Below are 54,452 nucleotides of genomic sequence, written 5' to 3'. Positions count from 1 at the left end.
ACAACCCGCTACGGGGGAGACTTACCCGAAATCTGATTTATTCAACAAAGCCACGTCTTAATCAGCGCCCGGCATTTTTGCGACATGGAAATAACGGCATGGTCTGAATTCCCCACAGCCCTATATTCAGCAAGGATATTTTATTTAATTACAAAACCCTGCATCTCGTCAGAGGGAATAATAATTAAGCCATATCCTGGACTGTCCGTTGTATCGCTTTGCTAGCCTGACGTTTCAGGCAAAGCTCACCCCGGAGGTATTCTTGCTGATTAAACTCAAAAAAGAACGAACGCATCAGGAGGATCGCCGGTTAGCCCTCTGGCTGGCGACATCCGCCGGCTTGCTCAACGCCATCGCCCTTGGGGCATTTGGCTTTTTCCCCTCTCACATGACCGGCAATACCTCACAATTATCCAGCGAAGTCTCTTCCACCGATCTGAACGATATTATTTTCTTTGGCTCCATTATTCTGGCGTTTGTCACGGGTGCCATTCTTGCGCGCATTATTGTTATCTGGGGCATTATCCATAATATCCGCCTGGTTTTTTGCCAGATCCTGTTTGTCGAAGGGTTATTACTGACCGGTATTTCGGTTTACGAGATGTATTTCCATGCCCTCACCAGCAACCGCACAATTATTATCTTTCTCTGTGGTCTGATGGGGATCCACAATTCCACCTCCACCCAGCTCTCCAGCGGCCGGGTGAGATCAACGCACATCACCGGCACGCTGACGGACGCGGGAATATCGCTGGCCTCGGTGGTGGTGGCGATGCTGCGCCGGGACTACTCCAAAGATACGGCGGCGCAGAAAAGCCAGCTTAAAACCCACTTAACCACCCTGTTCTCGTTTATTACGGGCGGTATCGCGGGATTACTCCTGTTCCGGTGGATTGGCTTTAATGCAATGCTGGCGCTGGGTGTTATACTGGCGCTGGTATCCGTTTGTTCCATGATTACCATCGCGGTACGCGTGCGCAAAGTTCGCGCAGCCCTCGGCCGATAGTCAAAACGCAGAGGGCAGAATGTCGCGACAGTTGTGACACCGTCACTTTCATGAAGTCGCTTTAGGACTATTCTGCCCTCTCACAGCCAGCCCTTACCTCATAAGGCTTTATCAAGGTTGTCACTAGTTTCATAGGGTTACTGATTTTCCCCCTTCGCTGGAACCCTTCCCAAACGCTTGCTATAGGTCAACTACCCCTGCCGAAACATGGCATAACAACAGGCAACCGCTGGTTGCGATAACGCATGCGCACAGGGAGACACACCGCAATGCATCCATTACTCAAACGCTCGCTGCTGTTTGTCGGCGCCATAATCGTGGTTCTGGCCCTCCTCACCTGGGGCATTGGGCTGGAGACGATCAAGGCGCGCCAGGTTGACCTGATCTACCTCGGGCAACAGCATTTAATCCTCGTATTTTCCTCGATGTTCTTCGCACTGCTGGTTGGCATTCCGGCGGGTATCCTGCTCAGCCGCCCGGCGGCGCGTGGGGTAGCCGAATACGTGATGCAAATCTTCAACGTCGGCAACACCCTGCCGCCGCTGGCCGTTCTGGCGCTGGCGATGGTGGTGATTGGCATTGGCGATACGCCAGCCATCATCGCCCTGTTTCTTGCCTCGCTGCTGCCGATTGTGCGCAATACCTACGCCGGGCTGTGCTCGGTGCCGTCGTCATTACTGGAAGCGGCAAACGGGATTGGGATGACCAAATGGCAGCGTCTGCGCCAGGTGGAGTTACCTAACTCCTGGCCGGTGATGCTCTCGGGCATCCGCATCGCCACCGCCATTAATGTGGGTACAGCTCCGCTGGCCTTCCTGATTGGCGCCAGCAGTTACGGCGAGCTGATTTTCCCCGGCATCTACCTGAACGACTTCCCGACGCTGATCCTGGGCGCGGCGGCCACCGCGCTGTTTGCCCTGATCCTCGACACCCTGCTGGCTGCGCTGGGTCGCGTGATGAGTCCCCATCTCGCTCGATAACAATAACAAGGAGCTTTCATGAGACTGATATCCAGCCTGACGGCGCTGTGTGCCGCGGCGCTCTTCACCAGCCAGGCGATAGCCGCCCCGCTGATTCTGGCGACCAAGAGCTTTACCGAGCAGCATATTCTCTCGGCCATGACCGTGCAGTATCTGCAAAAGAAAGGGTTCCAGGTGCAGCCGCAAACCAATATTGCGACCGTTATCTCCCGTAACGCGATGATCAACAAACAAATTGATATGACCTGGGAGTACACCGGTACGTCGTTGATCATCTTTAACCACATCAACAAGCGCATGTCGCCGCAGGAGTCTTACGAGACGGTTAAGCGTCTGGACGCGAAACACGGTCTGGTCTGGCTCAAACCCGCCGATATGAACAACACCTATGCCTTCGCCATGCAGCGTAAACGCGCCGAAGCGGAACATATCAACACCATGTCTGAGATGGTGGCGAAGATTGAGCAGGTGCGTAAAACCAACCCGGACAAGAACTGGCTGCTGGGACTGGATCTTGAGTTTGCCGGGCGCAGCGATGGGATGAAGCCGCTGCAGAAGGCCTACAACATGGCGCTGGACCGTCCGCAGATCCGCCAGATGGATCCCGGCCTGGTGTATAACGCGGTGCGCGACGGTTTTGTTGATGCCGGGCTGATCTACACCACCGACGGCCGCGTGAAAGGTTTCGACCTCAAAGTACTGGAAGATGATAAAGGCTTCTTCCCGAGCTATGCCGTCACCCCGGTGGTGCGTAAAGACACGCTGGAGGCGAACCCGGGGCTGGAAGAGGCGCTTAACACCCTCTCCGCCCAGCTCAACAACGACGTTATCACCGAGCTGAACAAGAAGGTGGATATCGATCATCAGTCACCGCAGCAGGTCGCCCGTGATTTCCTGCGTAGCAAAAAGCTGTTGTAGGAGGCGCTATGGAGACGATTCACTACATTCTGGATAACTGGGATTACCTCTTAACCCTGACGCTGCAGCATCTGTGGCTGGTGGCGCTGGCGGTTGGCCTGGCCATTATTATCGGCGTTCCGCTCGGCATTCTAATTGTCCGTCACAAATGGCTGGCGACACCGGTGCTGGGCATCGCGACCATCGTGCTGACCATTCCGTCCATCGCCCTGTTTGGCCTGATGATCCCGCTGTTTTCGCTGATCGGTCAGGGCATTGGCGCCCTGCCCGCCATTACCGCGGTGTTTCTCTACTCGCTGTTGCCGATTGTACGCAACACCCATACCGCGCTGGACAGCCTGCCGCCGGGTCTGCGTGAGGCCGGACGCGGCATCGGCATGACCTTCTGGCAGCGGCTGCGCTGGGTTGAAATTCCCATGGCGCTACCGGTGATTTTCGGCGGCATCCGCACCGCCGTGGTGATGAACATCGGCGTAATGGCGATTGCCGCCGTGATCGGCGCGGGCGGCCTGGGCCTGCTACTGCTTAACGGCATCGGCGGGAGCGATATCCGCATGTTGATTGCAGGGGCGCTGATGATTTGTCTTTTAGCGATTGTGCTCGACTGGCTGTTGCACCGTCTGCAGGTGGTACTGACTCCGAAGGGGATTCGATAATGATAAAACTGGAAAACCTCACCAAACATTTTTCACAGAAGCATGGCCAGACCTTTAAGGCCGTGGACAACGTCAACCTGAACGTGCCCGAAGGGGAAATGTGCGTCCTGCTCGGCCCGTCCGGCTGCGGGAAAACCACCACCCTGAAGATGATCAACCGCCTGATTACGCCGAGCAGCGGCACGATCCTGATTAACGGTGAAGACACCAGCGGGATGGATACGGTGACGCTGCGCCGCAACATCGGCTACGTGATTCAGCAAATTGGCCTGTTCCCGAACATGACCATCGAAGAGAACATTACCGTGGTGCCGCGCATGCTGGGCTGGGATAAAGCCCGGTGTAAAACCCGTGCCGAAGAGCTGATGGATATGGTGGCGCTGGATCCGCGTAAGTTTCTTCACCGCTATCCGCGCGAGATGTCCGGCGGCCAGCAGCAACGTATCGGCGTGATCCGCGCGCTGGCGGCAGATCCGCCGGTACTGCTGATGGATGAGCCCTTCGGCGCGGTGGACCCCATCAACCGTGAAGTGATCCAGAACCAGTTTCTGGAGATGCAGCGCAAGCTGAAGAAAACGGTGATGCTGGTCAGCCACGATATCGATGAAGCCCTGAAGCTGGGCGATCGTATCGCCGTTTTCCGTCAGGGGAAGATTGTCCAGTGCGCCAGCCCGGACGAGCTGCTGGCGAAGCCGGCGAACGAGTTTGTCGGCTCGTTTGTGGGTCAGGACCGCACTCTGAAGCGCCTGCTGCTGGTGTCGGCAGGCGACGTCACCGACCAGCAGCCTACTATCACTGTACGCGGCTCTACCCCGCTTCCAGAGGCCTTTGCCACCATGGATGATCACGATATCCGCGCCATCACCGTGGTGGACGAGCACGGTAAACCGCTGGGGTTTGTGAAACGCCGGGAAGCGCGCAACGCCAGCGGCACCTGTGCCGATATCCTGCATCCGTTCCGCATGACCGGCAAAGCGGAAGATAACCTGCGCGTGGTGCTCTCCCGCCTGTATGAAAGCAACACCAGCTGGATGCCGATTGTGGATGAAGAGGGTCGCTATAACGGTGAAATTTCGCAGGACTATATCGCGGAGTACCTCAGCTCAGGGCGTACGCGCCGGGCGCTGAATATCCACAGTGAGAGCTGAGAATTATATTTTAATACAGACCAGAAAAGCCCCTTTCGGGGCTTATGCTAAGCTTTACCAGCGAATGTCAGAAGTGAGAATAAAAGCGACTTCTTTAACTATCTCGTTAAGATCGTAATCTATCTGCATTGTGGTGGGTGTGTGAACATCTTCAACGGTAAATTTTTCAACCCAACCGAAAGAGCGATTCATTATCATTCTTGGGGCAATCGTGCCTTCGGGCTCACCAAACACTTGATGAATCCATGCACGAGACATGTTTTGCTGCAACGGTGAAGGGAGTACATTTGGGAAAACCCATCCTTTTACGTCATCGCGCTGAATAGACAACGTAATTTCTTTAAGTATTCTCCCTTCTCGATTAAAGGCTAAATAAACACCTTCGTTCACCATTGGTAAAAGTAACACGGGGTCGCCTGCTGCCCCTATAGGATCACTTTTGTAGGTGATTAACCCATTATCAACTAACTCTTTATAGCTTTTGCCCAGATTATGGATAAGTGCTTCTACATTTACTGTCATTTGTATAATCCTTGCTGGCTGTTCAGAGCATGCATTTTGGTTCTGGCAGTTTCTATTTGTTCTTCAGTGGCACCCTGCTTTTTTAACGATGGCTTAATGGTATCCAGATTACGATCCGCTGCTGCCCGTAAGTTCTGCGAGTCCAGATCAATCTGTGCCAGAGTATTACGTCCGCCATAAGTTTCACTGATTTTCTGATGCACATCTTTAGGGACAACGATAGCCGCCACCTGTAATGAAAACGCCTGAATTTCCGTTTCTTTTAAATATGGATACTCCCTACGGAGATAGGCCTTAACAGCCGCAGCCGACGGCATGTGATCCGCCTCATACATCCCCTGCCGTGAACGGCGCTTAAAGTCACTGTATAGCTCAACCTCCAGAAACTCCACCGGTGGTTTGCTCAGGTAGATATAAATCGGCGGCAGGTCAGGGAACGGCAGGATCAGAATGTAATCCGCGAAACTCTTTTCTTCCGGTGCCGGGCTGGTGGTCGCCGTTATGCCGGTGTTAACGGGCAGCGGGTCAACAACGACCGGGTTCGGCAGCACTGGCCGCGCCTGGTTGCCGGTATTCCACGGCTTTTTATCGTCTGTCCGGTCAGGCGTCCACACGATGGTGATGCGCGGTTCTTCTTCCGTAGTGAAGGTATACGCCTGCCCCCTGCTGTCGTACTCCATTTTTCTGACGCGCACACTGTCCCGGCCAGGCGGCGTGTGCCAGCCATGCGGCACCGGGTTCCCCCTGCTGTCGTTCTCCCACGTATAGCGAACACGGCTTGGGGCTTCACGCATCTGCGCGAGGCGCATACGGTCGATAAAATCCTGTTCGCCGTCGTTCAGCCTGCCGGGCATCATTCCCACCAGCAGCCCGGCCACAGGAGCACCCGCTCCCGCGGTGGCTATCTCACCCAGCCCAACGGCACCACGCACCGCCCATGTGCCGTAAGTCAGCGTCCTGCCGCTTATGATTTCCAGCAAGCTTGCACCTGCGGTAGCCGTCTGCGCGCGCGTAGCTGCAGTTGCGGCGGCAACGGCGGCCTGATAGTCCATTTCCTCCTGGTTGCCGTTCCACCAGCGATAAAAGGCGCTGCGCTTTTTCGGTCTGGGGATATCCTCTGGCTTTTTCTTTCTGGCGGTCTGCGCGTGCTGCGGGGTGTCTGAATCGGTTGCCGGGTCGCTGGCCGGCATGGCCAGGAAAAATGCCATATCGGCAAAATTAGTATGGGGTTCGCGCTCGTCACCGGCATCATTGCAGCCATCCCCCCGCAGGCAGGATTTTGCAAATACCCGGTTGCGCTCCCTTTCTTCCTCTCTGCGGTTTTCTTCAGCCTGCTTTTCTGCTGCCAGCCTGGCGGCGTGTTCTTCCCTGGCAACATCAACCGGGTCTCGTCCACAGCCCAGCCACTGACCTGCCGGGGCAATCACCCGGTTCGTACCCGGTGGGCAATCACAGTGTACATTTGAACCGTGAACGGCGACGGGTACGCCGTGAAATGTCACCCGTTCCTCACCTGATACAATCACGCCCTTCCTGCCACATTTAGGACAGGGAGTGGTTTTATCACCTACCCTGAGAATTCTGCGTCCAAATTCGGTGCTGTCCGTAATAGACGCAATACACCTGGCACCGGTAGTCGTTTTATCATTCTCAAGCGCCTGTCCCCGGCCAAAATTATCGGTACGGTAACCCATGCGTTACGCTCCGGTAATTAGTAAATTGATTACTCATAAAGAATTCCCTTTTCCTTTTCGTTAATAAAAAAGGAATTTTACTATGAATATGAGTTAACCAGATTTATTCCGCACTTTTGGTTAATATTTAACAACCAAATAAATCACCACTAAAAATAAATAACTTAAATATTTAGAACACCCCTATAAACACTCATTTGCATACTGGTTGAGTTCCTATCACAATAGAATACCGACCCCGTTTACTCGCGACCCATGCAACGTCTTCATACTTACCCCGATATCCGCGCGATGTTTCGCCGGCTTCTGATTGCCACCGTCACGGGCGTACTGGCTGCGCTGGCCGTTGCCGTGTTTCGCCACAGCATGTATCTGCTGGAGTGGCTGTTTCTCAGTAACGACAGCGGCAGCCTGGTGAACGCCGCGGCGGCGTTGTCCCCCTGGCGTCGCATGCTCACGCCTGCTCTTGGCGGCCTGGCAGCCGGATTGTTGCTGTGGGGATGGCAGCGGCTGACGGCGCAACGCCCGCATGCGCCAACGGATTATATGGAAGCGCTGGAAACGGGTGACGGGCAGTTCGATTACGGTGCCAGCCTGGTCAAATCCCTGGCGTCACTGCTGGTGGTTTCCAGCGGAAGCGCCATCGGGCGTGAAGGGGCGATGATCCTGCTCGCTGCCCTCGCCGCCTCCTTGTTTGCGCAGCGCTTTACGCCGAAGTCCGAATGGAAATTATGGATAGCCTGCGGGGCGGCGGCGGGAATGGCCAGCGCCTACCACGCGCCGCTAGCCGGAAGCCTGTTTATTGCGGAAATCCTGTTCGGCACGCTGATGCTCGCCTCGCTCGGCCCGGTAGTCATTGCGGCCGTCGTCGCGCTGCTGACGACGCGTCTGTTAAGCCCCGGCGCCACCACGCTGTATGAGGTGCATCTCAGCGAAACGCTCACTGCGGGCGATTACGGGTTGATTGTCATCATCGGTCTGCTGGCGGGCGTCTGCGGCCCGCTGCTGATGTGGCTGATGACGGTTAGCCACGCCCTGTTTCTGCGTCTCAAACTCTCACCCCCCTGGCAGTTGGCGCTCGGGGGGCTGATCGTCGGGATGTTGTCGCTTCTTACGCCCAAAGTGTGGGGTAACGGCTATAGCGTGGTGCAGGCCTTTCTGCTCTCACCGCCGCTGCTGTCCGTTATTGCGGGCGTGTTTATCTGTAAGCTGCTGGCGGTCCTGGCAAGCAGCGGTTCGGGCGCACCGGGCGGGGTCTTCACGCCGACGCTGTTTGTCGGGCTGGCAACAGGAATGCTGTTTGCGCAGCTTTTTGCGCTGTGGTTACCGGGTTCTGAAACGGCGATTTTGCTGGGACTGGCGGGGATGGCGACGTTGCTCGCTGCCACGACGCATGCGCCTATTATGTCGGCGCTGATGGTGTGTGAAATGACCGGGCAGTATTTTCTGCTACCCGGCCTGCTGATTGCCTGCGTTGTTGCGTCCGTACTCTCGCGAACGTTACGCCACGACTCGATCTACGGCCAGCACACTGCCGAGAGCAGAGAGATCGATGTACTGCGCTAGTTCGCGCTGCTCGGCGCGCGGCAAATAAGGCAGTTCGCCCACCAGAGGGCCGGGCAGTTTTTTGCTCAGCACGTCGATGATTTCTGCATAGTGCGCAAGGCCTGGGTTGATGCGGTTTGCCACCCAGCCCACTAACGGCAGGCCGTCATTGGCGATAGCCTGCGCCGTAAGCAGCGCATGGTTGATACACCCTTCCTGGATGCCCACCACCATCACCACCGGCAGTTGCTCCTGCACCACCCACTCGGAAAGCGGACGCAAATCGTTCATCAGGCTGCGCCAGCCGCCCGTGCCTTCAACCACAACGTGATCAACCTTCTCGCTCAGGTTCGCCAGCCCATCCGACAGCAGGGTGTAATTGATCAGCCCGCTGTGCGCCACGCTGCTCTCCTCTTCGCTCAGGGCAATAGGATTGACCGCGTCATAAGGCAGCTCCAGGGATGAGACGCTTTGTAAAACCAGGGCATCTTTATTACGCAGCCCCTCTGGCGTCTCTTTACTGCCTTTTGCGACCGGTTTGTACCCTGCAACACGTTTACCGCTTGCTGCCAGCGCCTGTAGCAACGCGCGCGATACAACAGTCTTGCCGACAGAGGTATCTGTACCAGTAACAAAGAAACGCTTAAGCATGACTCATTCCACCTCTTGGGTATGCTTCGAAAATATAAACCAGGTAAATAATTCAGTGGGGGAAGTCTACGGGAAGCGTGCGCTATCCGGCTTGAGATAGCGCAATTTTTAGTAAGTCTGTGGAAAAGAGTTAGCCCTGCAGCAGGCGGATCAGTAAGGAGCCGTTATACATTGCATCTTTCACCAGCGCGGCGCCGGCCATGGTGCCCTGGTTCGAAAATTGCGTGCTTTCGACCACAATGTTTTTGCTGTAAGCGGGCAGCGCCTGCTGACTAATGCAGGCCGAGATCGCCGGGAAGAGGATATCCGCCGCCTGGCTGAGCGGGGAGCCGATCAGGATTTTTTGCGGGTTAAACAGATTCACCATAATGGCGAGAATGCGCCCGACGTTATTCCCTACGCCAGTAATGATGTCCTTAGCCAGCAGATCGCCCTGCCGCGCCGCTGTGCACAAGGAATCTACCGTCAGGGGTTGCCCGTGCAACGAGGAGCTCATGGACTGGCTGAGCCTCACCTGCGCCAGCTCAAGCACGCTTTCCACGCTGGCAATGGTCTCCAGGCAGCCGTGGTTGCCGCAGTAGCAGCGTTTCCCGTAGGGATCGACCTGCGTGTGGCCGATCTCCACCAGGCTACTGCTGCCCGCATGCAACAGGCGTCCGTCGGTGATGACGCCCGCCCCGACGTTATGGTCGATCACCACCTGAATGACATCCCGCGCCCCGCGTGACGCGCCAAACAGCGCCTCCGCCATAGTCCAGGCGCTGATGTCATGCTGAATGTAGACCGGTACGCCGGTATGGTTTTTCAGGACCTCACCCAGCGGCATCTCTTTGACGTCTTCATAAAACGGCATGCGGTGCACAATGCCGTTCTCGGTATCAATAATGCCCGGCATGGTGATGGCAATCGCCGTTAAGCGTTCAAGCTTCTGCTGATGACGAATAAAGAAATGATCGATATGCGTGACAATCGCCTCAAGAAGCGGTTGATCAGCGTTAAGCGGCAGCTCCAGCCGGTCTTCCACCACCAGCTTGCTGCTGAGATCGCGCAGCGCAAGAAAGATCTCACCCCGGCTGATGCGCAGCGACAGGTAATGCCACGCTTCCGTCTCCACCACCAGCCCGACCGCCGGACGGCCCCGGCTCCCCGGCTCCTGAATCTCCGTCTCCTGAACCAGGTGGGCTTCCAGCATTTCGCGAACAATCTTGGTAATACTGGCGGGAGCCAGTTGGGCCAGGCGCGACAAATCGATACGCGAAACCGGACCAAGCTGATCAATCAGGCGATATACCGCGCCAGCGTTGGTCTGCTTAATCTGATCAATATGCCCTGGCTGACTATCAGCAACCACCTCGTACTCCCTTATTTTCGAGCTTCGAAATAAACTTTGGGCTATGGTGAAGCACTTGCATGGCCGTCGTCAAATATTTACTTAGCCATGTGATTTACTGCACATTTTTGCCCATTTTTCCCTATAAATATCGCCCGGCAGAGGCGGTGATAAGCTGCTTTTTAAAACGCTGTGCCGCATTGCTCTGTTCATGATGTCTGGACCACACCAGCCACATCTCCGATACCGCATCGTCTTCGGCAAGCGGAACCCAGCACATTTCACGCAATTGTACCCGTTTAAAGGAGGCCGGGAGAATAGAAACCCCCAGCCCGGCGGCGACCAGGCCTATTATCGTCATCGCCTCTCCTACCTCCTGGGTAATGACCGGGGCGAGATCGTAGCGGCGCATCAGGCCCAGAATATCGTCATACAGACCGGTTCCCACCTGCGGGTCGAAAAAGACAAACGGCTCTTTCGCCAGCTCAGCCAGCGTGACGGCAGGCTTCGACGCCAGGGGGTGATCGCGCGGGATCATCGCCATCAGCGGCTCGCGCAGGATCACCTGCCACGCCAGCGAATCCGGCAGTTGAGTGTTGCGCATCAGCCCTAAATCCAGCGCCCCTTCATTCAGCGGAGCTATTTGTTCCCGGGTATTAATTTCGCGCGTCTGAATATGCACGTCCGGGAAGTCACGGCGAAACGACGACAGGGTTTGCGAGACGGCGCTGATAAACGGGGCAGACGAGGTAAACCCGATGCGCAATTCACCGGCTTCCCCCAGATAGAGCCGCTCTGCGCGGGCGGCGGCGTCGTCAACCATGCTCAGAATTTGTCTGCTGTCGGCCAGAAACTGCCTGCCTGCCGCCGTCAGGCTCACGCTACGGTTGGTGCGGGCGAGAAGACGGGCGCCAATCTGCTGCTCCAGGATCTGAATTTGCTGGCTGAGCGGCGGCTGCGAGATGTTCAGGCGCGCGGCGGCGCGGCCAAAATGGAGTTCTTCTGCCACCGCGACAAAGTAGCGTAAATGACGCAGTTCGATATTCATATTTTATAAGTATCATTTGAGATTATTAATATATTAGACAGAATATTTACATTTTCCTACCCTGAAGAGGTGGTCATACCCGTCACCAGAAACCACGGGGATGTTTAAGCAAGGAACATGTGTGAGTCGTACATCTACCGTTGATATCGAACCGGCACGCGATATCGATGATTTACCCGCAGTCTCTCAGCCGGCGCAGTTTATTAAACGTGGTACCTCCCAATTTATGCGCGTCACGCTGGCGCTGTTCTCAGCCGGTCTGGCAACCTTTGCCCTGCTCTACTGCGTTCAGCCTATCCTTCCCGTGCTGTCACATGAGTTTGGCGTCTCACCGGCCAGCAGCAGTATTTCTCTCTCTATTTCAACCGGGATGCTGGCTGTCGGCCTGCTTTTTACCGGCCCTCTCTCTGATGCCATTGGGCGTAAACAGGTGATGGTGACCGCGCTGATGCTGGCGTCGGTTTGTACGTTGCTCTCCACCATGATGACCAGCTGGCATGGGATCCTGATGATGCGCGCGCTCATCGGGTTATCCCTGAGCGGCGTGGCAGCGGTCGGGATGACTTATCTCAGTGAAGAGATCCACCCGAGCTTTGTCGCGTTCTCCATGGGGCTGTACATCAGCGGGAACTCCATTGGCGGTATGAGCGGACGCCTGCTGAGCGGCGTGTTTACAGACTTCTTTAACTGGCGCATTGCGCTGGCGGTGATTGGCTGCTTTGCACTGGCCTCTGCGCTGATGTTCTGGAAAATTCTGCCGGAATCACGCCACTTCCGCCCCACCTCCCTGCGTCCGAAAACGCTGTTTATCAACTTCCGCCTGCACTGGCGGGATAAAGGGCTGCCGCGGCTGTTCCTGACCGGCTTCCTGCTGATGGGATCGTTCGTCACGCTGTTTAACTATATTGGCTATCGTCTGATGCTTTCGCCGTGGCATCTGAGCCAGGCGGTAGTCGGCCTGCTCTCCGTGGCGTATCTGACCGGGACCTGGAGCTCGCCAAAAGCCGGAGCGATGACCGCCCGCTATGGCCGTGGGCCGGTGATGCTGGTCTCAACCGCCGTGATGTTGCTGGGCCTGTTGCTGACGCTCTTCTCGTCCCTGTGGCTGATTTTCACCGGAATGCTGCTCTTTTCTGCCGGTTTCTTCGCCGCGCATTCCGTTGCCAGCAGCTGGATTGGCCCGCGCGCCCGTCGTGCCAAAGGCCAGGCATCCTCTTTGTATCTGTTTAGCTATTATCTTGGCTCCAGCTTCGCCGGGACGCTGGGCGGTGTGTTCTGGCACAACTACGGCTGGAACGGCGTGGGCGGGTTTATCGCGCTGATGCTCTGCGGGGCACTGCTGGTAGGGGCCAGTCTTCATAAACGTCTGAGATAATCCGCCTGCGGGCTGATATCCGGTAAGACGAGCGATCCAGATAAACGGCACCAGCGTACTGGTGCCGTTTTTACATTCAGGAATCCCAGGCCTGCTCTATCTTAGCGGCTTCAAACTGCGGAGGCGGTTTTCGGAAACGGCGCGTCAGCCATGTCAGATAAAGGACCCCCAGTGCCGCCCAGATGAGGCCAAGCGTCAGGGACGTCGCTTCGAGGTTTATCCACAGCACGCCGACCGTTACGGCACCAATGAGTGGCAGCAGGAGATAGTGGAACCGATCTTTCCACGTTTTGTTCAGCCCCTTACGCCGCCAGAAATGGTTGTACACCGAGAGATTAACAAACGTAAACGCCACCAGCGCGCCAAAGTTGATCAGCGCCGTCGCGGTCACGAGGTCAAAGTACAGGGCCGACAGCGCCACTATCCCTACCATAATGACGTTCAGGGCCGGAGTACGCCATTTCGGATGCACGTAGCCAAACACCCGCTCCTGAAAGACGTTGTCACGCCCCATCACATACAATAAGCGTGAGACGCTGGCGTGTGAAGCCAGGCCTGAAGCGAGCGTATTCACAAACGTGGTACACAGAAACACCGACTGGAAGAGCTTGCCACCCACGTACAGCGCAATTTCCGGCAGCGCGGCGTCCGGGTTCTTGAAGCGCGCAATCGTCGGGAAGAAGAGTTGCATGAAAAACGAGGCAACAATGAATATCAGCCCGCCATACAGTGCGGTCAGGAAAATGGCTTTGGGAATAACCCGCGCCGCGTTTGGCGTCTCTTCCGACAGCGTGGTGACCGCGTCAAACCCGAGGAAAGAGAAGCAGACGATAGTCGCGCCGGTAATAATCGGGATCAGATGTGCGTTCTCGCTGATAAACGGCTGCAGCGACCAGACGGTGCCAACGCCCTCCCCCTTGTGCAGGCCATGCACCACGAGTATGACAAACACCACCATGATGGCGATCTGCACCAGCACAAACAGGGTGTTAAAGTTGGCGACCAAATTAACACTCTTCAGGTTCGCCAGCGTCAGGATCGTCACAAACCCTACCACCCACACCCACGGTGGGACTTCCGGGAACAATGCGGAAAGGTAGATCTTCGCCAGCAGCACGTTGATCATCGGCAGGAAGAGATAGTCCAGCAGCGATGACCAGCCGACCATAAAACCCAGATGGGGTCCGATCGATTTCTGCGTGTAGGTGTACGCAGAGCCCGCTTCCGGGAACTGTCGTACCAGTTTGCCATAGCTGATGGCGGTAAACATGACGCCCGCCAGCGCCAGGAGATACGAGGCGGGCACGTGGCCATTGCTGATACCGGACACAATGCCGAAGGTATCAAACACGGTCATGGGGGTGAGGTAAGCCAGCCCCATCATCACCACCTGCCAGAGCTTGAGGGAACTGCGCAGCCGGGTTCTTCCGGCCATGCCCGGCGAATCAAGAGATGTGTTAGTCGCCATAGACCATCCCCCCCATGCTTACCGTGGTTTGCAATCGCGTTGACCTTAACGCAAACCTGCTTAGCAAAGGGGGAAGTTGTAAAGAACATACGCGATCGTACCAGCGCAGCGTCTCTCGCTCGCACTCACAGCAGGCGCCTGACTGGCCCCCTTCGCCCTGCGAATAGTTGAACATCTGCATCATTTCCTACCTCGTCACACAGTGTCGTTAAGAAAGTCCCTGTGCCGCCTGCGCTCCATAACGCGACTCCCGGGAGATAGCTGGCGTGCCAGCGAACAGTTCGGCCAGGCTCCGCGCAGGCCGTTTGGTGATACGTATGCAATGAAACAAAGCGGCCCCTGACCGGGGCACGTCATCAGGCGTTTTTCAGCATCCACTCGATTTCAGTTTCGGTAATCAGGCGTTCGAACTGCAGTAATTCATCATTTTTGCAGGCGTGATAGACGTGGCAGAACCGTTCGCCCAGCCGCTCGCGAAGGTGATCGTTTTGCATAAACTCCCACAGCGCATCGCTCTGACGAATCGGGAACGGCAGTCCGTCCTGCTCCAGACCATTGCCTTCAACTTCTTCCTGCAGGGGTAAATCGTTATCCAGCCCGTGTAAAATGCCGGCAAAAATCGCCGCCATCACCAGATACGGATTCGCGTCTGCTCCCGCCACCCGGTATTCGACCCGATGGTTATGGCGATCGCCGCAGGGGATACGCAGGGCAACCGTGCGATTATTGTGTCCCCATGACGCCTGTGTCGGCACGTACATTCCCGGCTGGAAACGGCGGTAGGAGTTGACGTTCGGTGCCAGCAGTGCCATGGACGCTGGCATCAGATCGATCATCCCGGCCAGCGCGCGTTTCAGCATCGTGGAATCCTCACCGCTGGCGTCTGCGAACACGTTTTCGCCTCTGTTGTTTTGCATGCTGATGTGGATATGCATCCCGCTGCCCGCATGTTCTTCATACGGCTTTGCCATAAACGTGGCGTGCATCTTGTGTTTTTCCGCCATCTGCCTGACGAGACGTTTTAACGCCAGCGCATCATCGCAGGCATCCAGCACGTTTTCCGTATGGTGCAGGTTAATCTCAAACTGGCCCGGGGAGGCTTCAGCCACTGCCCCGTCGGCGGGGATCAACTGCAGCTGCGCCAGTTCGTCAATGTCATTCAGCACGTCAGCAAAGTGGTTGAGATTATCAACCGAGTAGACCTGACTCTGCGTGTTACGCACGTCGGTGCCCGGCGCGCAGGGTGGCTGCAGATAGCCGTCGGCATCGCGTTTACGGTCAAGTAAATAGAACTCCAGCTCTACCGCTACCACGGGGAACAGACCGCGCTGGCGCAACTGCTGCCAGAGTCGGTTGAGTACGTTCCGCGGCTCAACGTCAAAGGGAGCGCCATCTTCATCGACCATGGTGAGCTGCACCTGACCAATGTATTCCGGGTCGGCGGCGGAGGGTGTCAGGGTGCCCGGCACCGGCACACAGATACAGTCCGGCTCGCCCAGCTCCTGCCCCAGCCCTGCCTCTTCCACAACGTTACCCAGAATGTCCATGGCGAAAACCGATGCCGGGAAATAGCAGCCTTTTTCAAGTTTGCTCAGTCCGGCAACCGGGATACGTTTGCCGCGAAAACAGCCGTTCAGATCGGTCAGGAGGACATCAATAAACTGGGTGTCAGGATACTTTTCTAAATAGCGCTTCACTTCCTGCGTAAAGGCGCTGCCCCGCCTCTCATCCGTGTGCTGCACAAAGTTCTCAACTTCTACGATATTGGTTTCCATGATTTACCACCGTTTTTGGGATTTGCGTTCGCTGCTCTGGACTGTCAAATATAATGTCCAAACTATCGAATCTGTATGCAAACAAATTGTTTGTCAAATGTTAAATTAAGTTTGCAAAAGGCAGATCCTGTTGCTAGATTGAGAAAATATTGAACGAAAAGGCCGTTTCACAGGCGAGAATGGCCTAAATTTAGTCCACTTTGTGAGGGCGATCATGGAAAATATAATGAACAAGCCAGTTATTGGCGTGGTGATGTGCAGAAACAGGCTTAAGGGTCATGAGACCCAGATCCTGCAAGAAAAGTACCTGAATGCCATTATTAACGCGGGGGGCTTACCTGTTGCCTTACCGCATGCGCTGGCAGAGCCAGAGCTTATTACCGCTCTGCTGCCAACCCTGGACGGAATTTACCTGCCGGGCAGCCCAAGTAACGTGCAGCCGCACCTTTATGGTGAAAACGGCGATGAGCCTGACGCCGATCCCGGGCGAGATCTTCTGAGTATGGCGCTGATTGCTGCCGCGCTCGAAAGGCGCATCCCCATTTTCGCCATCTGCCGGGGGCTGCAGGAAATGGTTGTTGCCACGGGAGGGACGCTGTATCGCCGCCTGTTCGAGCAGAACGACCTGCTTGAGCACCGGGAAGATCCTGAACTGCCGGTTGAGCTACAATACGCCCCTTCTCATGAAGTTCAGGTTCAGGAGGGAGGGCTGCTGTCTCAATTAATACCAGGCTGTAACACATTTTGGGTAAACTCGTTACACGGGCAAGGTGCACGAACGTTAGGACCACGGCTCCGCGTGGAGGCCCGCTCGACGGACGGGCTCGTCGAAGCGGTCAGCGTTCATGACCACCCTTTTGCCCTCGGTGTGCAATGGCACCCCGAATGGAACAGCAGCGAGTACGCCCTGTCACGCATGTTGTTTGAAGGTTTTATCACCGCCTGTCAAAGCCACATTGCCGAGAAGCAACGGCTTTGACCACTACCGTAAAGGAAATGCAACTATGAGCGATGACGGACTGGCGCCAGGGAAACGTCTGTCTGAGATCCGCCAGCAATTGGGTCTCTCGCAGCGGCGTGCCGCCGAACTGTCTGGGTTAACACACAGTGCCATCAGCACCATTGAGCAGGACAAAGTCAGTCCTGCCATCAGTACGCTGCAAAAGCTGCTGAAAGTTTATGGGCTGTCGCTCTCGGAATTCTTTTCGGAACCGGAAAAACCTGATGAACCGCAGGTGGTTATTAATCAGGAAGACCTTATCGAAATAGGCAGTCAGGGGGTTTCGATGAAGCTGGTTCATAACGGAAATCCGAACCGTACGCTGGCGATGATTTTTGAAACTTACCAGCCAGGAACCACGACCGGAGAGAGGATCAAACACCAGGGTGAGGAGATCGGTACGATACTGGAAGGTGAAATAGTGCTGACCATTAATGGCCAGCCTTATCACCTGGTTGCGGGGCAAAGCTATGCCATTAATACCGGCATACCGCACAGCTTCAGCAACACCTCGGCAGGCATCTGCCGCATTATCAGTGCCCACACCCCCACCACGTTCTAATTACCACTCAGTCCCGGCGTAAGTGCGCTTACGCCGGGACAAATAAAAACGATCAATGTCGGCATTCAACGGGTTAATTCCCGGGATGCCCCACGGCTTCGTATTGCCTGAAACGGCCATGACCTTATTTATCTGATTGCGAAAGAAAGGAGTGAATATGCATTTTCAGCACCTGACTTACTGGCAGGATAAAGCAAAAAACAGCGCCATTGAGACCCGGTTATTTATTAACGGTGCCTATTGTGACGCCGCCGATAATGCCACGTTTGAAACCGTCAATCCCGCGACACAACAGACGCTGGCGAACGTGGCCCGGGGCAAACAGGCGGACGTGGACCGTGCAGTTCAGGCGGCGCGTGAGGTATTTGAGCGCGGTGACTGGTCGCAGGCGTATCCGGCGCAGCGCAAGGCCGTGCTCAATAAGCTCGCCGATTTAATGGAACGCCACGGCGAAGAGCTGGCCTTACTGGAAACACTGGACACCGGTAAACCCATCCGCCACAGCCTGCGCGACGATATTCCCGGCGCGGCTCGTGCCATTCGCTGGTACGCCGAAGCGGCGGATAAAGTCTACGGCGAAGTGGCGCCTACGGGGCCGGGCGAACTGGCGATGATCGTGCGCGAGCCGATCGGGGTGGTTGCGGCCATCGTTCCCTGGAACTTCCCGCTGCTGCTGGCCTGCTGGAAGCTGGGCCCGGCACTGATCGCGGGCAACAGCGTGGTATTGAAACCGTCGGAGAAATCACCACTCACCGCCCTGCGGCTGGCCGGGCTGGCGAAAGAGGCGGGCCTGCCGGACGGCGTGCTGAATGTGATAAGCGGTTACGGCCACGAAGCGGGCCAGGCGCTGGCACTGCATCCAGAAGTCGAGGTGCTGACCTTTACCGGCTCTACCCGTACCGGCAAGCAGCTGTTGAAGGACGCGGGAGAAAGCAACATGAAGCGCGTCTGGCTGGAGGCGGGCGGCAAGAGCGCCAACATTATCTTTGCCGACTGTCCGGACCTCGACAAAGCCGTGAGCGCGACCGCCGCCGGGATTTTTTATAACCAGGGGCAAGTCTGTATCGCCGGTACCCGCCTGCTACTCGAAGACAGCATCGCCGATGACTTTCTGGCAAAGCTGAAAGCGCAGGCCCGTCACTGGCAGCCGGGCGATCCGCTCGACCCTGACAGCACGATGGGCATGCTCATCGACGCTGCACATGCCGATACCGTCCACACGTTTATTCGCGAGGGAACCCGAAAAGGTACGCTGCTGCTGGACGGGCGAGAACAAGCATGGCCTTGTGCAGTCGGTCCCACCATTTTTGTCGACATCGATCCTGCCTCCCCGCTGTGCCGGGAAGAGATTTTCGGGCCGGTGCTGGTCGTCACCCGTTTTAAAACCGAAGAAGAAGCCTTAACGCTGGCCAACGACAGTGAATATGGGCTTGGCGCGGCGGTATGGACCCGCGATCTTTCCCGCGCGCACCGCATGAGCCGCCGCCTGAAAGCAGGCTCGGTCTTCGTCAATAACTATAACGACGGCGATATGACCGTACCCTTTGGTGGCTATAAGCAGAGCGGCAACGGTCGCGATAAGTCCCTGCACGCGCTGGAAAAATTTACCGAACTGAAAACCATCTGGATTGCCCTGGAGTCTCAATCATGACCGAACATACCACCAGCTACTACGCGGCCAGCGCGAACGCTTACGAACCTTTCCCGACGCTTAACGAGTCGATCAGCTGTGACGTGTGCGTGGTGGGCGGCGGCTATACCGGCCTCTCCTCCGCGCTGCATCTCGCCGAAATGGGCTACGACGTGGTGCTCCTTGAAGGGGCGCGCATCGGCTTCGGCGCCAGCGGACGCAACGGCGGCCAGCTGGTTAACTCTTACAGCCGCGATATCGACGTGATTGAGAAAAACTACGGACCCGATGCCGCCAGAGTCCTCGGGAGCATGATGTTTGAAGGCGGGGAGATCATCCGGGAGCGTATCCAGCGCTATCAGATCCAGTGCGACTATCGTCCCGGCGGGCTGTTTGTGGCGCTAAACCATAAGCAACTTGAGACGCTGGAGGAGCAAAAAGCCAACTGGGAACGCTACGGGAATACGCAGCTGGAGTTGCTGGACGCCAGTGCCATCCGCCGGGAAGTCGACAGCGAACGCTATACCGGCGCGCTGCTGGACCGCAGCGGGGGGCATATTCATCCACTGAACCTGGCGATCGGCGAAGCGGACGCGATTCGCCTGAACGGCGGGCGGGTGTATGAACAGTCCCCGGTGACCGCCATTCAGCACACCAGCCCGGCGGTGGTAAGCACGCAGCATGGCCAGGTGACGGCCCGCTACGTGATCGTCGCCGGGAATGCCTACCTGGGCGATAAGATAGAACCGGAACTGGCAAAACGCAGCATGCCCTGCGGCACTCAGGTTGTGACCACCGCCCCGCTGCCGGAAGCGGTCGTCCGCACGCTGATCCCCAATAACTACTGCGTGGAAGATTGTAACTACCTGCTGGATTACTACCGTCTTACCGCCGACAACCGCCTGCTGTACGGCGGTGGCGTCGTCTATGGCGCGCGCGATCCGGACGATGTCGAGCGTCTGGTGATGCCAAAGCTGCTGAAAACCTTCCCACAGCAGGCCGGTGTCAAAATCGACTACCGCTGGACGGGCAACTTCCTGCTGACCCTGTCGCGCATGCCGCAGTTTGGTCGTCTGGATAAAAACATCTATTACATGCAGGGCTACAGCGGCCACGGCGTGACCTGCACCCACCTGGCCGGACGGCTGATTTCGGAACTGTTGCGCGGTGACGCTGAGCGCTTTGATGCGTTTGCCAACCTTCCGCACTACCCCTTCCCGGGCGGTCGCAGCCTGCGGATTCCATTCACGGCGATGGGCGCGGCGTATTACAGCCTGCGCGATCGTCTTGGCGTATGAGCGTTTCGACAAAAGGGTATCTGACATGAGTAACCAGGAATTTCATCAGCGTAGACTTTCTGCCACCCCGCGCGGCGTAGGCGTAATGTGTGATTTCTTTGCCCGCACGGCGGAGAATGCCACGCTTACCGACGTGGAAGGCAACGACTATATTGATTTCGCCGCCGGGATCGCGGTACTGAATACCGGCCATCGGCATCCTGAACTGGTGGCTGCAGTGGAAAAACAGCTTCACCAGTTCACCCACACGGCCTACCAGATTGTGCCGTATGAAAGCTACGTTTCATTAGCCGAAAAACTTAACGAGCTGGCTCCGGTGCAGAGCCCGGCCAAAACGGCATTCTTCACAACGGGCGCGGAAGCAGTGGAAAATGCCATTAAAATCGCCCGGGCCCACACCGGCAGACCGGGCGTGATTGCCTTCGGAGGAGGCTTTCACGGCCGAACCTATATGACCATGGCATTAACCGGCAAGGTCGCGCCTTATAAGCTGGGATTTGGCCCCTTCCCGGGGTCGGTTTATCACGTGCCCTATCCCTCGGAGCTGCACGGCATCACGACGCAGGATGCCATCACGGCGATAGAACGTCTGTTCAAAGCAGACATTGAGGCGAAACAGGTAGCGGCGATTATTTTTGAACCCATTCAGGGTGAAGGCGGATTCAACGTCGCCCCGCCAGATCTGGTGGCCACCATCCGCCGTATCTGTGATGAACACGGGATCGTGATGATTGCCGACGAAGTGCAGAGCGGCTTCGCCCGTACGGGGAAACTGTTTGCCATGGAACACTACGCCGACAAGCCCGACCTGATTACGATGGCGAAAAGCCTGGCAGGCGGAATGCCGCTGTCCGGCGTGGTGGGCCGCGCCGAAATCATGGACGCGCCGGCGCCCGGCGGTCTGGGGGGGACCTATGCAGGCAACCCGCTGGCGGTGGCCGCCGCGCACGCGGTGCTGAATATTATCGACAACGAGTCACTGTGCGCCCGCGCCCGGCATCTGGGCGATCGACTGAAAGCCACCCTGGAAGAGATTCAGGGCACCTTCCCTGCGCTCGTGGCGATAAGGGGAAGAGGATCGATGATTGCGGCGGAGTTTTTTGATCCCGAGAGCCGTGCACCTTCGGCCGCCATCGCGCAGGCGATCCAGCAAAAAGCTCTCGCCCAGGGCCTGCTGTTATTGATCTGCGGCCAGTACGGCAACGTGATCCGCTTCCTTTATCCGCTGACCATTCCGGATGCCCAGTTCACCCAGGCGCTGGCGATCTTGCAACAGGTCATGCGTGATAAGGCCTAATTACCTACCGAAAACCGTCTCCCGGCATTCCGGAGACGGTTTCAACGGAGGAGATCGGCTTAGATTTCCTCCGTGTGGGAAATGCTGGGGAATTTGGTCTGTTTCATTGTATGCTCCCTGAAACACATCCCTGGCAAGAGGAAATAAAAATTGCAAAAAACATCCGCCTATCAGTCACTTGTGAAAACCTTCCAGCGTCTCTCCCGCTTCTCGCACCTCTCCTCCATCGCCAGTTGGGACATGTTCACCATGATGCCGCCCGGCGGCAGCGCCGCGCGCGGTGAAGCGCTGGCCGAGATGAGCGTCCTGCAACATCAGATCCTGACCGACAAAAAAGTGGGTGAATGGCTGGCTGCAGCGGCAGGTGAAGATTTGAATGACGTCGAACAGGCCAACCTGCGTGAAATGACGCGTCAATATCAGCAGGCCTCGCTGCTGCCGGAATCGCTGGTGGAAGCCAAATCGCTGGCGGGCAGCAAATGTGAGCACGCCTGGCGTACCCAGCGTCCGGCCAATGACTGGCAAGGCTTTTCCGCCAATCTGAAAGAGGTGGTTAAACTCAGCCGTGAAGAGGCGCGTCTGCGCGCGGAGGCAAAAGGTTGCTCACCTTACGACGCATTGCTGGATATTTTTGAACCAGACATGACCAGCGCCCGTCTGGACGTGCTCTTTGCCGACATGAAGTCGTGGCTGCCGGATCTGCTGGCAAACGTGGTCGACAAGCAGTCCAGGCAGACCTTCGTTCCGCCTCAGGGCCCCTTCCCGACGGCAACGCAGCGTGAGCTGGGGCTGGAAGCCATGAAGATGCTCGGCTTCGATTTCAATGGCGGTCGTCTGGACGTGAGCGCGCACCCGTTCTGCGGCGGCGTGCCGGAAGATGTGCGCATTACCACGCGGTATGACGAAGATGAACTCCTCAGCGCCCTGTTTGGCGTGATCCACGAAACCGGACACGCGCGCTACGAACAGAACCTGCCGCGCGCGTGGGCCGGTCAGCCCGTTGCCCTGGCGCGTTCAACGGCAATCCACGAATCCCAGAGTCTGTTCTTTGAGATGCAGCTTGGCCGCAGCGAGGCGTTCCTGAAACATCTCCTCCCTGCCGTTCATGCCCGTTTTGGCAGCCAGGCGGCGTTTAGCGAAGAGAACTTTATCGCCTGGAACCAGCGCGTGAAGCCGGGCTATATCCGCGTCGATGCCGACGAAGTGAGCTACCCGGCACACGTGGTGCTGCGCTATGAGATTGAGCGGGCGCTGATCAATGGCGATATCGAGGTGGAGGACATCCCGGCCCTGTGGGATGAGAAAATGCAGGCGTGGCTCGGGTTATCCACCAAAGACAACTACCGCAACGGCTGTATGCAGGATATCCACTGGACCGACGGCGGATTCGGTTACTTCCCGTCTTATACGCTGGGGGCAATGTACGCCGCGCAGCTGTTCCATGCCGCGAAAACGGCGCTGCCAGGTCTGCAGGCCTCTATCGCTGAAGGGGATCTGTCGGCCCTGTTTGACTGGCTGCGCCAGAACGTCTGGCAACATGGCAGCCGGTTTACCACATCACAGCTGATCACCCAGGCGACGGGTGAAGATCTAAATATCCGCTATTTCCGTGAACACCTGACCTCGCGTTACCTGTAATGACCCACGCCGGGGAAAACCCCCGGCGTTGTACAAACGGTTACACGCCGATACCAATCACTCACGGAAACCCCGAATTTACAGGGATATAGTTATTTCAACGGCCCCGCAGTGGGGTTAAATGAAAAACCAAATTCGAGGGTATGAACATGAATAAAGTATTAGCTCTGGTTGTTGCCGCTGCTATGGGTCTGTCTTCTGCTGCGTTCGCTGCTGAGACTACTGCAACTGCTCCAGCTGCCGCTGCACCTGCTGCAACCACCGCTGCACCGGCAAAAACGGTACACCACAAGAAACATCACAAAGCTGCTAAACCTGCTGCTGAGCAAAAAGCGCAGGCGGCTAAAAAGCACCACAAAAAAGCCGTAAAACAAGACGCCGCTAAACCTGCTGTTGAGCAGAAAGCACAGGCCGCCAAAAAGCACCACAAAAAAGCGACTAAACCCGCTGTAGAGCAGAAAGCTCAGGCCGCTAAAAAGCATCACAAAAAAGCAGTAAAACACGAAGCTGCTAAACCAGCTGCTCAGCCAGCTGCGTAAGAGTACAAGCTAAACCGTGCCCTTCGGGGCACGTTGGTAAACCGGCGCTGAACATTTCAATACAGCGCCGTTTTTTTATCCGGAGGGCGTATGCTGCGACGCTATCGGTTTGAGTTGATCCTTATCCTGCTTATTTTATGCGCGCTCATCGCAAGCCAGTTTTATCTTTCCTGATCGTAGCACGCTGATTTTACTCCCACTTTAGCGCTGTCCCGTCTATAGTATTTTCATAGGGTTCACTTTTAATAATCATAATTACCCCCACCAGAGTGTGATATGCGTAAATCTGTTGTGTTATTACTGGGAACGTTTGCTCTTTTTTCTGGATTCGCGCATGCGGATGATGGCGATGATGACACCATTAGCGCGAAAGAGCTTAAAACGCTGTTTTTCGGTCATGATGATCGTACGCGTGTCGCCGATCCTACCCAGGCCCCGTGGGATGCCATCGGGCAACTGGAAACCGCCAGCGGTAACTTATGCACCGCCACGTTGATTACCCCTCAGCTTGCCCTGACCGCAGGCCATTGCCTGTTGACGCCGCCGGACGGCAAACCCGACAAAGCCGTGGTACTGCGATTTGTGTCTCAGAAAGGGATGTGGCGCTATGAAATTCACGGGATTGAAGGCCGGGTTGACCCTTCGCTGGGTAAGCGCCTGAAACCGGACGGCGACGGCTGGATAGTCCCGCCCGCTGCGGCCTCCTGGGATTTCGGTCTCATCATTTTGCGCTACCCGCCTTCTGGAATCACTCCTCTGCCCCTGTTTGATGGCGATAAAGCCGCGCTGACCGCCGCGCTGAAAGCCGTCGATCGCAAGGTGACGCAATCCGGTTATCCGGTCGATCATCTGGATACGCTGTACACCCACACCGACTGCATTGTGACCGGCTGGGCGCAAAACAGCGTGCTCTCTCACCAGTGCGATACGTTACCGGGCGACAGCGGCTCACCGCTGATGCTGAAAACGGATAACGGCTGGCAGTTGATTGCTGTGCAAAGTTCAGCCCCGGCGGCCAAAGACCGATGGCGCGCGGATAACCGTGCTCTCTCGGTGACCGGTTTTCGCGACAAGCTGGAAGCGCTGGCACAATAACAGGCCAGCGCCGCCTCGCCTGACGTCATCAGGCGAGTTTTATCATAATCATACCGGCCAGCAGCAATACCAGGCCGATCCAGCCTTTATTATTTAACCGTTGGCCGAAGAGCACCCACCCTGCTGCCAGGGTCGCGGCAATACCAAACCCGCCCCACAGGGCATAGGCTACAGACAGATCGATACCTTTGACCGCCTGAGACAGGGCGCTAAACGCCCCCAGCACAGCGGCAATCGACATCAGACCGTAAACTTTACGACGAAAACCATCAGAGAATTTCAGAAACACGTTCGCCAGAATTTCCAGAACAATGGCGAACCCCAGCCAGGCCGCGTGGATCCATTCAAACTGCTGCATGGGTCTGCTCCTTCTGCGGTTTTGCCGGTTTACGTGTACCCGATTTAATCAGCACAATCCCGACTACCAGCGTCGTCAATCCGGCGATCTTCATTGTTGATAAGGTTTCGTCAAATAACAAAACGCTGAACAGCGTAATCAACAAAATACCGATACCTTCCCAGAGGGCATAAGCCACCCCCAGCGCGATTTTCTTCACCGCAAACGAGAGGAAAATATAGGAAAGCGAAATCATCACCAGCATTAAAATAAAACCGGTGTTGCCATCGCTGACGCTTGCCCATTTCATAGACAGCGTGCCGGTAATTTCAGCGAGAATAGCCAGGGCTAATAAAATCCAGTAAAACATGTTTTTCTCCTGCTTGAGAATATAATCCATCGCGGCTCGCTGCGAACAGCAAACCCAAAAAAGGAAATTAAATCAGATAGCTAAGCGCATGGCGCCAGCTCAGGCAGAAGACGTGACTATAGCGCGTTGCGCCAGTGTTGCTCACCGGACAGAAGGAAGAAAGAAGTGGAGAATACAGCAGTATGGTTTGAAGAATACGTCCTGAACAAATTGTCCATAAAATTACAATTATCCGCGGTGTTGCTTCTCGTCTTTGCGGATCAAAATTGTCCTCGGTAGTTAAACACGCTAAATTTGTACCATAAGCCAGGATTTTACTCAAAGTCTTTTCAATTCTTTACCGAGGCCGTTTGATTTTGGTTAGTTTATTAAACGCTTTTCGCCTTTATTATAAATAAAAAAATATGCAGGAATTGCCATGGCTAAACCCATCATTACCCTGAACGGCCTTAAGATTGTGATCATGCTCGGTATGCTGGTGATCATCCTGACGGGCGTTCGTTTTGCCGCCGATATTATCGTGCCTTTTATTCTGGCGCTGTTTATTGCAGTAATCCTTAACCCGCTGGTTCAGCGCATGGTGCGGATACGCATACCGCGCGTGCTGGCGATCACCCTGCTCATCAGCATCATTATTATCGCGATGGTGCTGCTGGTCGCTTATCTGGGCACGTCCCTGAATGAACTGGCGCGCACGCTGCCGAAATACCGCTCGTCGCTGGTGATCCCTCTGTTGCAGATTGAACCCTGGCTGCAGCGCGCGGGCATTGAGGTCTCCGTTGAGGAACTGCTGAAGTATATCGATCCCAACGCAGCCATGACCCTCGTCACCAGCCTGCTGGCGCAGCTCTCCAACGCCATGGCCTCTATTTTCCTGCTGTTTTTAACCGTGGTATTTATGCTGCTGGAGGTGCCGCAACTGCCTGCCAAACTACAGCATATAATGGTTCGGCCGGTGGAAGGCATGGGCGCGATTCAGCGTGCACTGGACAGTGTTTCCCGCTATCTGGTGCTGAAAACGGCGATCAGTCTCGTCACCGGGTGTGTTGTCTGGAGCATGCTGGTTGCGCTGGATGTGCGGTTTGCGTTCGTCTGGGGACTGCTCGCCTTTGCGCTTAACTATATTCCCAACATCGGTTCCGTGCTGGCGGCCATCCCGCCTATTCTGCAGGTGCTGGTTTTCAGCGGTTTGTATGATGCCCTGATTCTGCTGGCCGGTTATCTGGTGATTAACCTGGTCTTCGGAAACATTCTTGAACCGCGCATGATGGGACGCGGGCTTGGGCTTTCGACCCTGGTGGTGTTTTTGTCCCTGATATTCTGGGGTTGGCTGCTCGGCCCCGTTGGCATGCTGCTCTCCGTTCCGCTGACCATCATCGTCAAGATTGCGCTTGAGCAGACGGCGGGCGGGCAAAGTATCGCCGTACTGCTGAGCGATATGAGTCACAGAGGCTGAGCAACCCGTCAGTTAACCTACTCGCGCCAGCCCATTGCTGGCGCCACATGTTTGAGGATCGACTCAATCACATGCGCGTTGTAGTCCACGCCAAGCTGATTCGGTACGGTCAGTAACAGGGTATCCGCTTCGGCTATCCCGTCGTCCTGCTTCAATTGTTCAACCAGCTTGTCGGGCTCTGCCGCATAGCTGCGCCCGAAAATCGCCCGCGTTTTTTCATCCAGATAGCCCACGCTATCGCTGTCGTTGCGGCTGGCCCCGAAATACATCCGGTCACGATCGTCCATCAGGGCAAAGATACTGCGGCTCACCGACACGCGCGGCTGACGGGTATGGCCCGCCTCAGCCCAGGCCTGACGATACGCGCGGATCTGTTTTGTCTGCTGAATATGGAACGGCTCGCCGGTTTCATCGTCTTTCAGCGTTGAGCTTTGCAGGTTCATGCCCAGTTTTGCGGCCCAGACCGCCGTTGCATTTGAACCGGCGCCCCACCAGATGCGGTCGCGTAAACCTTCGGAATGAGGCTCCAGGCGCAGCAGACCCGGCGGGTTCGGGAACATCGGTTGCGGGTTTGGTTTCGCAAACCCTTCTCCGCGCAGCACCTCAAGCAGCACCTCGGTATGACGACGCGCCATATCCGATTCGTTTTCCCCTTCCTGCGGGACATAGCCAAAGTGACGCCAGCCATCAATCACCTGCTCCGGCGAGCCGCGGCTAATTCCCAGCTGCAAACGCCCGCCAGAGATCAGATCCGCCGCCCCGGCATCCTCCGCCATGTACATTGGGTTTTCATACCGCATGTCGATCACGCCGGTACCGATCTCAATGGTTTTGGTTTTTGCGCCTATCGCCGCCAGCAAGGGGAACGGCGAGCTGAGCTGGCGGGCAAAGTGGTGCACACGGAAATAAGCGCCATCGGCACCCAGCTCTTCAGCGGCCACGGCCAGGTCGATGGACTGGAGCAGCGTGTCCGCTGCGGTTCGGGTTCCGGACTGTGGCGACGGCGTCCAGTGACCAAATGATAAAAATCCGATCTTTTTCATAAGGGGTAATCCTGAGAATGTGTTGCGTTTCTTCTACTCTACGCATTACCGGGCAACAATAAATGCCGTTTATTTAACGGAAAACGTCAAATAAATTGACTGACCTGAGCAGATCGCTATTGCGTTCCATAATGGGATATAATTTCGCTCACTCTTTTCCTGGCAGGTAAAACCGGCAATGGCTCTGATCCCTAAAAACTACGCGCGGCTGGAAAGCGGCTACCGTGAAAAAGCATTAAAAATTTATCCATGGGTCTGTGGGCGCTGCTCACGGGAATTTGTCTATTCCAACCTTCGGGAACTGACGGTTCACCATATCGATCACGACCATACCAATAACCCGGAAGATGGCAGTAACTGGGAGCTGTTGTGCCTGTTTTGCCACGATCATGAACACTCGAAGTACACCGAAGCGGATCAGTACGGCACCACCGTTGTCGCGGGAGAAGACGCGCAAAAAGATGTGGGTGTCGCCACCTTTAATCCGTTTGCTGATTTGAAAGCGATGATGAACAAGAAGAAATAATCTTCCAGGAATTTTCTCGCTCCGGCCAGCTCTGTTCACCCGTATACATAGACGTACCAGGTAATGACATAGATGGCCGTAATGATTACCCCGGCTACGCCGAGGAAGATCGCATCTCTCACCTCCACACTAGAATGTCCAGGTGATGGCGGCGGTGACAGCGCCTTCGTTACGTCGCGATACGATCGGGCTGTTATTTGCATGCTCCCCAAGCCAGGTGTAGTCGGCACTCAGTACCGTGCCCCAATGGGTATCGAACTGATGACTCCATGTCAGGCTGCTGTCTATACCGTAGAATCCACCGGGCGCTGAATAACGGCTATAACCGGAGCGCTGACTCTGCTGCTGACTGACGCCATACCAGGCATTGAGGTAACGGCTGTCGCCAAACAGGGATGCAGACTGAAAAGCAATCGTGTCCTGACTGGTTTGTAGAGGAAGCAGCGTAACAGAGGCCTGGTAGTTTACCCCCTGACTGTCCGTTACAGGCAGGGTCGCTTTGCCTTCCACACTCAGCCAGGAAGTGATTTGCCAGCCGACCGCCAGCCCGGTATTCAGGCTGGTATCGATCTCTCCCATCCCTTTCAGATTATTTGCTCCCTCGCGCCAGCTGGCGTTTTCGTCCGCCCTCCCCAGGTCGTAACCCAGCGTATGTTCAAGGTACACGCCGCTGTCATTTTGCAGGTCATATCCAATGCCTTTCTGCGCATCAATAAAGAATGCACCTTTGCGCCCCTGTAAAACAGGAACCCCTTGCCATACCTGCTTGTCAGAGCCTGAATAACGAGGCGCATAGCGTCCTCCTGCCCCAATGGTCAAATAGTCGGAAGACGTTTGTGCCTCATCGGCGTGTACGCCGGATGCTGCCGTCATCAGAAACGGAACGGTCATATACAGGGCTTTTTTTCTCGCTATCATACTGGTCTCCACTTCTACGTTGTGCGCAGTATGATTTGGCTAAATCAATGAATAGTCGGGATAGTGTTAAGAAACGGTCAAGGTGAACAGATGTTGTCCAGAAGAGTGCTGATTATTGAAGATGATGCCGATGCGGCTGGCGTACTTGAAGCTTATTTACGCCGTGAAAATTACGATGTGACCGTCACGGGGGACGGGCTGGCCGGGCTGGAGATGGCGCAACGCTGGAAACCCGATCTTGTCTTGCTGGATGTCATGCTTCCCGGACTCAACGGAACTGAGGTGCTGGCCAGTCTGCGTCGCAAAAGCGATGTGCCCGTTATCATGGTGACGGCTATGGGCGATACGCCCGATCGCATCGGCGCGTTGAGATACGGGGCTGATGACTATGTCGTTAAACCCTATCATCCGGGTGAAGTCGTGGCACGGGTGCAGGCGGTGCTGCGCCGGAGCAATAAAAACACGCGCGAAGAAGAGATCCTTCGCTGGCAGACGCTGGAGGTGGATGTCACGGCCATTGTGGCGAGCATCATCAATGATGACAATACGCCACGGGTTCTGGATCTGACCCCAACGGAATTTTCGCTACTGACCACGCTGATGCGTTCACCTTCGCGTCCTTTTTCCCGTCAATATTTACTGGAGCACTGTTTGCCGGAAAGCGAGGCCCTGGAGCGGGTGGTGGATACCCATATTTATAACCTGCGTAAAAAACTCGAAGCCGCGGGTCTTTCCGGCGTGCTGGTTAACGTTCGCGGCGTGGGTTACAGGTTCAGACAGCCATGATAAAGACCCGTCATTCCTCCCTCTGGCGCTGGATTTGCGCGCGCATCCTGGCGCTGGCGATTGGCAGCGTGATCGTTATAGCAGCCTGTATGTGGCTGCGTTACGCCGTGCAGAACTACTGGATAATGGGCAAAATGCCCGCAGCGGTCCGGCAGGAGTTTCTCACGCTCAGCCAGAATCCGCAGTCAAACCCGGCCCGCTTTCACGATATTGTAGACAGCTGGTGGGGGCTCAGTTACTCCACCCCATCTATCGCCTCGGCTGACTGGGTCACCGTGGCTCTGCTGGTGCTGGTGATGATCCCCTTCATTGTGGTGATGGGACTTAAGCACGCTCGTCCTCTGGCGCTGCAGTTCAGCTGTCTTCGTGATGCGGCCAAAGATGTGGCCGATGGGCAGTTTGGCCGACAGGCAGAGCTGGTGAAAGATGCGCCCGCAGAAATGATCAGCTTTGCGGCTGACTTTAATACCATGACCGGACAACTGGCTCGCTATGAAAAGGAGCTTCGCGCCTCGCACGTTGCCATGGCACATGAGCTGCGCTCTCCCCTGACGGCAGCCATTGGACGTCTGCAGGGTATGATGGACGGCGTGTTTGACGCCACCCCGGAGCAGTTGGGGATGGTGATGAAACAGCTCCAGCACCTCAACCGGCTGACCGATGAATTGCACCTTCTCTCTTTGGCTGATGCGGGAAATCTTGTGCTTGAAGACAGGCCATTCCGTCTGGATGAGCTGATTCAGGAGCGGGCAGACTGGATAACCCCACAGGCCGATGCGCATAATTTTACGATAACGTTGCGTAACCCGCGCCCATGCCCCTTCAGAGGCGATGCGTTCCGTATGGGGCAGGTGTTTACGATCCTCATGGAGAATTCACTCCGCTACGGACGCGAGGGAGGCCATCTGGAGGTGGCCCTGCATTATGCCCAGGGGCAGTACACCCTCGAATTCGCCGATGACGGTCCGGGTGTATCAAATCACTTTTTACCGGACATGTTTAAGCGATTTAGCCGCGAGGAACAATCACGCGCCCGGCACTCCGGTGGCAGCGGCCTCGGTTTATCAATTGCGCAGGCGATTTGTCAGGCGCATGGGGGAAGTATTAGCGCGTCATTACCAGAAACCGGAGGGCTTCTGGTGCGCATCCAACTGCCCTGGCGCGCTTGTGACGAGGAAAATTCCCGCTCTTGATAAACCCTTGACACAACATCGAATCTTTCTCGATGAACAGCCGATTAAATAACGCCATCCCTTTTCTGGAGCGGCGTTATGTCAGACGAATTCATTCTCTCCCTCCGCCACAGCCTGCATCATGTATACAGCGTGGCGCGCACCCTTTCCTGGCTACACTTTATTCCCCTGGTGATACTTGCCCTGGCTATCTTCCCGCTAACCGGTTGCGGCGATAAACACGAAAACACGCCGCCCCCCGTGCGGGCGGTACGCTACAGTGTGGTGGGTTCAGCGAAAACGCTGCCAGCACTGGAAAGAACCGGTGAGATCCATGCCCATGATGAGACGACGCTGAGTTTCCGTACCGGGGGCAGGATCCTCACGCGCGTCGTCGATATTGGCGATCGGGTTACCGCCGGGCAACTGCTGGCGACCCTCGACAATACCACCGGACAAAATCAGCTCGACGCGGCCACCGCTGACTATGAGGGTGCCAAAGCCTCAGCGCAGATTGCCGCGCTCAACGTCAACAGAATGCAAACGCTGATGTCCACCGGCGCTATAGCCCGCACACAACTCGACACAGCCCGTGCAGACTGGCTTGTCGCCAGCGCGCGTCTGAAAAGTAGCGAGGCGGCACTGCGCAACGCCCGGGAAAGCCTGGGCTGGACCCGCCTTCTCTCGCCGAAGGAAGGCATCATTACCGCGGTCAGCGCCTCTGCGGGCCAGATTGTCAGCGCAGGCCAGTCGGTGCTGACGCTGGCGACCGGTGAAGCCCGCGATGTGGTGTTTGATGTTGCCGCGCCTGATGAGATCCCCTCACCAGATAAGGCTGATTTCCGCGTCGCCTTGCTCAGCGACCCGACGGTCAATGCTTCAGCTCTGTTACGCGATATCACGCCTCAGGCCGATCCCCTGACCCGTACCTGGCGGGTCAGAGCCACCCTGAACAACTCGCCCGCCGCCATGGCACTGGGTGCCAGCGTCACCGTAACCCTGCCCTCCAGTGCCGCGTGCGGTTACGTCCTTCCTGCGTCGGCACTGAGTCGTTACGCAGACAAGCCCGCTGTGTTTGTAATCAACCGGCAATCTCAGGCGCAACTGCGCGTGGTTGTGCCTGCACGTTACACGGCCTCCTCCGTCATCATCGCCTCCGGTCTTGCGCCCGGTGACAGGGTGATTACGGCTGGCGTGAGCAAATTACGCTCAGGAGAACAGGTGATTGCCGGGGAGGAGCAGCCATGAACATGAGAAGCACAAAAGAGACATTTAACCTCTCCGCCTGGGCGCTTAAAAATCAGCAGATGGTCAGTTTCTTTATGCTGCTAGTGATGGCGATGGGCGTGTTCTGTTACGAGCGCCTGCCGCGCAACGAAGATCCGGCGTTTACCATCAAAACGGCCGTGGTCTCCGCGCAATGGCCGGGGGCATCGGTAGCGGACACGACTCGCCTACTGACGGATACGCTTGAGAAAAAGTTACAGGAGATCCCCTGGCTTGATTATATCGAAAGCGAAACCCGGGCAGGACGCACCGTTATTCATGTCAACCTGCTCGATGATACGCCGCCGCAAACGGTGCCGGATATCTGGTACCAGGTGCGGAAGAAAATGCAGGATATCGCCCCGTCCCTGCCAGAAGGCGTTCAGGGCCCTGATGTCAACGACGAATTTGACGACACGTTCGGCACAATTTATGGCTTCATCCCCGAAGGCTATACCCTGCGGGAGGTTCGGGATCGGGTGGAGACACTGCGTCGGGAGCTGATGTCCCTGCCGGATATCGGCAAAACCACCCTGCTGGGTGAACAGCAGGAACAGATGGTTCTGACCTTTTCCCCGGCCCGTCTGGCGGGGATGGGTCTGGATATTCAGCAGGTGGCGGAGGCGCTCAGGGCGCAGAATGCAGTCGTCCCGGCGGGCATCATACGCACGGGGCAGGAGAACATCGCACTCCACGTCAGCGGTGCGCTCAGCTCAGAGGAGAGTTTACGCGCGGTCACGCTGCATATTAACAATCGTTATATCCCCCTGACTGACATTGCCACCCTCACCCGGAAAAGCGCCGAACCGCCCTCACCGGCGTTCCGGGTTAACGGAAAACCGGCTATCGGGCTGGCGATTTCAATGGCGCCGACAGGCAATATGCTGCGCTTTGGCGCCGCGTTGAATCAAAGAGTGGCCGCCCTCAGCGCCGGGCTGCCGCACGGTATCGAGATGGTGAAGGTCGCCGATCAATCCGCGGTAGTCAGCGACGCGGTGAGTAGTTTTATCAGGGTCCTTATTGAAGCGGTGGTTATCGTCCTGGCCGTTTCATTTGTCTCTCTGGGGCTACGGGCGGGGCTGGTTGTGGCTGCGGCAATCCCGCTGGTTCTGGCCATGACCTTCGCCGGAATGATGCTGGCCGGGATTGGCCTGCAGCGCATCTCGCTCGGGGCACTGATTATTGCGCTGGGTCTGCTGGTGGATGACGCCATGATCACCGTGGAAACCATGGTTTCTCGTCTGGAGGCTGGCGATTCCCGTCGGCAAGCGGCAACCCGGGCGTTCACCACGACGGCATTCCCGATGCTCACCGGCACACTGGTGATGATCGCCGGATTTATTCCGGTCGGCTTTGCGGCATCCAGCGCGGGTGAATACTGCTTTTCTCTGTTTGCGGTCGTGCTGATTGCCCTGCTGTGTTCATGGGTGGTCGCAATCCTGTTTTCACCGCTGACCGGGACATGGCTGCTGCCGGAGAACGTCAGGCATCATGCCTCCGGCCCGGGGCGGCTTGCTCGCGGGTATCACTGGCTGCTGCGTAAGGTATTGCGCCACCGACTCACCACCGTGCTTTGCGCCCTTGCCGCACTGGTTTTGTCCATATACGGGACGACATTTATGCAGGGTGAGTTTTTTCCCGCTTCCGACAGACCAGAGCTGCTGGTGAGCCTGACGCTTCCGGCCAACGCCTCACAGCCGGAAACGCAAAGAGAGGCTGAAAAGCTGGAGAAGGCGCTGGCAGGCAATAGCAATATCGATCATTACTCAACATACGTAGGATCGGGCGCTATCCGTTTTTATCTGCCAATGGATGTGCTGCTGGAGAATGAAAACAGTGCCCAGTTGGTGGTGGTCGCGAAAAACCTCGCCGCCCGCGACCGTCTGCACGCACAGCTGAACAAGATACTGGCGACGCAATTTAGCGACATCATCACACGCGTATCGCCCCTGGAGCTCGGCCCCCCGGTCGGCTGGCCAATCAAATACCGGGTTAGCGGGCCGGACTATATGAAGGTTCGGGCGCTGGCGAATCACCTGACGGAGGTGATTGGCCAGTCACCGCTCTCACGTGAAGTCAACCAGACCGCTGGTGAACCGGAGAGAGTGATTACTCTTGAGGTGAATCAGACGGCGGCCCGGGCTGCGGGCGTGTCGTCAGAAAGTCTGGCCCGGACGCTGAATACGGTCTGGTCCGGCAGCGTCGTGACCTCAATACGGGATAATGACCGGCTGGTGGATGTGGTGCTCCGCGCCAGAGACAGTGAACGTCTTAATCTGGCCACACTGTCGTCACTGACCGTTGAGGGGAACGATGGCAAAAAAATTCCGCTCAGTGCTGTCGCAACGCCGGTCTGGGGTGTGGACGATCCGGTTGTCTGGCGTCGTCAGCGCCTGCCGTTTATCACCGTGCAAACTGACCTTGCGCCGGGACTCAGAGCCGAGGTCGTCTCCGCCGCGCTGCGCCCGGCAGTGGATAAACTGCGTGCCCGTTTGCCTGCGGGCTACAGTATTGAGGAAGGCGGCGCGGTTGCGGAATCCGATAAAGGAAACCGCTCTGTCTTTACCGTTCTTCCGGTGACGCTGGTCATTATGTTGTTATTGCTGATGCTTCAGCTACGACGCTATTCCCGGATGTTTCTGGCCCTGTTCATGGCCCCGTTTGGCTTACCGGGCATCGTTCTGGCGATGCTGCCGGGTGGAACACCGATGGGGTTCGTCGCCCTGCTGGGCGTGATCGCGCTGGCGGGCATGATCATTCGTAACGCGGTGATCCTGCTCGGCGAAGCTGACAGCAATCTGGCTCAGGGGATGACGAACGATGCCGCCATTATCGCAGCCGCAGAGCACCGGGCCAGACCTATCTGTCTGACCGCCTGTGCCGCCATTCTGGGCATGATCCCCATCTCGCACCAGGTATTCTGGGGACCTATGGCGTATGCCATTATCGGGGGGTTGCTGGTCGCGACGCTGGTCACACTCACGGTACTGCCCGCGTCGTTCAGTCTGTTATTACAGTGGGGGGACGGTTTACGCAACCGGCACAGCGTATAAAACCCGGTCTGTGCTGAAAGCGAAATTGTCCCCCGATCCGTTACGCGGCCGTCAGCGCAAAACGGGTTCTCAGGACCTCAGCAATATCCTCTTCCGCCAGTTGCTGTGTCTTTGTGCCATTTGCGGTGATGGTCTTCAGCATATTGCCCAGCAGGATCTGGCGTCCTCCTTCGTTGCCAGGAGGCCGAAGGTCTGATCAATGCGCTGGAGGTGCATCGTCGCGATTTGTGACGGGCTGGCGGGTACCGCGTTCAGAGCGTCGATGCGTTAATGGTTAGTGACTGGCTGGATCGTCTCTGAATGCCGCATGGTGGCATTCAGAAATTGAAAATGGAAAGATCTTTAATATCGGCGTGTGGATTGGCGTTTTTTACCGCTATCAAAAAAGCAGAGAAATTATGATTAAACATCGTTACGTTCGGGTAAAACTGCACCTGTTTTTCCCTTCCGTTTTCAACATAGCTTACTGACCAGATCCGACGATTATTGACCATCGTCGATCCCGGCTTAATGTTTACTATCCTGGCCAGTTCAACCTGAGTGGTTCTATCCTTCTGAATTTCATAAAAATATCGCTCATCATAAAAATAAACCTTGCGGGAAAAACAATCAAAAAACCACGGGTTAGTGGATATTTTCTTCTTGCCCTGGGCATCTGAAACGATGCGTTTTGGCTGGCGAAATGACCTCACTCCATTCCTTATCACCAGATATAACCCAATAACCGGCAGAGCCATTAATAAAACGCTGATTGCTTCCCGCATATTCACCAATCCCGTTGATCACAGTCATGAGCGAGTATAACGGGTTCGTTCCTGAGAACAACATCCCCCCTGTCAGGGAATAATGCGTGCCGCCCTGAGCTGTGCGAACAGGCTGAAAAACATCTCGTCGGTGGCCCGCATGGAGGTGAATCCGGCCCGACGCAGCTTGCTGCCATCGCCAAACATATCGTAATCCCAGCTAAACACGAAGTCGGCAAACTGGCCGTCATTCAGCTGCAAAATATCGCTTTCCACCAGCCCGCGAGCTGCGGCGAGTTCATGCCATACCGTGCGGTAGTCCGTAAACAACTGCTGAAATGAGAGCCGGACCGGGGGGGCAGACTCCAGTTCAAACCAGTGTGCAATGCGTGGCCACAGCTCGCTCCAGCGCCAGATGTCACCGTTATTCACATTGAATGCCTGGTTCTCTGCTACCGGCGACGTGGCGGCCCACACGGTCGCCTCTGCCAGCAATTCACCGTCTGTATGATCAACAATGCTGTGCCAGGTCTGTTCGGCGCCGGGAAAACGCAGCGGTAAATTCAGCGCCTTACACAGCGATGCGTACAGCGCGATGCTCAGGGCAAGATTCATGGCGTTACCCGGCACCGTGCTGCCCACCACGCCCGGCCGGATGGCGCTCCAGTGCCACGCTTTTCCCCGTTGAAAATCGCTAAGCCACCTGAGCTGGGCCGCGTTAAACTCCGCGCCCGGTACGCCGGGATCGCTTTCACGTGCCGGGGTTTTGAACGGGCCAAGATGCGCGCCGTAGACTTTGTAGCCCTGCATCAGGCTGACCGTCTCAAGGGGCGCCGTGTTTTCGAGGTTACTGACCAGATGGCGCAGCATGGTGACGTTCGGTTCAACCATCTCTGTCCAGTTCGCGGCATTGACCCAGGCGCTGTAAAACACATGAGTGATCCCGCTGAGCGATGACAGTGCCCGCGCGCTGTCCTGTGCATCCAGTAAATCAACATTAACCATCGCAATGCCTTCAGGGTGAGATACCGCCTGGCGGCTCAGGCCAATAACCTCCCACTGATTACGCAAAAGCGTTTTGACCAGCTGGTTGCCAACAATCCCGCTGGCGCCAGCGACCAGCGCGACCCTGTGTTGCTGCGTCTTATTCATGGTGTTTCTCCGAAAGGGGTGACAGACACAGTGTGATCTATTATTTTTTTCTGATATACCCCCCGAATCCGATGGCATTTATAAGCAGAATCACGAAATGAATAATAAGCTCAACGCCATTTCCACCTTTCTGCGCGTCGCCGAAGCGGGCTCCTTTTCCGCTGCCGCCCGCCTGGCCGGGATCAAGCAGTCCGCCGTCAGCCAGCAGATCGCCGCCCTTGAGGAAGAGCTCGGTGTGGTGTTGCTGCATCGTACAACGCGCAGGATGAAGCTCACCGCGCAGGGTGAGCGTTACCGGCGGGATATGCAGCTTGTGCTGGAGGCCATGCAGGAAGCAGAGCGACGCCTGAACCCGATTGAGCATCAATATCAGGGGGCCGTACATGTGCAGTTGCCGAGCGGCCTGGGCCAGATCGTGTTGCCGCGCCTGCTGACGCTACAGCGCATGAATCCTGAATTACATCTGCAGGTTTCGCTTGATGACCGCATCGCCGATCTGGTCACCGAAGGGGTGGATGTGGCGCTTCGGCTGAGCGCGGAGCCTCCGCAAACCCATGCCGCACGCGTACTGGCACGCATTGAAACGCCGCTCTTTGCCGCCCCGTCATTCCCGCCGGTAGAGTCCGTGTACGCGCTGGCGGCGCTTCCCCACGTGCGATTCAGCGGCATCCCGCTGGACGCTCCCTTACGCCTGGTTTCTGATGACGAAACGATTGATATTGCAGTGAATACCGTTTTCCGAGCCAATACCAGCGACGCCCTGTTACAGGCGCTGGAGGCAGGCATGGGTATTGGCGGTATGCAACTACCGCTCGCGGCACGGGCGTTGCAAACCGGCACGCTGGTGCAGGTACTCCCCGCGTGGCGGTTACCCGACCGCTTTCTCTATGCGGTTTATCCGGACGCTCGCTTTATTCCACACAGGGTCAGAAGCGTTGTGGGGGTTATAGAACAGCTACTGCCTGAAATAATTAAGAAAAATTAAACATTCCAGAATGCATACTCGCCAGCGCGCCTTGTTGAACTAAAAATTTTCGACTTTCAACGAGTTCCGGAAAATTCCCCTCCCGTCTCTTGATCGTTCTGGTTAATCATGAATACTGTATATAAACACAGTGTGCGCCGGGAGACCGGTAGAGATCAAGGGGTGAAAGTCCCCGACCATTGAAGGACCAGCAATCCACAAGGTCCCCGAGTCATGCGTGGCATACCGCGAGGTATGGGGCGAAGCGTTGACAGGGGTGTTGACAGGCCAGCCATTGAGCCACGAAATGTATATTAAATTACCGGGTGCCGACGTTGTACTGTTAACGGAAGGCAACATCATAGGGTGCGATACTGCGAGTGCCACATGGACCCGGCGGGGTCTGAGACCCTGGCATGTCAATACGATCTCTACGCGGGAACCGGGAGATCTCCCCTCTGACCATCTGCCAGTGTCGGAGATGGCCCGCACCGGGAAGACGAGGAGTCATAGCCGGTGATGTACGGAGAGGAGAAGTCGGACTCGCTCATAGTAGCGGCGAAGCAGGCGAACAACCCGAAAGGAGCGGAGTCAGTGGAGCGAAGGAGCGGGGCCAAGGGGAACGCGGAACAGCCACACATGCGCCGGACACAGAGCCGGGAAAGCATGTCACAGAGGCTGTCACGCGTGCGGGAAGCTGCGAAGCAGCGGAAGAAAGAACGGTTTACAGCATTGTTCCACCTGCTGACAGTCGAAGCACTGGAAGCCGCATTCCTCTCCCTGAGCAGGAAAGCGGCCGCCGGAGTGGATGGCATCAGGTGGATGGACTACGCCGGAAACATGAAGAACAACATAACAGATCTGCACCGGAGGCTACATCAGGGCAGCTACAGGGCGCAGCCCGGCAGGCGTCACTACATCCCAAAAGCGGATGGAAAACAACGCCCGCTCGGCATCGCCTCGCTGGAGGACAAGATCGTCCAGTATGCGCTGGTGAAAATCCTGAACGCAGTCTATGAAAACGACTTTATGGGGTTCTCATACGGGTTCAGACCCGGGCGAAGCCAGCACGATGCACTGGACGCACTGGCCACAGGGCTGGTACGCACTAACGTAAACTGGGTACTGGATGCCGACATCAGTCAGTTCTTCGACAGGGTGAGCCACGAATGGCTGATCAGGTTCACAGAGCATCGGATCGGCGACCGGAGGGTAATCAGGCTCATACGTAAGTGGCTCACAGCCGGGACGTCGGAGGAGGGTCAATGGCGAGCAACGGAGGAAGGCACCCCACAGGGTGCGGTCATCTCACCGCTGCTGGCAAACATATACCTCCACTACGTCTTCGATCTGTGGGCGCATCAGTGGCGACGTCGCTATGCCACAGGCAATGTGGTAATGGTCAGATACGCCGATGACATCGTCATCGGGTTCGACAAACGATACGATGCCCGGCGCTTCCGTATAGCCATGCAGCGCAGACTGAGGGAGTTCGGACTCACGGTTCACCCGGAGAAAACCCGTCTGATGGAGTTCGGCCGCTTCGCTGTCGAAAACCGTGCCATCAGGGGAAAAGGCAAACCAGAAACGTTCAACTTCCTCGGGTTCACGCACATCAGCGGGAAAGATCGCAACGGCAGGTTCATGCTGATACGAAAGACCCGCCGGGATCGGATGACGGCAACTCTGAAAGCCATCAAAGACGGTCTGCGAAGGCGCTGGCATTACTCAATCCCCGAACAGGGAAAATGGCTCAGGAGAGTGGTTCAGGGATACCTGAACTATCACTCGGTACCGGGCAACTTCCCCACCATGCAGAAGTTCAGGACACACGTAACAAACCTCTGGCGCCGGGCGCTCAGGCGCAGGAGCCAGAAGGATGATACGACCTGGACGAAAGCAAACAAACTGGCAGCCGCATGGCTACCAAGGGTTCGGGTTCTTCATCCATGGCCTGTGGAGCGGTTCACCGCCAGACACCCGAGGCAGGAGCCCGGTGCGTAAATCGCGCACGCCGGGATCTGTGCGGGGGGTATCCGGTAACGGGTATCCCTACCGCGACATAAAGGGCGGTGAAATTTCTGCAAGTGATGGGGGAGTGCCGGTCAGAACGTCCCCGAAAACAAACCGCCCCCGGATTCAGGAAGGGCGAACTGACCGGCTGCGGCAGTGTAACACCGCACACCACAAAGGCAGCACTGACGTCGTCAGTGCTTTTTTTACCTGTCCTCCGGACGCTGAAGGGCGATTTCACCCGTGCAGCTAAAGGGGCGGTAAGTCCGGGTGTGCACATCGTCATTTTCTCCTGTGATGCCTTTCTCCTGCGTATCAGCTTCCGGTAATCGTCCCCCGTCACAACCTGGTCAGCAAGGGTAAATGGCACGCTGCGCGCCCTTGCTGACCAGAACGACTCCGGGCAGGCCGAACCGTCAGGCGATACGAAGACGAAATTCACACTGACGGAGAAACAGCCATGACGATGAACCTGCACACTCAGACAACCGCCCCTAAAGCTTCACAGGCGACCAGCGTATCCCCGCTGGAGCAGTCAGGCTCCTCAAAAACGAAATTTTCCAGGGGCAAAAGCAAAGCCCGTGCTGGCGCAGTCAAAACAGACCTTTACCAGACCGTAACGGACAGCATCATTGCAGCCCTGGAAAGCGGCGTTAAACCGTGGGTGTGCCCGTGGGTTCGCAACGGCGCAGCGGCGGGATTACCGGCCAACTTCAGCACCGGCACGGCATACAGCGGAATTAATATCATGCTGCTGTGGTGTAGTGCGGCAAAACAGGGTTTTCAGGACGAGCGCTGGCTGACCTACAAACAGGCGCAGGAGCTGGGCGGCCAGGTTCGTAAAGGTGAACACGGCACGACGGCCATCTTTTACAAGACTCTGGAGAAAGAGGACGAGGACGGGGAAATCGAAAAAATCCCGATGCTGAAAGCCTTTACCGTGTTTAACGTGGAGCAAATCGACGGCCTGAGCATCGAGAGCGTGCCGCAGCCGGTTGCCGGTTTCGATCCGCTGCCGCAGGCGGAAGCACTCATGACCCGGAGCGGGGCAAAAATCACCGAGCAGGGCGTAAAGGCGTTCTATCGTCCGGCCACCGATGAAATCGTCCTGCCGGAGCGGTTCCGCTTCGCGGTCGCGGCGAACTTCTACGCCACCGGCCTGCATGAGCTGGTTCACTGGACGGGGGCAGCGTCCCGCCTCAATCGTGAAAAAGGCAATAAGTTTGGCTCTGAGGCGTATGCGTTTGAGGAACTGATCGCCGAGCTGGGCAGCGCGTTTCTGATGGCGGATTTGGGAATTACGGGAGAGGTGCAGCATGAAAGCTATATCGCGTCCTGGCTGAAAGCCCTGAAGGGAGACAAGCGCTACATCTTTAAAGCGGCGGCAGCGGCCTCAAAAGCGCACCGCTGGCTGATGGACTGCTGACAGCTGGAGCCCTGCGGTGCAGGGCTTCAGAATTTTTGAAAGAGAGAGAATCAGGGAGGGAATTATATAAGTCACTGTTTTTTATAATTCTGTAACGCGGCCGGCATCAGCTGCAGGACGTCCTGCAGCTGATGCCGGCACGGGAAAAAAAACAGGACAGATTCAAAAAAAATGAACCCTTTTTCAGGCGGCAGCCGTTACGTATCTGGGATACGTAACGGCGCGATGTCTTACGTAAAAAATGACGTAACGGCTTTCGCCGCCGCAGCTAAAGGGGCGGTAAGTCCGGGTGTGCACATCGTCATTTTCTCCTGTGATGCCTTTCTCCTGCGTATCAGCTTCCGGTAATCGTCCCCCGTCACAACCTGGTCAGCAAGGGTAAATGGCACGCTGCGCGCCCTTGCTGACCAGAACGACTCCGGGCAGGCCGAACCGTCAGGCGATACGAAGACGAAATTCACACTGACGGAGAAACGACCATGACGATGAACCTGCACACCCCGACAACCGCCCCTAAAGCTGCACCGGCGACCAGCGTATCCCCGCTGGAGCAGTCAGGCTCCCCAAAAACGAAATTTCCTGAAATCAAAACCGTCAAAACGGCGGTGGTTAAACTGATCAGCGACATCGAGGGCAACCTCGATCAGCGTCTGGCATATCGCGAGGCCGTAGAGGGATTGTGCCAGGAGGCGGCCAACCGGATAACCCAGTGCATGCATTCACGCAGTACAGGGCAGACGCTACGTGATCTCCGCGAGCTGCTGTCGGTGACGCTGGACACCATTATCGTGGTGGAGTTTGAAGGGGAGCAGACCCGTCTCAACTATGGCGGACGTTCAGCAGAAGACGTGATCGCCATGCTGAAAGCGCTGCATCTTGAAGGGCGCAAAGCCTGGCTGGAAGTGGAGTAAAAAAAAAAGCCCCGTCCGCAGACGGGGCTGATTCAGTACAGGGCATTCAGCGGGGTGCCCTCATCCCACAGGCGGTTAAATTCTCGCTGGTACGTCTCCGCCAGCTGCGGCGCATCCTCGATCAGCAGCACGTTTTCCGCGTTGCGTGAAACGGCGCTTGCCGTGTAGTTAAACGACCCGGTCTGGACGTTTTTGCCGTCGATCACCATAAACTTGTTGTGCATGATGGCGTAACGGCCGTTAAGGTGCACCGGCACGCCCTGGTTTATCAGATACGTCACGGCGGTGTAGCGGTCGCTGTTCGCCTTTTCGTCGGCCACCACGCGCACGGCCACGCCGCGCCGGTTAGCACCGGCGAGCGCCGTCGCGACCGGCTTACTGGTGAAGCTGTAGGCCGCGACGTCAATGCTCTGCCTGGCGTTGTTTATGGCGCCGAGCACGATTTCAAGAGCAGGGCGCCCGTCAGACGGCGAAAAACCCGCCGTCAGGACGGGCGCGGCGGTGGCGAACGCGGGCACGCAGAGGGCGGCGGCCAGCACCAGAAGGGTGGTTTTACGCATAGTTGTCCAGCTCCAGGTTTTTCAGTTCATCGAGGGTGTAAAAGCGGAAGACGTCGCGGTGTTTTGCCTCCAGTTGCACATGCTGGTTTTTCACGATCACGCTGGCGATGCTGTCGAAAATAATCTTCAGGGCGCGCTTTTTCGCCTCGTCCGGGGCGACGTAAAACGCGTACCGCCATTTTTTATCGCTGATAGCCAGCAGGTGGCTCGCCATGATGGACTGATAGCGCGCCTTTGTTTTGATACGTCGTTCGGTTTCAACGGCGATCAGCCTGCCGTCCGGCAGGCTGATAAGCCCGTCGGGACGGTGTTTGACGCTGTACTGACTGAGGAACGTTGAACGGTCGCCGTTAATCCACCCTGTCGCGCCGTTCTTCTCCAGCGTAAGGCGCACTAGCTGGTTATCAAGGTGATGGTCGAGTGACCAGCCGGTCAGGCGGTAGGGTTCAAAGCGGGCGGGCATTATGTTGTCGTCCGCCGTGAGGATAACGGCCAGCCCGTCGGCGGTAATGCCCCACAGGGATATTCTCGACGCGCGGGATTCATGCACGTGTTTCTGAATCAGCCCCATTTTCTCCACCTTCTCCAACAACCGGTAGAGAGGGCGGTCAGATTTAAAATCAAAAAGCAGCTTTATGATTTGAAAATCGCTGTAGGTTTCCTCCTTGAGAAAATTCAGCAGTACGCGAATTTTTTCAGTGCTGCGTGCATAACGTTCCTGATACGACGAAATAAGCATAGAAACTCCTTATTTTATAAATCCAGCAACGAATGTATTTCGTCATTTGGAGCGGGCTGTGATGCCATCAGCCACTCCTCGTCAGGTTGCACCGGCGGAGTGGGTATTGGCGTTGCTGAGGGTTTTTTGGTGGTTGTTGCGCTGACCGGAATAATGTCAGGTGCCGGAACTGCCGGAACCGTTTTATCAAAATCCAGATCCAGCACCGGTTTAACTTCTGCCACCGTAGCGACTGCGACCGGCGGCAGGGTAAACAGCTCCAGTGGGGCTTTTTTAACCTTGAGCGGTGAGATTAACGACGGGAACGCGAGCGCGTTCTGGCTGAAGATATAGCTGACGAACTTCGGCAGGTTCTGGAGCATATTGCTGTCGATGTAATAGCTTTCCGCCTGCCGAAGCATGCGCTCGTTATCGACTTTTTCTGTCAGCACCGCCGTGGTGGTGACTTTTCGGCTTTCATCATCGACTAAAATCGTGCCAGACATGCGCGCAATCCATTCGGCGGTGTCTGGATCCTGAAGTTTATATACCAGCTTAAACTTGCAGTTTTCCACGACCGCCCCAACCACGGCGTCGCCGTTTAAATCCGCCGGACAGTCGCGCAGGTCGGCAATTGACTGGTGCGCCATTAATATATGGACGCCTTTATCGCGTGCCGCGCCTAACCCTTCGAGCGCCGGTTTGGAAAGGTGATATTTCACCTCGTCCTTAAAGATGGCGATGGGGCGGATATTCCCCGCGACGCGGTCGCGCAATTCCGCGAGCTGGAACAGGCGAACTAAAATCATGCGCTGCGCGGTAATGATTTTAGAGTTACGCATCGAACCGATGATGTAGCAGCAGCCGCCCTTGTCGAAAATCTCCTTCAGCGCAAAACCGCCTGGCGCGTTAATGCTGTTGAGCATTGCCAGCTCCTCGGTTTTACCGTGAAAGGCTTTAATCGTCTCGCCAATGCCCTGAACATAATCGCCGTTATAAATATCCCGCACGGTTGCGCCCGGATTATCCTTCACGAACTGCGCCGCCGTTCTCGCCGCCTTGCGGTCGTCGATACGGTAAAAATCCGCCGCCTCGCCTTTTTCCGCCAGACTGAAACCGGCCACGAATAATTCCTCCAGATGGTCGGCGGTGATACCGTCGATAAGGTTCATCTGGTATTCCTGTTTATTCAGGTCGATAAGCACAAAGGGTTTTCCGGCGTCCGCGCACGCTTTTTTATACAGGTGCGGTGCCCACTCGTCGTTTTTGGGGTCGAGAACAAAAACGCCCTCGTCGGCGAGGATGCTCTGATAAAGCAGAATACCGGTTACGACGCCTTTACCGGCACCAGTGGTGCCGATAATGTCGGCGTGCTGGGTCTGCCATTCTTTTAACGGAATATATTGCGGCTCACCCTCGCGGCTCAGCCCGATAAAAATCCCCTTAGTCAGATCGATGTAATCCATCGGATCGTATTCGGTGGTGACGGGTAAAATTTCTTTTACCCTGCGAACGTCGGTTCTGCGGTCGCGCTCCATGCTGGTTTTTTTCACCATGCCGCGTTTGACCTTATCAAATTCAGGCGAGATCAAACGCTGTAAAACCACGTGCAGAATAAAACCGGCGACGGTAAACAGTAGCGCCATTGTCCAGGTAAGCAGCGGCGGACTGGCGATATCTTTCCGGCCATAAATGCGCTGTAAAAACCAAACGGCCACTGGCGCTATCGAGCCGAAAACAAAACAGATCATGGAAAGCAGAATTAAGATCCTTTGCAGAAACGTCGGCTTTTCCTGACCGCCGTGTTTCGCAGAAAATATAAAAGGCAGCATGACGCCGGACAGCAGTGCTAACGCCAGCTGATGCGCCTGCAAAAAGGCGATAAAGGCCAGGACGGCATTTGCTATCGGCGACAGCAAATGATTCAGTTTGTCGAATATCACGATATTCTCCTTCACTTAAATTCGGTCAGCACCATCGGTCAGTCAGAACGGTCACAGGTTGTGATCGTTCTGACTGACCGATTCCATGCTGCAAAAGAAGTGGCCGCCAAGCGGCCATGATCGCAGGAGGTACACTCCCGCGATCTAACGGCGTGCGGCATTACGTGCGGGCTGGACGCCCTTACTGCATGTCGCATGGGGGTAATGTCCTGGCTGAACGCCCGGCCAAAACCCCCAAGGTCAAAAGAGGCCACACCGTCGCGCGCTACGCGCGACCACCCCCTAAAAGACGCCTGTTTTAGCCCTTTTCTTCGCCTTGTTCGTTCCTCACAAGACGAATTAAAGGGAAACTAGGCTTTTTAGGGGGTGGTCGCGCCACGCTACCGGCTTTTGGCCGGAGACTTAGGCACGACGGTGTGGGGGGCAAGCCCCCCAAATAAACCGACGCGTGGGCGCGTCTTTTTGCTCGCTGGGGCGGCAAAATTTATTCGGCCCCCCCCGGCTTTTTTCGGCTCACTTGGGGTGAGCGCTCAAAAAGTGGAATCGGCGACGCAAATTAGCAATTTCTTCGAAATTGAATTTACTCGCCTCCTGCCACTTCGCAGACTCAGGCGGCCTGTCGATTAGCAATTTTTTCAAAATTGAATCGCCATGCTCGCCAGTCTTCGAAGCCTGACAAGCCAGGTCAAAACCGACCCGGTGCCGTTGTTAGTCGGTGGTAATAAGGAAGGATTCAAGAGGTTTTCCGGCGTCAAGTTCTTGCTGAATTACAACCGGCACGCGTCCGACGCCTGACCATGTTTTATGCACGCCGTTTTCAAAATACTGATATTTAGCTTTGCGTTTTGCCGACTTTTTGGCGAGACTTGTACTAACCAGCTCTGTCGGTGAAAAGCCCTCCGATTCAATCAGCGCCAGCAATTCATTGCGCTTTTCTTCCCGCTGTCGGCGTAGCTTTTCCTGCTCGATATGCTCTGCGCGTTTTTCATCAAGTGCTGCTGAAATACGTGCACTCAGCATCTCCAGAAAGGCAAAATCACTTTCACGTAAAAACTTTTTCAGCGCGCGCTCTGAGGTTAATTCGTCCTGGATACGGTTCATAATTTCAGCTCCTTCGGCATAGATACGTTCAATCCTTTCAGCGGATCGCGTGGTGGATATTCAAAACCGAGTTCCCCGGTTTGCGCGTTTTTCAGCGTGACGATCATCGAATAGGTGTCGTCGTTTTTCTTCGATTTAAAACCTTTAATAACGTCGGTTTTGCCCTTGCCGATTAACTTCTCGGCCTGTTTTTCCGTTAGCTTTTTGCCGCGCACTTCCAGCCATATTTTGAACTGACAGCCCGTACAGGCGCAGGTTTTCGGCGTCATAACCAGCTCAGAACCGCACGACGGACATTTAACCGCGAGGCGGTTAAGCGCCGTTTTAACGGGCTGTTTTTCCGTCGCGCTGATGGCAATATCGGCGCTCTCAACCAGGCGGGAAACTTCCGCGTAAAGACCATCAATAAAGCGCTCGATGGTCATTTCGCCGGTTTCAACCGCCGCCTGTTTTTCAGCCCATACGGCGGTCATATCCGGCTGCGTCACCGAGTCGGGCAGAGCATCAATTAACGCCAGCCCGGCGGCAGTTGGGATAAATTTGCCCTTTTCCACGGTGATGTAATCGCGGGTTTTCAGCGTCTCAATAATGGCCGCGCGGGTCGCCGGTGTGCCGATGCCGCCGTGTTCATCTTTTTTGTCTTTATCCTTCTCCTTGAGCAATTTTTTAATGCGCGGATCGGCGACAAAATCGGCCACGCGAACGAGGGCAGCGAGCAGGGTCGCCTCGGTAAACAGCGGCAGCGGTTTAGTTTTTTTCTCCGAAATCACCACCTCGCGGCAGGTTAATGTCGCCCCGGTTTGCAGGCGGCTGATGGCCTCAAACGCGGTGCTGTTTTCGTCCTCCTCGTCGTCTTCTTCCGCGTCGTTCAGGAACGTCGTAAAACCCGCATCCGTGGTTTTACGCGCCGAGACTTTAAACATCTCGTCACCGCATTTAATCTCCGCGATCGACTCGTCATAGCGCTTTTTCGCCACGAACTGCGCGAGATAAAACTGCGCGATGGCGAGATAAACCGCCTTTTCCTTGTCGGTAAGGCGGCTTAAATCCGGCATGTTCGTCGTCGGGATAATGGCGGTGTGGGCGGTGACTTTTTTACTGTCAAACGCCGCACTTTTTTGCGCCGTGTCGGTGGTAAGGCCGTTAAAAACGTCGAGCGTTTTTAAGGCCGCCACCACCTGTGGCGCGTCGTTGAATTGTTCATCGGACAGATAAGAACAGTCAGAGCGGTTGTAGGTAATGTATTTACTGTCCTTGAGCTTCTGCGTGATATCGAGCGTCTGCTGCGCGGTCAGTTTGTGCCTGCGGTTCATATACACCTGGAGGCGCAGCAGGTTAAACGGCAGCGGTGCGGCAGTGGTTTTTCCCCGGTCGGTGGCGGCCGCGAGCACGCTGGCCGGTTTTCCGGCCAGAGCCCTCGCGAGTCCTTCCCCCCAGGCCTTATCCGTCAGCCGCTTTTTATCGTCCACCGGCGCGTATTCGGACGTCTGCCAGCGGGCGCAGACAACGTCCGTACCGCTGATAAACTGCCCTGCGAGCTGGTAGTAAAACGCCTCGCTGTGCGCCTGATTGTCGCGCCACCGGCGCACAATCATTCCCAGCACCGGCGTCTGGACGCGGCCAACCGAAATCGTGCCCTTATAGCCCTTATCGCGGGCTTTGAGGGTGTAACAGCGGCTCATACTGAAGCCAAAAATCGCGTCTCCTGCGCTGCGCATCAGGGCTTTCAGGTACATCCCACGAAAATCGCTGTTATCGCGCAGGGAGTTGATGGCTTTTTTCACCGCTGGCGCGGTGTTGTCGTTAATAAGCGCCCGTTTCACCGGCGCGGTGTTTCCGGCGAACTCCAGCACCTCGTCAACCAGGAGCTGCCCCTCGTCGTCCGGGTCGCCGCAGTGGACAACCATTTTGATATCCGGGCGACGAATCAGCTTCACCAGGGTATTAGCCTGCTTTGCCACGCTCGCTTTTGGCTGAAGCTGTACCGGGTACAGCTTCAGCGGCAGGGTGTCGAGCGACCAGGTGGCGTAGGCCGGGTTGATCGTCTCCGGGGGCACCATTTCCAGCACGTGGCCGACGCAGTAGCTCACGATATCGGTCGCCGATTCGGCATAGCCGTCGTGCCGGGTGAAGTTGCCGCCCAGCGCTTTCGCGATATCGCTCGCGACTGCGGGTTTTTCTGCAATCCACAGTCTCATTCTTGATCTCTCCTGATTTCATCCATCGTTTCGAAGTACATCATTCGACTTTCCTGAAAGTCGTTATCAGACAGACTAAAGCCATGATCCGCCGCTACTGTCATGAACGTCTCAGCATCACGGACGCTGAGATTGGTCAGAACATCGTGCAATTCGCACAGGGCGCGATATTGGTAGATTTCGTAATGCAGGCCGCAGCCGCGATGCGCTTCTTTCTCGATGCGAGAAATCAGGCTCGCGGCACTAACGGAATCACCACGCACATGCGGCCACGGCGGGGCTATAAATCCGGTTTTTGTTGCCATTGGAGTGCATCCTTATCGTCGAGTTTTTCCCATTCCGCCGCCTCGTCGTCGCTCAGCGGAACGGTGTAAAAGAAGACCGGCATACTGAGCACGGAGCGGAAGAACGACTGACGTTCTGCTGGTAATGCCTGGAAGGTCGGCGAGTGCTGCGCGGCGAGCTGGACGAGTTCGGACGTGTTGGCCTGAAAATGATCCTGTTTCTGGCTGATTTCCGACAAAACGAGCAGCACCGTCTGCAAATCACCTGCAGGAAGCTCCTCATCTTTCAGCAGCCCGGAAAAGTTATTAATAGAAACGGTTTGATTAATCACGTGGTGTCTCCTTTACGGCTGCCGTTTTACCAACCGTTCATACGGCCAAATTTCGAGATGATCTTGCCGACAATGGCGCTGTCAGCGGACGGGCAGGCGCTCAGTTTTTTCTGCCGCGCTGCGGCGGTGTGATCGGGTAAAAACGACCCCTTTTTTTTCTTTTTGATGCTCATGAAATTTTTGTACATCGGGTCACACTCGGCGGGACTGCTGCCGTCGAGCTTTCCGGCCAGGCACAGCACCATCGCGCACGGGTCATTCGGGTCGGCATTCTGGCCATCGGCGGCGAACGCCGGAGAAGTAAGGGCGCACAGCAGCGCCGCCGTGATTACGGTGTGTTTCATGATGATTTCCTCTGAAGGGAAGCAGGGCGCTAACGCCCGTTGGTTGTTCAACGCCGGTGACGGTCTGAAGGACTCAGACCGTCGCCGCCGTTATCGGTAGAAGACGATTTCTGAGGTGTCGCAGGTCAGGCAGCCGGAGCGGGGGCGAAACTCCACCACACCCTTGTAGCCGCCCTCGCGGAGCCAGGTTTTGGCCGCAAAGAAGCGCTGGCCGTCCGGGGCATTTACTACCGCGCGCGAGGCGTGCGCAACCGCGTACCACTGTGCGGCCGGGTAAATCCCGCCGGGTTCAAAACGCGCAAGCACCTGCGACCAGTGCCCTTCCGTCACCGGCGAGGCCACGATAAGACGGTTGGGTTCCCATACCGGCCGGGTGGTCGTTACCGGCTGCGCCGGTTGTGACCAGTCAACGGCCGCAGGCTCCGGCGGCGAAGAACAGCCCGCCAGGAGGACGACGATCGCCGTCAGGCCGGTCAGTTTAGGCAGCATCATTGAAACTCTCCTTCATAGCCTGCATGTGCAGGGGTTTAAAATAGACGTCGCTCATGCGGCGCACGTTGCCGTGAACGTCCACGCTCACAATGACGTCGACGCAGTGCAGTACCTTGCGCAGCAGCACGTCAACCGGCATGCCCCGGCACGCCGGATGCTCGTAGCAGCGGTCTATCAGCCCGGAGATACACTCGCGCGGGCTGCCCGCGTGCAGGGAGGACATAAACCCCTCGTGCCCGGACTCAATCAGCTTGAGTGCGTCCCACGCCTCGCGGCCACGCACCTCGGCGAGCAGGGGGCGGTCGGGGTTCATACGGTAAATCGCGCGCACTAGGCGATCAGAGGTGACTATTGCGCCCTCTCCGGCGTCCGCCGGGTAGAACAGATGAACGTAGTTTTTCTGGCTGTAAAACTTCAGCTCCGGGTTGTCCTCGATGGTGATAAGGCGCAGCGTCTCGGGAATGTAGTGCAGCAGCATCTTCATGTAGGTGGTTTTCCCAGAGCCTGTTTCCCCCACCACAAAGAGCGTTTTGCCGTACTCCACGCACTTTTCCATAAAAAGCGGGATATTCCCGGACAGGTATATGCGGCTCAGCTCCCCGTCTTTTGATTCCACCTTTTCTGTACCCTGCACCCGGTCATAAAACCCGGCATCGATATACGACTGATGGGTGCGCTGGAAGTAGTCCGGCTTACGCAGGGTGATTGAGATGGTGTTGCGCTCACAGGCCGGGGGCACCACTATCTGGCAGCGTTCTCCTGTAGGGAGCGTGGCCGAGAGGATAGGCGACGTTTCATCAATGGTGTCGTTGTTCCACACGGCCAGCGCCCTGGCAAAGGACGAGCACTGGCGCAGCGTGACCGGCGAGGCGTGCATTTCCCACGCCCCGTTGATTTTTGTGTGCAGCTCTCCGGGGCGGTTGATGGCAATTTCCGTCAGCCCCTCCCGGCTCAGGTAGTCCCCGAACAACAGATCGCGCAGGTGTGACAGCGCGACGTTGCCCTCTGACGGGGTATCAGTCAGTTTATCGTCCATCGCTTACCTCATGCGCAGTCTGTAGACGTCTGAAAAATCAATGTCCGCCCCCGTGACCAGGCCAATCACGTCACCCTGGTTGAGGTACATCGTCGGCGGGATGTTGATGCTGTTTTCCAGGAGCGTTTTTGCCATTTCCGCCGTGGCCGCGCGGGTGTTCTCCGTGTAGTCCGTGTTGCGATCCTTGCCCGGCGACGAGCCGGAGGCCGCAGCGGCAAAGTCCTGTACCGTGCCGAGCAGGAGGGTATTACCTATCCGCTCCAGCCAGTGATTGTCTATCCAGCCCGCGACGCCGTTCTCGCCCAGCGCCCCCACGGCCTGGCTGTCAACCATCGGAATAACTAGGCGGCCGGGTTCCGGCGTGCGTAGCTCGGTGATGGCGAGGAACAGACGCCCCTGCCCGTTTTTCAGCGTGCCGGTGCGGTACAGGCCGCGCGCCTCAGTGCCTGCCGGGATAAGGCGCACGGCGTTGCTGGCGCTGTAAATGTCCTCGCTGATAAGGCAGTTAAAGCGCCCGCCCACGTCCGATACAAAGCGCTGCATCATCGCGCAGGGGATATGCCGGTCGGCCGGAATGTACAAATCCGGATCGAGGCCGAGCCGCTTCACGCCGGTAATGCGCGCCAGCCCGTTATCCTGCGACTGCCCGGCGGGTGTTGCAGAGCTTGGCGCGGACGCGCTGCCCGCAGGTGATACGTTACTGCTGGCCGTGCTTTTCGGGGCGCTGCTTGCAGTGGTTGGGGCGCTGTCTGCCAGGGCGCTGACCTTGTCAAACGTCAGGGGGGGCGGTGATGCCTGCGGTGGCGCGGCGGTATCAGTCGGAGTAGTCTTCTCCTGGCCGGTTGTGTCTGCCAGCTGTCCCAGCGGGTTCAGATCCCGTCCGAGGTTATTGCGCTCGCGGGCGGGGGAGGTGGCGTGCGATTCCGGTTCATGGCTCGCGCTTTTCCCGCTGCCGTCACCCTTCAGTTTCGCCATCAGGTAATCCCCGCCGGTGGCGATAATGACCAGTAACACCAGGCTGATGGCGGCCAGCACGAGCGTGCGGCGGCTGCGGCGTTTCGCGTGCTGCACCACCTGTGGCTGTCCGGGTGGCACCGCGCCTGCGGCGGGTTTATCGCCGTCAATCTCTGCCCGCGCCCGCTCGCGGGCTTCCGCCTCCAGTTCGGCGGCGGTTTTAATGTCTTCCTGTTCGTTCATCATTTGCTCTCCAGTTTCACATCCGGTGAGACGGTGCTGCCGTTCGCCACGGTGACTTTCCCGTAACTGCCGTTTTCAATCCCCACGACCTGGCTGCCGTAGCGCAGCACAAAGCGTGGAGAAAGAGAGCGCAGTACCATCACCCGGTAGTTACCCTCGGTGCTGAAGGTCGGGGTGATCACCTGCTCGCTGCCGCCGACGATGACGGTCGGCGACGGGATCAGCTTCTGCGGTGAAAAGCCGAGATAGGTAAACCGGCCGTCGTCATACGCAAAATCCGGGGTGATCGACTCCGAACCTGCCGCCACCCTGCGGGTGTAGTTCCAGTTGCGCGGCGCAGTGGATTTCTTCAGGGCAAACTGAATGCGTTCTTTCTCCTGCGCGGCCTGAAGCTCCTGCTGACGGGCGAGGCGGGCTGCGTCGTTCTGCCTGCGGGTATCGTCGGGGTAGCTGAAGCGCACCACAAAGGCCAGATTTCCCGCCTCGCGATCGTTATCGATCACGTTCAGCATCAGGCTGTAGTCGCGCTTTGTGGTGGTCACAAACAGGTTGGTCTGCCAGTCCTGCTGCGTGGGGGTGAAAATCTTCTGGACGGTTTTGCCGTCCGCATCCGTTACCGGCTGCTTCACCGGCGCGGGGCTAATCCCCACGCGGTTACGGTCGGATGTGATCGTCCAGCCCTGCGGAAAACCAGCGGTGGCGGTGATCACCTCCTCGTCGGCGTCAAAAACCAGCGTCGTGATGTAACCCGCCCGCGTGTTAATCACTGTCGTGTTCTGGCTGTTGTAGGGGATGTTCTGCATGCGGCTGTCATAGGCGCTGCCGCGCGGTGTCGCCGCACCCCATGCTGACGCGGCGGTCAGCAGGAGGGCACACATCAGGGCACTGTTGCAAATAGTCGGTGGTGATAAACTTATCATCCCCTTTTGCTGATGG

Annotated in this window: 50 protein-coding genes; 25 read left to right on the top strand and 25 right to left on the bottom strand. The window is 56.6% G+C overall.

Going from position 1 to position 54,452, the window contains the following annotated elements; all coding sequences use genetic code 11:
- Positions 1-262 precede the first annotated feature (262 nt).
- The 5 genes from HX884_RS09175 (at position 263) to osmV (ending at position 4,708) form a co-directional block, all read left to right on the top strand.
- Positions 263-1,006: a YoaK family protein gene (locus HX884_RS09175; RefSeq protein ID WP_014831711.1), complete on the top strand. Its 744-nt coding sequence runs from the start codon at positions 263-265 to the stop codon at positions 1,004-1,006.
- Between the two features lie 269 nt (positions 1,007-1,275).
- The gene (osmY, locus tag HX884_RS09170; protein ID WP_178328020.1) at positions 1,276-1,986 is read left to right on the top strand and encodes an osmoprotectant ABC transporter permease OsmY; all 711 of its coding nucleotides are present in this window, start codon (positions 1,276-1,278) and stop codon (positions 1,984-1,986) included.
- 18 nt (positions 1,987-2,004) lie between these two features.
- Positions 2,005-2,904, top strand: coding sequence for an osmoprotectant ABC transporter substrate-binding protein OsmX (gene osmX, locus HX884_RS09165; protein ID WP_013096822.1), 900 nt, complete (start codon positions 2,005-2,007; stop codon positions 2,902-2,904).
- A gap of 8 nt (positions 2,905-2,912) precedes the next feature.
- Positions 2,913-3,560, top strand: coding sequence for an osmoprotectant ABC transporter permease OsmW (osmW, locus tag HX884_RS09160; protein ID WP_006808875.1), 648 nt, complete (start codon positions 2,913-2,915; stop codon positions 3,558-3,560).
- The gene (gene osmV, locus HX884_RS09155; protein ID WP_038980454.1) at positions 3,560-4,708 is read left to right on the top strand and encodes an osmoprotectant ABC transporter ATP-binding protein OsmV; all 1,149 of its coding nucleotides are present in this window, start codon (positions 3,560-3,562) and stop codon (positions 4,706-4,708) included. Before osmW ends, osmV begins: the two co-directional genes overlap by 1 nt.
- Before the next feature lie 54 nt (positions 4,709-4,762).
- Here osmV and HX884_RS09150 read toward each other — a convergent pair whose 3' ends face one another.
- Positions 4,763-5,230: a DUF6392 family protein gene (locus tag HX884_RS09150; protein ID WP_178328019.1), complete on the bottom strand. Its 468-nt coding sequence runs from the start codon at positions 5,228-5,230 to the stop codon at positions 4,763-4,765.
- Positions 5,227-6,924 (bottom strand): S-type pyocin domain-containing protein, encoded by a 1,698-nt coding sequence (locus HX884_RS09145; RefSeq protein ID WP_100168511.1) that lies wholly within the window; start codon positions 6,922-6,924, stop codon positions 5,227-5,229. Before HX884_RS09145 ends, HX884_RS09150 begins: the two co-directional genes overlap by 4 nt.
- A 255-nt stretch (positions 6,925-7,179) precedes the next feature.
- Here HX884_RS09145 and clcB point away from each other — a divergent pair, with 255 nt between their 5' ends.
- A complete protein-coding gene (gene clcB, locus HX884_RS09140) occupies positions 7,180-8,490 on the top strand; it encodes a voltage-gated ClC-type chloride channel ClcB (RefSeq protein WP_013096825.1) in 1,311 nt (436 codons plus the stop codon).
- Here clcB and bioD read toward each other — a convergent pair.
- The 3 genes from bioD to HX884_RS09125 form a co-directional block, all read right to left on the bottom strand.
- Positions 8,425-9,120, bottom strand: a complete 696-nt coding sequence (gene bioD / locus HX884_RS09135; protein ID WP_013096826.1) for a dethiobiotin synthase — start codon at positions 9,118-9,120, stop codon at positions 8,425-8,427. The genes clcB and bioD overlap by 66 nt on opposite strands.
- A gap of 130 nt (positions 9,121-9,250) precedes the next feature.
- A complete protein-coding gene (mlc, locus tag HX884_RS09130) occupies positions 9,251-10,471 on the bottom strand; it encodes a sugar metabolism global transcriptional regulator Mlc (RefSeq protein ID WP_038419279.1) in 1,221 nt (406 codons plus the stop codon).
- Between the two features lie 121 nt (positions 10,472-10,592).
- Entirely contained in the window at positions 10,593-11,498 is a 906-nt protein-coding gene (locus tag HX884_RS09125; protein WP_023620317.1) for a LysR family transcriptional regulator, read from the bottom strand.
- A 121-nt stretch (positions 11,499-11,619) separates the two neighbouring features.
- Here HX884_RS09125 and HX884_RS09120 point away from each other — a divergent pair, with 121 nt between their 5' ends.
- On the top strand, positions 11,620-12,873 hold the full coding sequence (locus HX884_RS09120) for an MFS transporter (protein ID WP_038980446.1): 1,254 nt from the start codon (positions 11,620-11,622) through the stop codon (positions 12,871-12,873).
- A 76-nt stretch (positions 12,874-12,949) separates the two neighbouring features.
- On the opposite strand, the gene HX884_RS09115 is transcribed toward HX884_RS09120, so the two are convergent.
- Together HX884_RS09115 and HX884_RS09110 are read right to left on the bottom strand one after the other, a co-directional pair.
- Positions 12,950-14,341 (bottom strand): APC family permease, encoded by a 1,392-nt coding sequence (locus tag HX884_RS09115; RefSeq protein WP_178328018.1) that lies wholly within the window; start codon positions 14,339-14,341, stop codon positions 12,950-12,952.
- A gap of 356 nt (positions 14,342-14,697) precedes the next feature.
- Positions 14,698-16,116, bottom strand: coding sequence for a glutamine synthetase family protein (locus tag HX884_RS09110; RefSeq protein ID WP_178328017.1), 1,419 nt, complete (start codon positions 16,114-16,116; stop codon positions 14,698-14,700).
- A 214-nt stretch (positions 16,117-16,330) separates the two neighbouring features.
- On the opposite strand from HX884_RS09110, the gene puuD reads away from it, so the two are divergent.
- The 8 genes from puuD (at position 16,331) to HX884_RS09070 (ending at position 25,175) form a co-directional block, all read left to right on the top strand.
- The gene (puuD, locus tag HX884_RS09105) at positions 16,331-17,095 is read left to right on the top strand and encodes a gamma-glutamyl-gamma-aminobutyrate hydrolase (protein WP_178328016.1); all 765 of its coding nucleotides are present in this window, start codon (positions 16,331-16,333) and stop codon (positions 17,093-17,095) included.
- Positions 17,096-17,120: 25 nt separating this feature from the next.
- Positions 17,121-17,678: an HTH-type transcriptional regulator PuuR gene (gene puuR / locus HX884_RS09100; RefSeq protein WP_013096835.1), complete on the top strand. Its 558-nt coding sequence runs from the start codon at positions 17,121-17,123 to the stop codon at positions 17,676-17,678.
- A 157-nt stretch (positions 17,679-17,835) separates the two neighbouring features.
- Complete coding sequence (puuC, locus tag HX884_RS09095) at positions 17,836-19,329, top strand: aldehyde dehydrogenase PuuC (RefSeq protein WP_178328015.1); 1,494 nt, start codon at positions 17,836-17,838, stop codon at positions 19,327-19,329.
- Positions 19,326-20,606, top strand: a complete 1,281-nt coding sequence (locus HX884_RS09090) for an FAD-binding oxidoreductase (RefSeq protein WP_178328014.1) — start codon at positions 19,326-19,328, stop codon at positions 20,604-20,606. Before puuC ends, HX884_RS09090 begins: the two co-directional genes overlap by 4 nt.
- Positions 20,607-20,631: 25 nt before the next feature.
- Positions 20,632-21,903: a 4-aminobutyrate transaminase gene (gene puuE / locus HX884_RS09085; protein ID WP_178328013.1), complete on the top strand. Its 1,272-nt coding sequence runs from the start codon at positions 20,632-20,634 to the stop codon at positions 21,901-21,903.
- A gap of 150 nt (positions 21,904-22,053) precedes the next feature.
- A complete protein-coding gene (locus HX884_RS09080; protein WP_045902911.1) occupies positions 22,054-23,541 on the top strand; it encodes a carboxypeptidase M32 in 1,488 nt (495 codons plus the stop codon).
- Positions 23,542-23,690: 149 nt separating this feature from the next.
- Positions 23,691-24,080, top strand: coding sequence for an acid resistance repetitive basic protein Asr (asr, locus tag HX884_RS09075; protein ID WP_013096840.1), 390 nt, complete (start codon positions 23,691-23,693; stop codon positions 24,078-24,080).
- 276 nt (positions 24,081-24,356) lie between these two features.
- Positions 24,357-25,175, top strand: a complete 819-nt coding sequence (locus tag HX884_RS09070) for a serine protease (protein WP_161670628.1) — start codon at positions 24,357-24,359, stop codon at positions 25,173-25,175.
- Between the two features lie 28 nt (positions 25,176-25,203).
- Here HX884_RS09070 and mdtI read toward each other — a convergent pair whose 3' ends face one another.
- Together mdtI and mdtJ are read right to left on the bottom strand one after the other, a co-directional pair.
- Positions 25,204-25,533: a multidrug/spermidine efflux SMR transporter subunit MdtI gene (mdtI, locus tag HX884_RS09065; RefSeq protein ID WP_013096842.1), complete on the bottom strand. Its 330-nt coding sequence runs from the start codon at positions 25,531-25,533 to the stop codon at positions 25,204-25,206.
- Positions 25,520-25,882, bottom strand: a complete 363-nt coding sequence (mdtJ, locus tag HX884_RS09060; RefSeq protein WP_040023093.1) for a multidrug/spermidine efflux SMR transporter subunit MdtJ — start codon at positions 25,880-25,882, stop codon at positions 25,520-25,522. The genes mdtI and mdtJ overlap by 14 nt, the downstream gene beginning before the upstream one ends.
- A gap of 418 nt (positions 25,883-26,300) precedes the next feature.
- Between mdtJ and HX884_RS09055 the strand changes: the two genes are divergently transcribed.
- Positions 26,301-27,338 (top strand): AI-2E family transporter, encoded by a 1,038-nt coding sequence (locus HX884_RS09055; RefSeq protein WP_148791139.1) that lies wholly within the window; start codon positions 26,301-26,303, stop codon positions 27,336-27,338.
- Between the two features lie 17 nt (positions 27,339-27,355).
- On the opposite strand, the gene HX884_RS09050 is transcribed toward HX884_RS09055, so the two are convergent.
- A complete protein-coding gene (locus tag HX884_RS09050) occupies positions 27,356-28,381 on the bottom strand; it encodes an LLM class flavin-dependent oxidoreductase (protein ID WP_178328012.1) in 1,026 nt (341 codons plus the stop codon).
- 178 nt (positions 28,382-28,559) lie between these two features.
- On the opposite strand from HX884_RS09050, the gene yajD reads away from it, so the two are divergent.
- Positions 28,560-28,907, top strand: coding sequence for an HNH nuclease YajD (yajD, locus tag HX884_RS09045; RefSeq protein WP_006808895.1), 348 nt, complete (start codon positions 28,560-28,562; stop codon positions 28,905-28,907).
- 129 nt (positions 28,908-29,036) lie between these two features.
- Here yajD and HX884_RS09040 read toward each other — a convergent pair whose 3' ends face one another.
- Positions 29,037-29,825, bottom strand: a complete 789-nt coding sequence (locus HX884_RS09040; RefSeq protein ID WP_178328011.1) for a MipA/OmpV family protein — start codon at positions 29,823-29,825, stop codon at positions 29,037-29,039.
- 90 nt (positions 29,826-29,915) lie between these two features.
- On the opposite strand from HX884_RS09040, the gene HX884_RS09035 reads away from it, so the two are divergent.
- From HX884_RS09035 to HX884_RS09020, 4 genes are all read left to right on the top strand, one after another.
- Positions 29,916-30,611: a response regulator gene (locus HX884_RS09035; RefSeq protein WP_038419267.1), complete on the top strand. Its 696-nt coding sequence runs from the start codon at positions 29,916-29,918 to the stop codon at positions 30,609-30,611.
- Positions 30,608-31,804 (top strand): cell wall metabolism sensor histidine kinase WalK, encoded by a 1,197-nt coding sequence (locus HX884_RS09030; protein ID WP_178328010.1) that lies wholly within the window; start codon positions 30,608-30,610, stop codon positions 31,802-31,804. The genes HX884_RS09035 and HX884_RS09030 overlap by 4 nt, the downstream gene beginning before the upstream one ends.
- Positions 31,805-31,882: 78 nt before the next feature.
- Positions 31,883-33,031, top strand: a complete 1,149-nt coding sequence (locus tag HX884_RS09025; RefSeq protein ID WP_178328009.1) for an efflux RND transporter periplasmic adaptor subunit — start codon at positions 31,883-31,885, stop codon at positions 33,029-33,031.
- The gene (locus HX884_RS09020; protein ID WP_178328008.1) at positions 33,028-36,102 is read left to right on the top strand and encodes an efflux RND transporter permease subunit; all 3,075 of its coding nucleotides are present in this window, start codon (positions 33,028-33,030) and stop codon (positions 36,100-36,102) included. The genes HX884_RS09025 and HX884_RS09020 overlap by 4 nt, the downstream gene beginning before the upstream one ends.
- 317 nt (positions 36,103-36,419) lie before the next feature.
- Here the strand turns inward: HX884_RS09020 and HX884_RS09010 are convergent, their stop codons facing one another.
- Complete coding sequence (locus tag HX884_RS09010; RefSeq protein WP_040023081.1) at positions 36,420-36,866, bottom strand: hypothetical protein; 447 nt, start codon at positions 36,864-36,866, stop codon at positions 36,420-36,422.
- Between the two features lie 72 nt (positions 36,867-36,938).
- A complete protein-coding gene (locus HX884_RS09005; RefSeq protein ID WP_178328007.1) occupies positions 36,939-37,997 on the bottom strand; it encodes an SDR family oxidoreductase in 1,059 nt (352 codons plus the stop codon).
- A gap of 97 nt (positions 37,998-38,094) precedes the next feature.
- Here HX884_RS09005 and HX884_RS09000 point away from each other — a divergent pair, with 97 nt between their 5' ends.
- From HX884_RS09000 to HX884_RS08985, 4 genes are all read left to right on the top strand, one after another.
- Positions 38,095-38,982, top strand: a complete 888-nt coding sequence (locus tag HX884_RS09000) for a LysR family transcriptional regulator (protein WP_045902908.1) — start codon at positions 38,095-38,097, stop codon at positions 38,980-38,982.
- 495 nt (positions 38,983-39,477) lie between these two features.
- Complete coding sequence (gene ltrA / locus HX884_RS08995) at positions 39,478-40,965, top strand: group II intron reverse transcriptase/maturase (protein ID WP_024191381.1); 1,488 nt, start codon at positions 39,478-39,480, stop codon at positions 40,963-40,965.
- Between the two features lie 469 nt (positions 40,966-41,434).
- Positions 41,435-42,400: an ArdC family protein gene (locus HX884_RS08990; protein ID WP_178328006.1), complete on the top strand. Its 966-nt coding sequence runs from the start codon at positions 41,435-41,437 to the stop codon at positions 42,398-42,400.
- Between the two features lie 479 nt (positions 42,401-42,879).
- Positions 42,880-43,311, top strand: coding sequence for a hypothetical protein (locus HX884_RS08985; RefSeq protein WP_001776120.1), 432 nt, complete (start codon positions 42,880-42,882; stop codon positions 43,309-43,311).
- A gap of 32 nt (positions 43,312-43,343) precedes the next feature.
- Here the strand turns inward: HX884_RS08985 and HX884_RS08980 are convergent, their stop codons facing one another.
- The 12 genes from HX884_RS08980 to virB9 all read right to left on the bottom strand — a co-directional run bounded on the left by HX884_RS08980 (position 43,344) and on the right by virB9 (position 54,436).
- Positions 43,344-43,871 carry a phospholipase D family protein gene (locus tag HX884_RS08980; RefSeq protein WP_001776119.1) on the bottom strand — a complete coding sequence of 176 codons (528 nt, stop codon included), beginning with the start codon at positions 43,869-43,871 and terminating at the stop codon, positions 43,344-43,346.
- Positions 43,864-44,610, bottom strand: coding sequence for a MobC family replication-relaxation protein (gene mobC / locus HX884_RS08975; RefSeq protein ID WP_001776118.1), 747 nt, complete (start codon positions 44,608-44,610; stop codon positions 43,864-43,866). The genes HX884_RS08980 and mobC overlap by 8 nt, the downstream gene beginning before the upstream one ends.
- Positions 44,611-44,624: 14 nt before the next feature.
- Entirely contained in the window at positions 44,625-46,532 is a 1,908-nt protein-coding gene (locus HX884_RS08970) for a type IV secretory system conjugative DNA transfer family protein (RefSeq protein ID WP_178328005.1), read from the bottom strand.
- A 708-nt stretch (positions 46,533-47,240) separates the two neighbouring features.
- Positions 47,241-47,633 (bottom strand): H-NS family nucleoid-associated regulatory protein, encoded by a 393-nt coding sequence (locus HX884_RS08965; RefSeq protein ID WP_178328004.1) that lies wholly within the window; start codon positions 47,631-47,633, stop codon positions 47,241-47,243.
- Entirely contained in the window at positions 47,630-49,831 is a 2,202-nt protein-coding gene (locus HX884_RS08960) for a type IA DNA topoisomerase (RefSeq protein ID WP_001776115.1), read from the bottom strand. The genes HX884_RS08965 and HX884_RS08960 overlap by 4 nt, the downstream gene beginning before the upstream one ends.
- Positions 49,828-50,136: a hypothetical protein gene (locus tag HX884_RS08955; RefSeq protein WP_001776114.1), complete on the bottom strand. Its 309-nt coding sequence runs from the start codon at positions 50,134-50,136 to the stop codon at positions 49,828-49,830. Before HX884_RS08955 ends, HX884_RS08960 begins: the two co-directional genes overlap by 4 nt.
- Complete coding sequence (locus HX884_RS08950; protein WP_001776113.1) at positions 50,112-50,447, bottom strand: hypothetical protein; 336 nt, start codon at positions 50,445-50,447, stop codon at positions 50,112-50,114. The genes HX884_RS08955 and HX884_RS08950 overlap by 25 nt, the downstream gene beginning before the upstream one ends.
- A gap of 26 nt (positions 50,448-50,473) precedes the next feature.
- A complete protein-coding gene (locus HX884_RS08945) occupies positions 50,474-50,791 on the bottom strand; it encodes a TrbM/KikA/MpfK family conjugal transfer protein (protein ID WP_000683352.1) in 318 nt (105 codons plus the stop codon).
- A 90-nt stretch (positions 50,792-50,881) separates the two neighbouring features.
- On the bottom strand, positions 50,882-51,283 hold the full coding sequence (locus HX884_RS08940) for a cag pathogenicity island Cag12 family protein (protein WP_001776111.1): 402 nt from the start codon (positions 51,281-51,283) through the stop codon (positions 50,882-50,884).
- Positions 51,270-52,319: a P-type DNA transfer ATPase VirB11 gene (gene virB11 / locus HX884_RS08935; protein ID WP_000342114.1), complete on the bottom strand. Its 1,050-nt coding sequence runs from the start codon at positions 52,317-52,319 to the stop codon at positions 51,270-51,272. The genes HX884_RS08940 and virB11 overlap by 14 nt, the downstream gene beginning before the upstream one ends.
- Before the next feature lie 3 nt (positions 52,320-52,322).
- Positions 52,323-53,519: a TrbI/VirB10 family protein gene (locus HX884_RS08930; RefSeq protein WP_178328003.1), complete on the bottom strand. Its 1,197-nt coding sequence runs from the start codon at positions 53,517-53,519 to the stop codon at positions 52,323-52,325.
- Complete coding sequence (gene virB9, locus HX884_RS08925; protein WP_178328002.1) at positions 53,516-54,436, bottom strand: P-type conjugative transfer protein VirB9; 921 nt, start codon at positions 54,434-54,436, stop codon at positions 53,516-53,518. The genes HX884_RS08930 and virB9 overlap by 4 nt, the downstream gene beginning before the upstream one ends.
- Positions 54,437-54,452 lie beyond the last annotated feature (16 nt).

This window comes from Enterobacter sp. SECR19-1250 (assembly GCF_013391025.1).
In the GTDB taxonomy this organism is placed as follows: Bacteria; Pseudomonadota; Gammaproteobacteria; order Enterobacterales; family Enterobacteriaceae; genus Enterobacter; species Enterobacter cloacae.
The sequence above is the reverse complement of the archived record's forward strand: the minus strand, read 5'-3'. Positions and strand labels throughout refer to the sequence as shown.

Coding starts and splice junctions, on each gene's coding strand:
- HX884_RS09000 (WP_045902908.1), top strand. CDS start 38,095: ATGAATAATAAGCTCAACGCCATTTCCACCTTTCTGCGCGTCGCCGAA.
- yajD (WP_006808895.1), top strand. CDS start 28,560: ATGGCTCTGATCCCTAAAAACTACGCGCGGCTGGAAAGCGGCTACCGT.
- puuR (WP_013096835.1), top strand. CDS start 17,121: ATGAGCGATGACGGACTGGCGCCAGGGAAACGTCTGTCTGAGATCCGC.
- HX884_RS09115 (WP_178328018.1), bottom strand. CDS start 14,341: ATGGCGACTAACACATCTCTTGATTCGCCGGGCATGGCCGGAAGAACC.
- HX884_RS08930 (WP_178328003.1), bottom strand. CDS start 53,519: ATGATGAACGAACAGGAAGACATTAAAACCGCCGCCGAACTGGAGGCG.
- HX884_RS09020 (WP_178328008.1), top strand. CDS start 33,028: ATGAACATGAGAAGCACAAAAGAGACATTTAACCTCTCCGCCTGGGCG.
- HX884_RS09025 (WP_178328009.1), top strand. CDS start 31,883: ATGTCAGACGAATTCATTCTCTCCCTCCGCCACAGCCTGCATCATGTA.
- HX884_RS09090 (WP_178328014.1), top strand. CDS start 19,326: ATGACCGAACATACCACCAGCTACTACGCGGCCAGCGCGAACGCTTAC.
- virB9 (WP_178328002.1), bottom strand. CDS start 54,436: ATGATAAGTTTATCACCACCGACTATTTGCAACAGTGCCCTGATGTGT.
- puuC (WP_178328015.1), top strand. CDS start 17,836: ATGCATTTTCAGCACCTGACTTACTGGCAGGATAAAGCAAAAAACAGC.
- puuE (WP_178328013.1), top strand. CDS start 20,632: ATGAGTAACCAGGAATTTCATCAGCGTAGACTTTCTGCCACCCCGCGC.
- mobC (WP_001776118.1), bottom strand. CDS start 44,610: ATGCTTATTTCGTCGTATCAGGAACGTTATGCACGCAGCACTGAAAAA.
- mdtJ (WP_040023093.1), bottom strand. CDS start 25,882: ATGTTTTACTGGATTTTATTAGCCCTGGCTATTCTCGCTGAAATTACC.
- HX884_RS08980 (WP_001776119.1), bottom strand. CDS start 43,871: ATGCGTAAAACCACCCTTCTGGTGCTGGCCGCCGCCCTCTGCGTGCCC.
- osmW (WP_006808875.1), top strand. CDS start 2,913: ATGGAGACGATTCACTACATTCTGGATAACTGGGATTACCTCTTAACC.
- bioD (WP_013096826.1), bottom strand. CDS start 9,120: ATGCTTAAGCGTTTCTTTGTTACTGGTACAGATACCTCTGTCGGCAAG.
- HX884_RS08990 (WP_178328006.1), top strand. CDS start 41,435: ATGACGATGAACCTGCACACTCAGACAACCGCCCCTAAAGCTTCACAG.
- osmX (WP_013096822.1), top strand. CDS start 2,005: ATGAGACTGATATCCAGCCTGACGGCGCTGTGTGCCGCGGCGCTCTTC.
- virB11 (WP_000342114.1), bottom strand. CDS start 52,319: ATGGACGATAAACTGACTGATACCCCGTCAGAGGGCAACGTCGCGCTG.
- mdtI (WP_013096842.1), bottom strand. CDS start 25,533: ATGCAGCAGTTTGAATGGATCCACGCGGCCTGGCTGGGGTTCGCCATT.
- HX884_RS08965 (WP_178328004.1), bottom strand. CDS start 47,633: ATGAACCGTATCCAGGACGAATTAACCTCAGAGCGCGCGCTGAAAAAG.
- HX884_RS08960 (WP_001776115.1), bottom strand. CDS start 49,831: ATGAGACTGTGGATTGCAGAAAAACCCGCAGTCGCGAGCGATATCGCG.
- HX884_RS09035 (WP_038419267.1), top strand. CDS start 29,916: ATGTTGTCCAGAAGAGTGCTGATTATTGAAGATGATGCCGATGCGGCT.
- HX884_RS09150 (WP_178328019.1), bottom strand. CDS start 5,230: ATGACAGTAAATGTAGAAGCACTTATCCATAATCTGGGCAAAAGCTAT.
- HX884_RS09110 (WP_178328017.1), bottom strand. CDS start 16,116: ATGGAAACCAATATCGTAGAAGTTGAGAACTTTGTGCAGCACACGGAT.
- osmY (WP_178328020.1), top strand. CDS start 1,276: ATGCATCCATTACTCAAACGCTCGCTGCTGTTTGTCGGCGCCATAATC.
- HX884_RS08955 (WP_001776114.1), bottom strand. CDS start 50,136: ATGGCAACAAAAACCGGATTTATAGCCCCGCCGTGGCCGCATGTGCGT.
- HX884_RS09125 (WP_023620317.1), bottom strand. CDS start 11,498: ATGAATATCGAACTGCGTCATTTACGCTACTTTGTCGCGGTGGCAGAA.
- clcB (WP_013096825.1), top strand. CDS start 7,180: ATGCAACGTCTTCATACTTACCCCGATATCCGCGCGATGTTTCGCCGG.
- HX884_RS09040 (WP_178328011.1), bottom strand. CDS start 29,825: ATGATAGCGAGAAAAAAAGCCCTGTATATGACCGTTCCGTTTCTGATG.
- asr (WP_013096840.1), top strand. CDS start 23,691: ATGAATAAAGTATTAGCTCTGGTTGTTGCCGCTGCTATGGGTCTGTCT.
- HX884_RS08940 (WP_001776111.1), bottom strand. CDS start 51,283: ATGATGCTGCCTAAACTGACCGGCCTGACGGCGATCGTCGTCCTCCTG.
- HX884_RS09070 (WP_161670628.1), top strand. CDS start 24,357: ATGCGTAAATCTGTTGTGTTATTACTGGGAACGTTTGCTCTTTTTTCT.
- HX884_RS09050 (WP_178328012.1), bottom strand. CDS start 28,381: ATGAAAAAGATCGGATTTTTATCATTTGGTCACTGGACGCCGTCGCCA.
- HX884_RS09030 (WP_178328010.1), top strand. CDS start 30,608: ATGATAAAGACCCGTCATTCCTCCCTCTGGCGCTGGATTTGCGCGCGC.
- osmV (WP_038980454.1), top strand. CDS start 3,560: ATGATAAAACTGGAAAACCTCACCAAACATTTTTCACAGAAGCATGGC.
- HX884_RS08945 (WP_000683352.1), bottom strand. CDS start 50,791: ATGAAACACACCGTAATCACGGCGGCGCTGCTGTGCGCCCTTACTTCT.
- HX884_RS08985 (WP_001776120.1), top strand. CDS start 42,880: ATGACGATGAACCTGCACACCCCGACAACCGCCCCTAAAGCTGCACCG.
- HX884_RS09055 (WP_148791139.1), top strand. CDS start 26,301: ATGGCTAAACCCATCATTACCCTGAACGGCCTTAAGATTGTGATCATG.
- HX884_RS09005 (WP_178328007.1), bottom strand. CDS start 37,997: ATGAATAAGACGCAGCAACACAGGGTCGCGCTGGTCGCTGGCGCCAGC.
- HX884_RS09145 (WP_100168511.1), bottom strand. CDS start 6,924: ATGGGTTACCGTACCGATAATTTTGGCCGGGGACAGGCGCTTGAGAAT.
- puuD (WP_178328016.1), top strand. CDS start 16,331: ATGGAAAATATAATGAACAAGCCAGTTATTGGCGTGGTGATGTGCAGA.
- HX884_RS09010 (WP_040023081.1), bottom strand. CDS start 36,866: ATGCGGGAAGCAATCAGCGTTTTATTAATGGCTCTGCCGGTTATTGGG.